At 70.7% G+C, this 57,671-nt stretch carries 37 protein-coding genes (1 of these 37 running past the window's edge); 11 read left to right on the plus strand and 26 right to left on the minus strand.

The features are described from left to right. Positions 1–567 (minus strand): UvrD-helicase domain-containing protein (locus Q0C41_RS05035; RefSeq protein WP_291981513.1); only part of this gene is annotated, 567 nt, incomplete at its 3' end. Next, positions 564–3,896: a PD-(D/E)XK nuclease family protein gene (locus Q0C41_RS05040; protein ID WP_291981515.1), complete on the minus strand. Its 3,333-nt coding sequence runs from the start codon at positions 3,894–3,896 to the stop codon at positions 564–566. The genes Q0C41_RS05040 and Q0C41_RS05035, both read right to left, overlap by 4 nt. Before the next feature lie 92 nt (positions 3,897–3,988). Between Q0C41_RS05040 and Q0C41_RS05045 the strand changes: the two genes are divergently transcribed. Next, entirely contained in the window at positions 3,989–4,726 is a 738-nt protein-coding gene (locus Q0C41_RS05045; protein WP_291981517.1) for a 4'-phosphopantetheinyl transferase superfamily protein, read from the plus strand. Then, positions 4,726–5,244: a DUF2721 domain-containing protein gene (locus Q0C41_RS05050; protein ID WP_291981519.1), complete on the plus strand. Its 519-nt coding sequence runs from the start codon at positions 4,726–4,728 to the stop codon at positions 5,242–5,244. The genes Q0C41_RS05045 and Q0C41_RS05050 overlap by 1 nt, the downstream gene beginning before the upstream one ends. A 9-nt stretch (positions 5,245–5,253) precedes the next feature. Here Q0C41_RS05050 and Q0C41_RS05055 read toward each other — a convergent pair whose 3' ends face one another. The 3 genes from Q0C41_RS05055 to Q0C41_RS05065 are packed head-to-tail and all read right to left on the minus strand — an operon-like array spanning position 5,254 to position 7,240. Next, positions 5,254–5,754, minus strand: a complete 501-nt coding sequence (locus tag Q0C41_RS05055; protein WP_291981521.1) for a hypothetical protein — start codon at positions 5,752–5,754, stop codon at positions 5,254–5,256. After that, complete coding sequence (locus Q0C41_RS05060) at positions 5,751–6,320, minus strand: sigma-70 family RNA polymerase sigma factor (protein WP_291981523.1); 570 nt, start codon at positions 6,318–6,320, stop codon at positions 5,751–5,753. Before Q0C41_RS05060 ends, Q0C41_RS05055 begins: the two co-directional genes overlap by 4 nt. A 2-nt stretch (positions 6,321–6,322) precedes the next feature. Then, positions 6,323–7,240: a hypothetical protein gene (locus Q0C41_RS05065; protein WP_291981524.1), complete on the minus strand. Its 918-nt coding sequence runs from the start codon at positions 7,238–7,240 to the stop codon at positions 6,323–6,325. Between the two features lie 95 nt (positions 7,241–7,335). On the opposite strand from Q0C41_RS05065, the gene Q0C41_RS05070 reads away from it, so the two are divergent. Both Q0C41_RS05070 and Q0C41_RS05075 read left to right on the plus strand, forming a co-directional pair. Continuing rightward, positions 7,336–8,544 carry an FAD-binding domain-containing protein gene (locus Q0C41_RS05070; protein ID WP_291981526.1) on the plus strand — a complete coding sequence of 403 codons (1,209 nt, stop codon included), beginning with the start codon at positions 7,336–7,338 and terminating at the stop codon, positions 8,542–8,544. Positions 8,545–8,653: 109 nt separating this feature from the next. Further along, positions 8,654–10,153, plus strand: coding sequence for an alginate export family protein (locus Q0C41_RS05075; protein ID WP_291981586.1), 1,500 nt, complete (start codon positions 8,654–8,656; stop codon positions 10,151–10,153). Positions 10,154–10,204: 51 nt separating this feature from the next. Here the strand turns inward: Q0C41_RS05075 and Q0C41_RS05080 are convergent, their stop codons facing one another. The 10 genes from Q0C41_RS05080 to Q0C41_RS05125 all read right to left on the minus strand — a co-directional run bounded on the left by Q0C41_RS05080 (position 10,205) and on the right by Q0C41_RS05125 (position 25,083). Next, positions 10,205–11,593: an ammonia-forming cytochrome c nitrite reductase subunit c552 gene (locus tag Q0C41_RS05080; RefSeq protein WP_367079136.1), complete on the minus strand. Its 1,389-nt coding sequence runs from the start codon at positions 11,591–11,593 to the stop codon at positions 10,205–10,207. A gap of 91 nt (positions 11,594–11,684) precedes the next feature. Then, complete coding sequence (nrfH, locus tag Q0C41_RS05085; protein ID WP_291981531.1) at positions 11,685–12,182, minus strand: cytochrome c nitrite reductase small subunit; 498 nt, start codon at positions 12,180–12,182, stop codon at positions 11,685–11,687. Between the two features lie 202 nt (positions 12,183–12,384). Next, positions 12,385–15,417, minus strand: a complete 3,033-nt coding sequence (locus Q0C41_RS05090; protein WP_291981532.1) for a CHASE domain-containing protein — start codon at positions 15,415–15,417, stop codon at positions 12,385–12,387. Positions 15,418–15,528: 111 nt separating this feature from the next. After that, positions 15,529–16,440 carry an aldo/keto reductase gene (locus Q0C41_RS05095; RefSeq protein WP_291981534.1) on the minus strand — a complete coding sequence of 304 codons (912 nt, stop codon included), beginning with the start codon at positions 16,438–16,440 and terminating at the stop codon, positions 15,529–15,531. Between the two features lie 2 nt (positions 16,441–16,442). Next, a complete protein-coding gene (locus Q0C41_RS05100) occupies positions 16,443–17,612 on the minus strand; it encodes an FAD-dependent oxidoreductase (protein ID WP_291981536.1) in 1,170 nt (389 codons plus the stop codon). 67 nt (positions 17,613–17,679) lie between these two features. After that, positions 17,680–19,074: an NAD(P)(+) transhydrogenase (Re/Si-specific) subunit beta gene (locus tag Q0C41_RS05105; RefSeq protein ID WP_291981538.1), complete on the minus strand. Its 1,395-nt coding sequence runs from the start codon at positions 19,072–19,074 to the stop codon at positions 17,680–17,682. After that, positions 19,071–19,358 carry an NAD(P) transhydrogenase subunit alpha gene (locus Q0C41_RS05110; RefSeq protein ID WP_291981540.1) on the minus strand — a complete coding sequence of 96 codons (288 nt, stop codon included), beginning with the start codon at positions 19,356–19,358 and terminating at the stop codon, positions 19,071–19,073. The genes Q0C41_RS05105 and Q0C41_RS05110 overlap by 4 nt, the downstream gene beginning before the upstream one ends. Before the next feature lie 3 nt (positions 19,359–19,361). Continuing rightward, on the minus strand, positions 19,362–20,264 hold the full coding sequence (locus Q0C41_RS05115) for a sugar phosphate isomerase/epimerase (RefSeq protein ID WP_291981542.1): 903 nt from the start codon (positions 20,262–20,264) through the stop codon (positions 19,362–19,364). A gap of 267 nt (positions 20,265–20,531) precedes the next feature. Next, the gene (locus Q0C41_RS05120; protein WP_291981544.1) at positions 20,532–23,201 is read right to left on the minus strand and encodes a DUF5916 domain-containing protein; all 2,670 of its coding nucleotides are present in this window, start codon (positions 23,199–23,201) and stop codon (positions 20,532–20,534) included. 25 nt (positions 23,202–23,226) lie between these two features. Continuing rightward, positions 23,227–25,083: an exo-alpha-sialidase gene (locus Q0C41_RS05125; protein ID WP_291981546.1), complete on the minus strand. Its 1,857-nt coding sequence runs from the start codon at positions 25,081–25,083 to the stop codon at positions 23,227–23,229. 161 nt (positions 25,084–25,244) lie between these two features. Between Q0C41_RS05125 and Q0C41_RS05130 the strand changes: the two genes are divergently transcribed. From Q0C41_RS05130 to Q0C41_RS05140, 3 genes are read left to right on the plus strand one after another with little or no spacing between them, the layout of a single operon-like run. After that, complete coding sequence (locus tag Q0C41_RS05130; protein ID WP_291981548.1) at positions 25,245–28,457, plus strand: DUF1553 domain-containing protein; 3,213 nt, start codon at positions 25,245–25,247, stop codon at positions 28,455–28,457. Continuing rightward, positions 28,454–29,932 (plus strand): DUF1501 domain-containing protein, encoded by a 1,479-nt coding sequence (locus tag Q0C41_RS05135; RefSeq protein ID WP_291981550.1) that lies wholly within the window; start codon positions 28,454–28,456, stop codon positions 29,930–29,932. Before Q0C41_RS05130 ends, Q0C41_RS05135 begins: the two co-directional genes overlap by 4 nt. Before the next feature lie 4 nt (positions 29,933–29,936). Beyond that, a complete protein-coding gene (locus Q0C41_RS05140) occupies positions 29,937–31,397 on the plus strand; it encodes a c-type cytochrome domain-containing protein (protein ID WP_291981552.1) in 1,461 nt (486 codons plus the stop codon). On the opposite strand, the gene Q0C41_RS05145 is transcribed toward Q0C41_RS05140, so the two are convergent. Next, entirely contained in the window at positions 31,394–39,907 is an 8,514-nt protein-coding gene (locus Q0C41_RS05145; protein ID WP_291981554.1) for a glucoamylase family protein, read from the minus strand. The genes Q0C41_RS05140 and Q0C41_RS05145 overlap by 4 nt on opposite strands. Positions 39,908–40,047: 140 nt before the next feature. After that, positions 40,048–44,286 carry an NAD-glutamate dehydrogenase domain-containing protein gene (locus Q0C41_RS05150; RefSeq protein WP_291981556.1) on the minus strand — a complete coding sequence of 1,413 codons (4,239 nt, stop codon included), beginning with the start codon at positions 44,284–44,286 and terminating at the stop codon, positions 40,048–40,050. A 125-nt stretch (positions 44,287–44,411) separates the two neighbouring features. Here Q0C41_RS05150 and Q0C41_RS05155 point away from each other — a divergent pair, with 125 nt between their 5' ends. Genes Q0C41_RS05155 through Q0C41_RS05170 form a run of 4 tightly spaced genes read left to right on the plus strand, consistent with a single transcriptional unit; the run spans position 44,412 to position 49,134 of the window. Then, positions 44,412–45,557 (plus strand): tetratricopeptide repeat protein, encoded by a 1,146-nt coding sequence (locus Q0C41_RS05155; RefSeq protein WP_291981558.1) that lies wholly within the window; start codon positions 44,412–44,414, stop codon positions 45,555–45,557. Then, entirely contained in the window at positions 45,554–46,513 is a 960-nt protein-coding gene (locus Q0C41_RS05160; RefSeq protein WP_291981561.1) for a VWA domain-containing protein, read from the plus strand. The genes Q0C41_RS05155 and Q0C41_RS05160 overlap by 4 nt, the downstream gene beginning before the upstream one ends. A 9-nt stretch (positions 46,514–46,522) precedes the next feature. Further along, positions 46,523–47,626 carry a TIM barrel protein gene (locus Q0C41_RS05165; RefSeq protein ID WP_291981563.1) on the plus strand — a complete coding sequence of 368 codons (1,104 nt, stop codon included), beginning with the start codon at positions 46,523–46,525 and terminating at the stop codon, positions 47,624–47,626. Continuing rightward, on the plus strand, positions 47,623–49,134 hold the full coding sequence (locus tag Q0C41_RS05170) for a sulfatase (RefSeq protein WP_291981565.1): 1,512 nt from the start codon (positions 47,623–47,625) through the stop codon (positions 49,132–49,134). The genes Q0C41_RS05165 and Q0C41_RS05170 overlap by 4 nt, the downstream gene beginning before the upstream one ends. A 10-nt stretch (positions 49,135–49,144) precedes the next feature. On the opposite strand, the gene Q0C41_RS05175 is transcribed toward Q0C41_RS05170, so the two are convergent. The 9 genes from Q0C41_RS05175 to Q0C41_RS05215 form a co-directional block, all read right to left on the minus strand. Further along, positions 49,145–49,453: a contact-dependent growth inhibition system immunity protein gene (locus Q0C41_RS05175; protein ID WP_291981566.1), complete on the minus strand. Its 309-nt coding sequence runs from the start codon at positions 49,451–49,453 to the stop codon at positions 49,145–49,147. Further along, positions 49,450–49,974: an RNase A-like domain-containing protein gene (locus Q0C41_RS05180; RefSeq protein WP_291981568.1), complete on the minus strand. Its 525-nt coding sequence runs from the start codon at positions 49,972–49,974 to the stop codon at positions 49,450–49,452. The genes Q0C41_RS05175 and Q0C41_RS05180 overlap by 4 nt, the downstream gene beginning before the upstream one ends. A 67-nt stretch (positions 49,975–50,041) precedes the next feature. Beyond that, the gene (locus Q0C41_RS05185) at positions 50,042–50,752 is read right to left on the minus strand and encodes an N-acetylmannosamine-6-phosphate 2-epimerase (protein ID WP_291981570.1); all 711 of its coding nucleotides are present in this window, start codon (positions 50,750–50,752) and stop codon (positions 50,042–50,044) included. Then, positions 50,749–51,765 (minus strand): N-acetylglucosamine kinase, encoded by a 1,017-nt coding sequence (locus Q0C41_RS05190; protein ID WP_291981572.1) that lies wholly within the window; start codon positions 51,763–51,765, stop codon positions 50,749–50,751. Before Q0C41_RS05190 ends, Q0C41_RS05185 begins: the two co-directional genes overlap by 4 nt. A 50-nt stretch (positions 51,766–51,815) precedes the next feature. Next, entirely contained in the window at positions 51,816–52,115 is a 300-nt protein-coding gene (locus Q0C41_RS05195) for a hypothetical protein (RefSeq protein ID WP_291981574.1), read from the minus strand. Then, positions 52,112–53,485, minus strand: a complete 1,374-nt coding sequence (locus Q0C41_RS05200; RefSeq protein WP_291981576.1) for an FAD-dependent oxidoreductase — start codon at positions 53,483–53,485, stop codon at positions 52,112–52,114. The genes Q0C41_RS05195 and Q0C41_RS05200 overlap by 4 nt, the downstream gene beginning before the upstream one ends. 49 nt (positions 53,486–53,534) lie before the next feature. Beyond that, positions 53,535–55,700, minus strand: coding sequence for a hydantoinase/oxoprolinase family protein (locus Q0C41_RS05205; protein ID WP_291981577.1), 2,166 nt, complete (start codon positions 55,698–55,700; stop codon positions 53,535–53,537). After that, a complete protein-coding gene (locus Q0C41_RS05210) occupies positions 55,697–56,962 on the minus strand; it encodes a hypothetical protein (protein ID WP_291981579.1) in 1,266 nt (421 codons plus the stop codon). Before Q0C41_RS05210 ends, Q0C41_RS05205 begins: the two co-directional genes overlap by 4 nt. Beyond that, positions 56,959–57,671, minus strand: partial view of a DUF4127 family protein gene (locus Q0C41_RS05215; RefSeq protein WP_291981581.1) — the 3' portion only. It continues 1,015 nt past the right edge of the window; 713 of the gene's 1,728 nt are visible here — the last part of the coding sequence; its start codon lies beyond the right edge, outside the window; its stop codon occupies positions 56,959–56,961. Before Q0C41_RS05215 ends, Q0C41_RS05210 begins: the two co-directional genes overlap by 4 nt.

Below are 57,671 nucleotides of genomic sequence, written 5' to 3' on the forward strand. Positions count from 1 at the left end.
CAGGGCGCGCACCGCTCGCCGCAGCGCGGCCCGCGGCCCCGCCTCGCCATCGTCGTCCCGGTAGGCGCGGCGCAGCACGCGCCGTACGCCCTCGGTCGGCGCTTCGAGCGTCTGCTGCAACCACTGATCGACCACACCGTCGAGCATGAGGTTGGCCACCGGCTCGAGCAGCACCTCGAAGCGGGGATCGACGTCGGCCTCGACCGGCCGCTCGCGCAGCAGGTCGGCACAGAAGCCGTGGATGGTGCTGACGTGGGCGTCCTCGAGGTGCGCCAGGGCATCCTCGAGGCGCTGCCGCGGCTCGCCGAGGCGCTGCTCCCGCGCGTGCTCGATCTCCTCGCGGAGGCGGAGCTTCAGTTCGCCGGCCGCCTTCTCGGTGAACGTCACGGCGACGATCTCGCCGATGCGGGCGCGTCCCTCGGCCAGCGTGTTGACCATGCGGGCGACGAGCTCGGTCGTCTTGCCGGTGCCGGCCGCCGCCTCGACGACCAGCGTGGTGTCGAGGTGCGTGCGGATGCGCGTGCGGTCCTCGTGGTCGACCAGCGGCGTGCGGCTCGATGCGCTCATTTCATCCTCCGCAGCAGGGTGAGCTCGGCCAGCGGCCGCGGGTCCTTCCGCCGGGGCACGAACTGCGCCGAGGGGCCGCACACGGGCCTGAAGTCGCACCACGTGCAGGCCTCGTCGGCCGGAGCCGCGGGCAGCCGCCCCTCCTCGATGGCATGGTCCACGATGGCCAGCACCTCGAGCGCCGCCTGCCGGGTCTGATCGCCGGTTGCGCCGGCAATCGCCCAGGGATGCACCTCGTAGCCGCCCTCGTCGGTGCAGTAGTAGAGACGCGAGGCGGTGACGCGCCCGGAGAACGCCGCCTCGACCGCCATGGCATACAGGATCGGCTGCAGTGTGCGTCCTCCGTTCACCACGACGTTGCTGGTCAGCCGGTACTTACCCGTCTTGTAGTCGGTGATGCGCCACTCGTCGCCCTCACCGCGCTCGAGCAGATCCACCACGCCATGCAGGCGCGTGCCCCCGGGCAGCACGACGTCCTCGGCCCGGCTCGCGGCATCACGCCCGAAACCGCCGGAGAAGCCGACGCCGATCTCCACCCGTGTCGGCGTCCAACGACCGCCCTCGTCGGGGAGTCGACGCACCCACTCGTGGATGTCGCGCCTGATGGCGGCGACGGCGTCCTGCCACACCCGCAGGATGGGCGGCCTGAACCGATCCTCGTACTCGCCGGCGATGCGCGTGACGATGCCGTCGGCCACCTCGTGGGCCTCGAGCAGGACGGGATCGGGCAGCGGCGCCCAGTCGTGCGCGATGAAGGCACGCATGATCTCGGCGAGCATCTCGTGCACCATCGACCCGCGCGTCAACGGATCGAGTGTGGTCAGCGGCACGGCCTCCTCACGCGGCTCGAGCCGGAGCACCGTGGACAGATAGAACTGATAGGGACACGTGGCGAAGCGCTGCAGCGCCGACGCCGAGTACGCGCGCGCCGCGAGCCGATGGGCCGCGAGCCCCGCCGGCGGGGCGACGAGACCATCCTGCGCCGTCCAGGCGCGGGTCAGTCGCTGATGCCGGGCGACGAGCGACCGTCGCAAGGCCGGATTGAGATCGAACAGGTAGCGGGCCCGGCCAGCGAGGTCTGTCTCCGGTCCACGCAGATAGCGCTGCAGCACACTGAGATCGTGCTCGGCGGCGTCGATCGCCGTGACCGGATCGCCGGGCGCCGGCCAGGCGAGGCGGGCGCCGCCGCGCTGCTGCGCCGATCGCATCAGCGCCTCGTAGCCCGGCACGCGTCCGGTGACGGCACGCTGCAGGTCGATGGCATAGAACGACGGCACACGTGGCCGGGCCTGCGCCGTCTCCATCGAGGCGTACGAGACGACGAGCGCCCGGGTCGCCGCGCCGGTCGCCAGCCGCAGTTGCAGACGCTCGGCCGCCACGCGGTCGTCGTCGGTGGCCAGGTCCGGCGACAACCGCGCCCGATCGTCGTCGAGCAGGAGGGGATCCTGGCGGCTCCGCTGCGGGAATACACGCTCGGAGAGCCCGAGCACGCACACCACGTCGAAGACACGGCCGCGCATCTGCTCGGGTGTGCCGACGAAGACGCAGCCGTACCGGTGCACCGGGGGCGGCACCGACAGGTGCGTCAGTCGATCGCGCAGGACGGCGAGCACCTCGACGAGCCCGACGTTGGCCACGCCGGCGAGGGGCTGCAGTTCGGCGAGTGTGGCCAGCACGCGGTCGGGCCGTGCCAGCACGCGCGGCGCGAGGCGCTGCAGCCGGGTGATCCAGCCGCCCCAGTCGTCGATGGCTGGCCACGAGGCCATCTCGTCGATGACCTCGCCGGCGAAGGCCAGCAACTCGTCGACCCAGACCACCTGTCGGCGCAGCACCTCGTGGCGCGGCGAGCTGGGGTCGTCCTTGTAGGCGGCGGTTGCGCGGACGTCGAGCTGCTCGCGATGGCCACGAAGCCGCCGCTCCCAGCGGTCGGCGCCATCGATGACCTGCGCATCGTTCAGGATGGCTTCCCATCGCCACGGCGATCGGCGGGCCGATGCCTCCTCGCGCTCGTCGTCAGGGCGTTGGTCGGCGGCGATCGTCGCGTCGCTCGTCGACCGCAGACCGAGGGCCTCTGCCTCGTCAGGCACCGCCACCGGAGCGGGCGTCTGCGCCGGATCGGCCGGGGGCGCGCCAACCGCGGGGACCTGCCCGAGCGAGAGGTACTCGGCGAACCGTCGCGCCGAGAAGTGCTCGACGGCACACGCGAGCAGCGCCAGCAGTGCGCGACCCGCGGGATCGGGCCGACGCGTGCCGCGGCCGAAGACGGCGGGCACCTCGGCGCGTCGGAGCGCGGTCTCGAGGTGGCTCGCGTAGAGCTCGGGCGCCCGCATGACGATCGCCATCCGATCGAACGGCGTCCCGCGCTCGGCGTGCGAGAGGACGACGCGGGCGATCTCCACGCACTCGCGCCCTTCCCCGGGTGCCGACAGACACTCGACCGACGCATCGCCGTCGCCGAGGGCCGCGGCGCCTGACGCCTCGAAGAGGCCCCGCTGCACGCGCGCCAGGGCCATGGGCGTGGACGTCTCGACGTCGACATCGAGCGGCTCGCGGCGCGATCCCAGGGACGCGATCAGGCGCCGCATCCACGGGTCGCCGTCGGGCGCCGTGACCAGCGCATCGCGACTGCGCGCCAGCAGCGCGAGCGCCAGGGCGACATCCCGGCGGCTGCCGAGCGGCGGGTCGACGAGCGCGAGCGGCAGGCCGAGCTCGGACGTGTCGCCCTCGACGACGGCCGCGGTGGCCAGCGTGAGGACCTCGGCACGATCGGCATGGCGGAGGTCGGCCATCGTCTGCTCGACGGCGCGCAGCAGCCAGGCGAGGTCGCGTCCCTTCGACGAGCCGTCATCGAGGGCCGCCGCAGGCAGCGCGGCCAGGCGGACGTCGGCGAGCGTGCGCGCGAGCGCGGTCACGAAACCCGGATGACGGGCGGCGTCGGCGAGGACGTCGAGCACACGTTCGTCTCGTGCCCGGGCCACCGCGCGGGCGACGATCGCCTCGAAGCCGAGGGCAGAGACAGGGGTGAGGCCGAGGGCGATGAGGGCCGGCGTCGCGAGACGGACACTGAAGCCCACCCAGCCGGCCCGTTCGACACCGAGCGACGCCGGCACGTCGGCCAGGGCCTGGCGGACGACGTCGTGCGCCTGATCGTGGGTGGGGGCGATGATGCGGACGCCGCTCGAGACGCAGGGCAGGACGTGGCGGCGCAGCGCGGAGAGCCGGACCTGGGCCGCGCCGTGCATCGCGGTGCGGATGCGGCTCGTGGCTGCCGCGGGTACCGCCCGTTCCTCCGGAACGTCATCGTCCCAGGGCAATCGTGGAGTGGACATCGCGCCTCGCATGCCCCGGGTCGCAATGCCAGGGCTCTCTCGGGTACGGCACGTGCAACGTGGCGACGGTCTGACAATAGTACCCTTTCGACGTGCGTGCGCTGCCACCTCTGATCGACGTCACGTTCCTCCCTGGCATCACCGGTGAGCCGGCCTGGGCGGTGGACGTGCTGGACCCGGAGGAGCTCTCGCGGTGGAGCAGCCTGCATGCGACGGGGCGACCGCTGTTCCTGGCGGCGCACGTGGGGGCGCGTCTGCTGGCGGCCAGACGTGCCTCCTGGGTGACCGACGAGTCGGGCGAGGCGCCCCCGATGACGGCCTTCGGCTGGCTGACGCTGCCGTCGGGAAAGCCGATGCTGACGTTTCGCGACGGGCGGCCGCAGCCGCTGCACGTCAGCGTGGCGCATGGCGGCGGGCTGGCGGCGGCCGCGGTGTGCGACCACGGCCCGATCGGCGTCGACGTGGAGCACGTCGACACGCGGCGCAACCTGCTGGCGATCGCCCGGCGCTTCTACGCCGAGGCCGAGCATGCCGAGCTCGAGCGCTGCGGGGTCGACGAGCGGACGGTGCGGTTCCACCAGTGGTGGACGCGCAAGGAGGCCGTCCTCAAGGCGACGGGCGTCGGGCTGCGCGGCGGCCTGACGGTGCGCGTCGATGCTCCGGCCGACCGTGACGGCTGGCGGCCGGTGGCACTGGACGGCCACGACGCGCCGCTGTTCGTGCGCGACCTGCGCACGCCGGATGCCGGCGTGTTCGGCGCGATCGCCATCGAAGGACAGCCCGGGGTGGTGCAGGTGGTGACCACGGCCGTTGACGAAAGGTGGGCCTGATGGATCCGACGGCAGCACTCCTCGGCGGCGCGAACCCGTTTGCGGCACTGACCTTCATCGCCGCACCCGCCCTGCTGACCAATGCCTCGAGCCTGCTGCTGCTCGGCACGACGAACCGTCTCGCACGGGCGGTGGACCGGGTGCGGGCCCTGGTGGCGCAACTGGAGCACCTGGCGAGTTCGGAGAAGACGCTCGCGCAGATCGAGCTCGACCTGATGGCCCTGGCCGAGCAGCGGGTGCGCATCATCGTGCGCGCCATGACGGCGTTCTATCTGGCCGTCGGCAGCTTCGCGTTCGGGACCATGCTGGCGCTGATCGGCGCGGCGCTGGTGTCGCCCTCCCACGACAGCACACGGGTGTGGGTGCTGCGGCTGACCATCGGCGCCTGCGTCATCGGCGTCGCCGCCATCATGTCGGGGTCGCTGGCGCTGGTGTTCGAGAGCCGCATCACGTTCCGCATCCTCACGGAAGAGGCCGGTCTCGCCCGTAAGCGCTTCCAGTCCGGCCCGATCGCCTGACCGCGGCCCTCAGTCGTCGCGAAGCGCGACGTACAGCATCAGCGGCGTGGCGACGAGCAGGACGCCGAGCGCCAGCCACAAGGCGAGGCCCACCCCGGTGGGCGCCACCACTGCCGTCGCAAGGCGACCCGCCATCACCTGCACCGTCGCCGGCATCGTCCAGGCGTCCTGGAGCCACCAGGCGAGCAGTCCCGTCAGCGAGGCGAGCAGCCCGATCAGGCAGGCGGCTGCCAGGCCGGTGACCACCGTGATGGGACGCGCGGCCATGGCCGCGGCGTCCTGCCGGGCGCGCAGTTCGGCTCGCCACCACGTCTGCCCGGCCGACGGCACGCGGGCCTCGACCAGCGCGGTCGCGTGATCGTCGTGCAGCACCGACGCGATGTCGTGCAGTTCGCGGCACGACCGGCAGGCGCCGAGGTGCGCGACGAGGGCATCGGCCAACGGGCGCCCTGACGCGTCGAGCGTCGCGGCCAGCACCGCCTCTTCGTGGTCGCAGGGACGAGTGGTCATCGGGCACCTCCACGCGATGCCTGGCGCGGCAGCAAGGCCGCCAGCCGCTGACGGGCGCGCAACAGCAGGGTCTTCACACTCCCGGCCCGGAGGCCGAGGGACGCCGCGATCTCCTCGTGCGACGAGCCCTCGGCGTACGCCAGCCAGAGCAGTTGCTGATCCCGATCACGCAGTTGCGCGAGGGCTCGCCGCACGTCGGTACGCTCACCGACCCCGTGGACCGCATCGGTGGCGCCGGTCAGCCTGGCGCCCGCGGGATCCTCCAGGGGCACGGTCACCGGTTGGAACCGTCGGCGGCGGTCGCGCACCAGGTTGGTGGCGATGCGGTACAGCGCATTGCGCTCGTGCGCCTCCCCCTCGTAGGTGCCGGGCGTCCGCAGGAAGCGGTAGTACGTCTCCTGCAGCAGGTCGTCCGAGGCGTGGGCATCCCGCGTCAGCTTGTACAGATAGACCCACAGCGACCGTGATGTCCGGTCGTACAACAGGCGGAACTCGTCTTCGCGCAGCACGAACGTGTCGTCGCTGGTGGCGGAGAGGGCGAGGAGGTCGACACGGGTTTCGGTCACGTTCACACCTGGGGGGCCGTGTCGATGGTCGCACGCCCCGCCGGTCCGATGAGGCCCAGGCGACGCGACAGCGCGTAGGACAGGCCGGACGAGATGATGAACCCGCCGCCGATGGCCGTGACCAGCACGCCGAGCACACGCAGCGGCTGCGCGGCATCGTCGATGACGCCTCGGCTGACGAACTGCAGCGCCAGGCCGAGGAAGAGCAGCACCACCCCGGCCTGCATGGACCACAGGATGCGGCTCACGGGCGCCGCCATGGGTGAGGTGCGACCGTCGAGGGCAATTGGCGCGGACTCGAGGAACTGGCGACCCGCCTTGGACTCCATGTAGCTGCGCAGGTCCTCGCTCGAGGTCATGCGATCGAGGAGCTTGCTGTGGGTCTCGACCTGGACCCGCGACACCCGCTGCCAGCGGCGATGGTCCAGCGCCGTCCTGACGAGCCAGCCGAAGCCGAGGCCGAGGCCGAGGAACATGGTGCCGATCGACAGCGAGCTCAGCAGGTCGCGCCACATCCAGCTGGACGGATCGTGCTGGGTCTGCTGCGCCTCACCGAGGAAGTAGGCAGGCGACCGCGACAGCTCGGGATGAGCCGCCACGAACGCCGCCAGGCGCGGATAGGGCGCCAGGTAGTCGGCGTTTGTCAGGAGCGCCGGTTCCCGCTGCAACACCTCGCGGACGGCCGGGGGATGGTCGCGCAGCAGGTCGTTGAGCTGGTTGCGCGTGTCATCGGCCGACTGCACCGAGCCCTGGGCCGGGGCGGCGGCGGGCGCCTGTCCGGGTGTCTCGACGATCGCAGCCGTCGCGCGCTGCGCGCACACCGGCGACGGCGCCGCGGACAGGCACAGCAGGCCGAACATGGCGCGGGCGAAGAACGGCTGGCGGGTCGGGGCGGGCAGCAGGCGGCGAAGCATCGTCATGCTCGTGTATTACGCGCGGCGAGACGAATGGTGGACACGTCACGTCGAAGAAGGCGACAGGTCGTCCGACGACGACTGGCCGCGACGGCCCCATGATGGACAGCTTCCCTCCCACGCTCGCCGACGCAGACGCCCGCATCGCCGCGGTGCACCCCGTCGCCTATGCCCGCACACGCAACGCGCTCGATGGCGCCGTCAGCGGGCTGTCGCCGTACATCACGCATGGCATGGTGACGCTCGCGCACGTCCTGTCCGGCGTGGCTGCGCAACACACGCTGGACGTGCAACACAAGTTCGTCAGCGAACTCGGCTGGCGCGAGTATTTCCGTCATGTCTGGCACCATCGCGGCGATGGCATCCTCCATTCGCTGCACGAGGGTCCGTTGCCAGACGCGGCGTACGCCCGCGAGCTTCCGGCCGACATCCGCCAGGCGTGCACCGGAGTGCCGGTGGTGGACGAAGCCGTGCGGGTGCTGAACGCCACGGGCATGCTGCACAACCACGCACGCCTGTGGCTCGCCAGCTATGTGGTGCACGTGCGGAAGGTGCAGTGGCGGGTCGGTGCCGACTGGCTGTACGGGCACCTGCTCGACGGCGACCTGGCCAGCAACCACCTGAGCTGGCAGTGGGTGGCCGGCACCGGCAGCCGCAAGCCGTATCTCTTCAACGCCGACAACGTCGCGCGCTACGCCCCACCGTCGTGGCACAGCCCAGGCACGGTGATCGACACGTCCTATGAAGCGCTCGACATCCTGGCGCGCCGGCCGGCGCCGTGCGAGCCAGCCAACGGACGCCCACATGTCGATGGCGTTGGGGTGATCGAACCGGCCCTCACCGGCGTGCCGCCGAGCACCTCTGGCGTGATGGCACCGAATGCGGCCGCGGTCGCCGGACGCGACGTCTGGCTGGTGCATCCCTGGAATCTGGGCCCACTGCCGACCACGCTGCCGGCCGACGCGCTGGTGATCGGTGTGTTCGTGGCCGACGTCCACCGTGCCTGGCCGTGGAGCGAGCGCCGCTGGCACTTCGTCGGCAGTCGCATGGCGGAACTCGCCACGGATCGGTGGTCTGGCGACGCCGCCGCCATCGGCGCGGCGCTGCAGGGCGCGCGCACGGTGCGCAGCATCGACGACCCGCATCTGACGCCGTGGCTGACACGATGGGCCGCCTGTGACGCGGCGCCCACGCTGTTCCCTCCTGTCGATCGGCGCTGCGACTCCTTCTCGCAGTGGTGGACCCGCGCCACGCGCGGCCTGACGTCGGTCGCGGACCTGAGGGCCGGCACGCGCGCGCCGGCGTCGTGAGCAGGCCAGCGCGACGCCACGCCTCTGGGCGGCTGGCGCGAATGTTGCGTCGGCAGTGCCACGACCGCTTGCGGGCACGACGTCCGGAGCAAGGCCAGGGCAGGTGTCCATGTTCACTTCGCGCAGGAGTCTCCTCGTCATCGCCTCGGTGATGGCCGTCGGCTGGATCGGGTCGGCCGACGACGCAGGTGCGCAGGCTCCCCCACCCGACGCGAAATCCTCCCCCGCCTCGGGTTTCACGCTGTCGGTTCGCGACTGGACCCGCGCCGAGCTGTGGCGCTACTTCGAGCCCAACCCCGGGGCCGGCGATCCGGAGTACGCCTTCGTGGCCAACCGACTGCAGCTCGAGCTGAAGCGGGCCTGGCGCAAGGTCGACCTGCAGGTGACGGCGCAGCATGTGGGGTTTGTCGGCCTGCCGAGCGACGCCACGGGGCCCGGCCCCCTGGGGATCGGATCGCTCTACTACGAGCAGGGCTTGCGCAGCACCCATCCGCAGCAGCTCTGGCTGCGCTACGCCAACATCCGGGTGAAGCAGGTCCTCCCCGGCCTCGACCTCCAGGTCGGACGCATGGGCTACACCTCGGGGGCAGAGGCCGCGAGCGGCGATGCGCGCATCGAGGCGATCAAGCGGCAGCGACTGGACGCCCGCATCCTCGGCGAGTTCGAGTGGTCGATCTGGCAACGCGGCTTCGACGGGGTGCGGGCGGACTGGACGCGCGGCCCCGTGAAGGTCACGGGCGTGGCCGTGCGACCGACGCAGGGCGGCTTCGCCCGCGTCGCCGGCCCGACCATCGACGACATCGACGTGCTGGGCGCCACCGTCAGCGTGCAGCCGACCCGCCGCCTGCGCCACACCCAGGTCCAGGGCTTCGTGCTGCGCTACGACGACACGCGTCGCGTCACGCAGCGCCCCGACAACACCGGCCTCCCCGCGGCACGCGCCGACGTCGGCATCACCAGCATCGGCGCCACGGTGATCGGCGCCTACCCGCTGGCGGGAGGCGCTGCCGACGTCCTCGCCTGGGGCGTGCTGCAGGACGGCGACTGGTACGGCCAGGCGCACCGCGCCAACTCGTTCGCGATCGAGGCCGGCTACCAGTGGACGACTGCGACCTGGGCGCCGTGGCTGCGCGCGGGCCTGCTGCACGCCAGCGGCGACGAGTCCCCGACCGACACGCGCCATGGCACCTACTTCGCCGTGCTCCCGACCGTCCGCCGCTTCTCCCAGACCACCGTGTTCTCGACGATGAACGTCGACGATGTCTTTGCGCAGGTGATGGCCCGCCCGTCGAAGCGCGTGGGTCTGCGCCTCGATGTGCATCGACTGCTCCTCGCCTCGGCGGCCGATCTCTGGTACATCGGGAGCGGCGCCACGCTGGAAGAGGGCACGGCCTTCGGGTACGCCGGACGGCGGTCGAATGGGTCGTCGGTGCTCGGCACCTCGGTCGAGGCGTCGGCCGACGTGACGGTGACGCCGTCGTGGTCGGTCAACGCCTTCGTCGGGCGGGTGGATGGCGGTCGTGTGGTGACCGGCACCTTCAACGGGGACCGGCTCTGGTTCCTGTACGTCGAGCAGGTCCTGCGCCTCGACACCCTGCTGCGGCGATAGGGCGCGTGCCGCGCACGCGTCCTCCCACAACCCCGACGGGCAGCGTCGGGCCTACTTGCTCGACGCCACGACGGCCGGCGGCATCTTCGAGACCGGCGGCGCCGGCGCACCGGCACGGAGCAGCGCGATCTGTCCCTGCCGCGCCAGGTCGATCGACACCGCCAGCAGACGCTCGGCCTCGGCCGGGGCGTGGAAGCCCACCGAGTTCTCGGCTTCGACGAAATCGAGCAGGAACTGCGCGGCGCGCTGCTGCCGGCGCGGCTCGTCGAGCTGTGCCTCCGAGGCCCCCTTCTCACGAGCAGCCTTGGTGTCGGCGATGAGGGCCATCAGCGCATCCATGGCCCGGTTGCGCAGGCCGAAGACCCGTTCCTGGATGATCTGGGCCCGCGCCGTGAGCTCGGCCTCGGACCACTTGTGGCACGTCTGGCAGGCGCGGTTGACGTTCAGCAGCGGGCTCCGGACGTGGTGGTCGGTGACCTTCAGCGCGCCCTCGCGCTGGTACGGCATGTGGCAGTCGGCGCACGCGACCCCGGAGCGCGCGTGGATGCCCTGGCTGTACATCTCGAACTCGGGATGCTGGGCCTTGAGCGTCTTCGCGCCGGTCTCGGCGTGGGTCCAGTCCGAGAAGCCCTCCTTGTCGTAGTAGGCCAGGATCTCGTCGCCCTTGATGCCATCGCGCCAGGGGTAGGTCAGGCGCTTCTCGGGTCCCTTGAAGTAGTACTCGACATGGCATTGCCCGCAGACGTAGGTACGCATCTCCTGACGCGTCGCCATCGTGTTGACGTCGTAGTTCTCGATACCGGCCTTGGCCTTGACGAGCTTGATCCCCTCGAGGAAGCCCGGTCGGGTCACGCGCAGTTGCATCGTCGAGGGGTCGTGGCAGTCGATACAGGCGACCGGGTGCTCGACGAGCTTGCGCGCCTCGCCGAACGGCATCTTGTTCATCGCCTCGAAGCCCTTGATCAGGTCGCCGCCGCCGAGCTTCTTGTACGGCACGTACACCGAGCCGTGGCAGTGGATGCAGGTGCCTGGCTGCTTCACGACCTGCTGGCGCTCCGTGTAGGTCTGGTCGTCGAGCATGTACGCGTGGCCGCGTTCCTCGCGGAAGTCGGTCGCGAACGCATAGCCGGCCCACATCGTCTTGAGGCGCGGATCCTCTTCGAGCCGCGACTGCGACACGACCGACCTGGGATCGGCGGCTGTCGGTGTCCGCGGCACCGCTTCACTGCCACCGAACCGGGTGCGCTGCTGATCGACGGTGCGTCGATAGCTGTCGTACTGCGACGGAAAGTTCTTGCCCCACACGGCCGGATCCACCGTCTCGTCGGTGAGCTCGACGACGCGGAAGAACGGATCGCGCGCTTCCTGCTGGCGCTGGAAGATGTTCACGAGCAGGGCCGTCACGCCCACCGCGAACAGCGCCGCGAGGGCTGCCGTGATGGCGAGGAGCTTCCAGGCGGGGCGACCGGAACCGGTGCCGTGCGATCCGTCACGAGTGGTCACGTGCACATCTCCTTGCGCGTCGAGGCCGTCACCTGAGGTGCCCCACCGAATCGTGGCAGCGCACGCACGACGTGGCCTCGGCTTTCGGGTGCTGCGGCTGGATGGCGGCCGTCATGTCCGCATGGCACTTCTGACATGACGCCTCGGTGATCGCCTTGTTGCGCGGCGTGGCCCGGATGTGTTCGGGATACCAGCCCGTGGTGAAGGCGAAGGAATGCCAGAAGCCGTTGTTGGCCTTGGTCACGTACTTGCCGATGACGCCCTTGGGCGTGTGGCAGTCGTTGCAGACGGCGACGGCGCGATGACTCCCGCGCGTCCAGCCGTCGTACTGCTCGTTCATCACGTGGCAGTTGGCACAGGCCGCCGGGTCGTTGGTCAGGTAGGAATACCCCTTCGCGTAGACGAAGGTGTAGCTGCCGACGCCCGCCAGCACCCCGATGAGCGCGGCGGGCACGAGGTACCAGCGCCACTCGAAGGCTCGGGTGCGCCGCCGTGCCGCGTCTGGGGTAGGCTGCCCGTCGACCACGATGGCGTCACCCTATCCACAGTCGACACGCCATGCAAGCGCATAGCACTCTTCGCCACAGAGCCAGAGACCACAGCAGAGTCGGAGGTCTGCCGACGCGATCGCGCGAGCGGCTCAGCGCCCTGAGGAGCGATCCGCCGGCGGCGGCGTGGACAGCTCCGGCGCGTCTGCCGCGGGGGCGTCGAAGGCCGTCTGCCGTTCCCTACTGCACGCCCGCGCCCGCTGCCCAGCGGTCGAGCATGGCCCGCAGCGTGTCCATCCGCACCGGCTTGCCGAGATAGTCGTCCATGCCGGCCGCCAGACACCGCTCGCGATCGCCCTCGTTGCCGGCCGCGGTCATCGCCACGATCGGCGGTCGACGGTTGGCGGGGAGCACACGCGCGATCCGGCGCGTCGCCTCGTAGCCGTCGACCTCCGGCATGTGGCAGTCCATCAGGATCACGGCGTACGGTGCGGCCTGCGCCATCTGCACGGCCTCCCGCCCGTCCACCGCCACATCGGCGGCGTAGCCCAGCTTCTCGAGCATCCGCACCGCCACGCGCTGATTGACCGGGTTGTCCTCGGCCACGAGCACGCGACGGCCCGGCCCCTGGACGGTCGGTGATGCCGCCGAGTCGAGGTCCTCGGTCATCATGCTCTGACTGTCGGGCACCGCCACCGCCGACACGTGGGCGGTGAACGTGAACCAGAACTCCGACCCGCGGCCGACCACGCTCGAGACGCCGATCACCCCGCCGAGGCTCTCCACCAGGCCCTTCGAGATCGCCAGGCCGAGTCCCGTGCCACCGAACCGGCGCGTCGTCGAGGCATCGGCCTGGGTGAACTTCTCGAAGAGCCACCGCTGCTTGTCCTCGGGGATGCCCATGCCCGAGTCGGCGACCGTGATGCGCAGCGTGGCCTGGCCGGCGTCCACCTGATCGCACCCCACCGTCACGTGGACCGCGCCGGCCTCGGTGAACTTGATGGCGTTGCCGACCAGATTGAACAGAATCTGGCGGATCCGGCCGGGATCGGTGATGACGGCGCACGGGGTGCCCGGCACCACATGGGCATCGAGCGCGAGCCCGCGCGTGTGCGCCTGCACGCCGAGCAACGTGACGACCTCGCCGGCGATGGCCCCGACATCACAGGGGATCTGTTCGAGCACGACGCGCCCGGCCTCGATCTTGGAGAAGTCGAGGATGTCGTCGATCAGGCGCAGCAAGGCGTTGCCCGACCGGCTGATCATCTCGAGGTACTCGCGCTGTTCATCGGTGAGCGCGGTGCTCGACAGCAGGTTGGCCATGCCCAGCACGCCATTCATCGGCGTACGCAGTTCGTGACTCATCATCGCGAGGAAGTCACTCTTGCTGCGCGCCGCCTGCTCGGCCTGCTCCCGGGCGAAGCGCAGGGTTTCCTCGGCATGGCGCCGCTCGGTGATGTCGGCACAGGTGCCGACCACCCGCGTCGCAGCGCCCTGTGCGTCGCGGGCGGTGATGCGGCCGCGCGCGAGCAGCCAGCGCCAGCCACCCTCCCGTGACCGGATGCGGTACTCGGACACGTAGCGGTCCCGCTCACCGGCCAGGTGCGCCTGCAGGTCGCGCAGCACGATGGCGAGGTCGTCCTCGTGCACGAGCGCGTTCCAGCCCTCGATGTCGATCGCTCCGGATGGCGACTCGTAGCCGACGAGCTCGAACAGGCGACGCGACCCATACAGCGTGCCGGCCTTCACGTCCCAGTCCCACACCCCGTCGTCGGTGCTCTCGAGGGCGACCTTCCAGCGCTCCTCCGCCTCGCGCGCCGCCGCCTCGGCCTGGAGCCGCTCGGTCAGATCGACGAGGACGCCGGTGATCCGGTGTCCCTCGGGTGTCTCGAACCACGAGAGGGAGATCTCGGCGTGGAACTCCTCGCCGGAATGTCGACGCCCGAGGAGCGGCGTGGGCGCGCCGGAAGCGATGCGGCCCGTGCCCGCGAGGAACTTGCCGAGGCCCTCGGCAAACCGGGCGCGGTCGGCATCGGCGACGTACTCGGTGGCGCTCACGCCGCGCAGCTGGTCGCGCGACGCGCCCAGCATCTGCTCGGCGGCGGCATTGGCGTAGATGAAGCGCCCCTGGTCATCGGCCGTCACGATCCCCACACGCGCCGACTCGGCCACCGCCATGAACGCGCCCTCGGACCGATGCAGGGCGATCGCCTGCTCGGCCGCCAGCGTTTCGACACGGCGGCCGGCGCGGCGCTGGGCGAAGAGGAGACTGGCCAGCACGCCGTTCATGCCGAGGATGCCCAGCACCGCGATGCCGGGCCACCACCGCTGTGCCGCCGACACGGCGGTCGGTCCAGACTCCAGCTGCAGCCGCCACTGTCGGCCCCCGGAGCGCACGTCGCGCGCCGTGCTGAACACGGCCGGCCCCTCGAATCCCCGATCCCGGTGCAGCTCGCGATCGCCGCCCGCGCGTTCGTGCAGCGCCAGGCCGAGAGTCAGGTCCTGGTGGCCGAGCGCAGCGTCGAGGAAATCGTTCAGGCGAAACGACGCGTGGACCACGCCCAGCATGGCTGCGCGCCGCTGCGCCGGCGACCCGAGGGGCCGATCGACGGCGTAGACGGGGAGCAGCAGTGCGAAGGCCGCGGCCGTGGGGTCACGCGGGTCGGGCCGCAGTTGCACGCGGTCCGACAGGACCGCCGTGCCGGTGTCCCGGGCGCGCTCGATGGCCTCGAGCCGCGCGGGATCGCTCGCGACATCGAAGCCCAGGGCCCGACGAGACCCGTCGGACTCCGGCTCGAGGTACGCCACCGGGTAGTGCTCCGCGCGCGTGCTCGCCGGCCAGACGTCATAGGCGGTGAAGCCTTCCCCCCGTAGCCTCGTCCGATGCGCGTCGATCGCGTCGTGCGGCACGCGGGGCATGAAGCCGATCCCGGCCAGGCCACGCATCGCCGGCGACGAGCCGAGGCCACTCACGTACTCGCGCCATCGGCGGCGATCGAGCTCGGGCACACTCCGGACGAAGGCCGCAGCCCCCTTCAGCGCCTCCTCGTAGGTGTCCAGCTGCCTCTGGAGCCGATCCGCGGCGGCGTCGGCCTGTTGCTGGAACCGCTGCTCGGCGTAGTGGTGGCTGACGCGACTCCCGTGGTACCACCCGGCCAGGCAGGTGACGACCGAGACACCGAGCGCCAGCCAGGGGATCGCGCGATGGCGGACCAGGCGATCCAGCAGCCCGGCGGGCGGCGCACCGGCGAGGGCTGGGGCAGGAGAGGGCATCGCGGGAGAATCGTGGGTCAACGCACCGAGCGGGGCAATCCTGTCATCGGCCCCGGTCAACCCGGCCATGAGTCTCACGCCTCAGGAGCGCCCTGTCCAGCACGGACCGGCTCACGGCAGCGCCGCGATCATGCGACGACGCAGGGCGGCGTCCGGCAGCACGCTCGTGCCGGCTTCGGCATTCTCCCGCATGTGGTCCGGCCGACTCGTGCCGGGAATCACGCACGTCACCGCGGGATGACTCACAACGTACTTGAGCAGGACCTGGGCCCACGTGCGGCACCCGATCTCGGACGCCCATGCGGGCAGGGGACTGCCCTCCAGGCGCCTGAGGAGGCCGCCGCCGCCAAACGGCAGGTTCACCAGCACGGCGACGCCGCGGTCGGCCGCCAGGGGCAACAGACGCGCTTCTGCCGCGCGGTTGTCCAGCGAGTAGTTGAACTGAACCGAATCGACGGCGTCTGCCCGCATCACGGCATCCAGCTGCTCGTGCGCATCGTCTCGGTAGTGGGTGATGCCGAGGTGCGCGATGCGCCCCTCCCGCTTCCACGCGCGCAGGGTGTCGAGGTGCGTGCGCCAGTCCACGAGGTTGTGGACCTGCATCAGGTCGATGCGCGCGTGCTGGAGCCTGCGCATGGAGGTCTCCATCTGCGCGATGCCGGCCTCGCGCCCTTCTGTCCAGACCTTGGTCGCCACGAACGCGCGATCGTGCGCCTGCAGCGCAGTCAGCAGCGCGCCCGCCACGTCCTCGGACGACCCGTACATCGGCGAGCTGTCGATCACGCGCCCGCCGGCGTCGAACAGGGCGCGCAGCACCTCGGTGAGTCTGGCCCGGGCGGCGGGGTCGGCTCCGACGTCGAAGCCGCGCCAGGTGCCGAGGCCGATGACCGGGAGTTCCTGCCCACTGGACGGCAGGCGGCGCGTGAGCATGGGAGAGGCTCGCTGTGCCGTGGCGACCGGCACGATGCCCGCGGCGCCGAGGGCCGCGGGGAGGAGACGAAGGAAGGCCGCGCGCGACAGCATGCCTAGCGCACGAGCCTGAAGACGGCGTCGACCGGTGCCTGCTCCAGGACCACGCGGGTGACGTACTCGCCAATCGCCGGCCCCATCTTGAAGCCGTGCCCCGAGCCGCCGCCGACGAGCCACGCATTGGCCGCGGCCGGATGCTGGTCGATGAGGAAGTGCGTGTCCGACGTCAGTTCGTACTGGCAGACCTCCGAGCCCAGCAGCGGCGCGTCGGCGATGGCGGGAAACCGCAGGCGCAGGAAGGCGCGCGCCTCGGCCAGCATCTCGGGCGTGTGCGCCCGGTCGCCGTGCGTCGGGTCGAACGTCGGGCCGTACGTGTCGTCGGCCACCTTGAAGCCGCGATGCGCGTTGCCGGGGATGCCGTAGTAGAGCTGTGCCGTGTCGTCTGCGTCCGCCTGACGGCCGCGGCGCGCCATGTCGAGCCAGACCGGCATGTGCGACGGCAGCCATCGCGCATCACCGGCGGGCGTCCCGAAGTAGAAGGACTCCTGCCGTGACGCCCGAATCCGTCGGCCGACGACGTCCGGGAACAGCGAGCCGAGCCACGGCCCGCACGCGAAGACGAAGTGATCGGCCTGCAGTGTCTCGCCGCGCTCGAGGGTGAGCGCGCGCAGCGACGCCCCTTCGACCGGGACGTGCGGGACGTGGCCGACGATGTAGCCGCCGCCCTCCGCGACGAAGGTCTCGACGACGTGCTCGCAGGCGCGACGCGCCAGCGCGTAGCCGGCCTCGGCCTCGAACAGCACCGCGGTCACGCCGTCGAACGAGATGTGCGGCCAGCGGGCTTTGGCCTCTGCGGGGTCGAGCCACTCGACCGGCAGACCGGCGGCCTGCATCGGCTCGAGCGACGCCCGCCCGAACGCATCGTCGCCGCTGAACATCCACAGAGCGCCGTTGCGATGGAAGAACGGCGTGTGGGGGGCACGGGCCCGGCCGGCCTGCGCGTCGTGCGCCTTCCACAACTGCATCGCCCGCGCCGCCATCGTGGTGTAGATGGCCCGGTCGCCGTAGGTGCCGCGGATCACGCGCGTCTCGCCACTCGAGGACGAGCGCGCGTGTCCAGGCCCCCAGGCGTCGACCAGCGTGACCTGCGCGCCGGCACGACGCAACATCAGCGCCGTCCAGCCGCCGAACGCACCGGCACCGACCACCACCACACGCCGTCTCAACGCCTTCGCCCTTCGTCCCTCATTCCTTCAGCATTCCACATTCGGCATTCGGCATTCGGCATTCCGGCTAGTGCCCGCCGCTCTCGCCACTGAGCGCCTTGGCCAGTTCGCCCATCACGACCTTCGAGTCGCCGAACATCATCAGCGTGTTGGGGGCGAAGTAGAGTTCGTTCTCGATGCCGGCAAAGCCCGGGTTCATCGAGCGCTTGTTCGCCAGGACGGTCCTGGCCTTGTCGGCGTCGATGATCGGCATGCCATAGATCGGGCTGCTCTTGTCGTGGCGGGCCGCCGGGTTCACGACGTCGTTGGCGCCGAGGATGATGCAGACGTCGATCTGGCTCATCTCGGGGTTGATGTCGTCCATCTCGACGAGCTTGTCGTAGGGAATCTCGGCCTCGGCCAGCAGCACGTTCATGTGGCCGGGCATGCGGCCGGCCACCGGGTGGACGGCGAACTGCACGTTGATGCCCTTCTTCGTCAGCTGCTCGAAGACGTCGCGGACGCGATGCTGCGCCTGGGCGACGGCCATGCCGTAGCCGGGCACGATGACGACGCGGTCGGCGGCTTCGAGGATCTGCGCGGCGTCCTCGATCGTCGCCGACTTGACCGATCGCTGCTCCACGGCGCCCTTGGCCGCCGTCACCTGACCGAAGGCCCCGAACAGGACGTTGGTGAACGACCGGTTCATGGCCCGGCACATGATGATCGACAGGATCAGGCCCGACGACCCGTCCAGCGCGCCGGCGACGATGAGCAGCTTGTTCTCGAGCACGAAGCCCATCGCGACGGCGGCCAGGCCGGCGTACGAGTTCAGCAGCGAGATCACGGTCGGCATGTCGGCGCCGCCGATCGGCATCACCAGCATCACGCCGAAGGCCAGCGCGAGCACGATCAGCACCGGGAACAGGAAGGTCAGCGTCGGGTTGACCACCAGCGCGATGCCGATGAGGACGCCGGCGCCGATCAGCGCGAAGTTGACGAAGTTCTGTCCCGGGTAGGTCACCGGGCGGGTCGGCAGCACTTCCTGCAGCTTGCCGGCGGCCACCAGGCTGCCGGTGCAGGTCATCAGGCCCAGCGCCACCTCGAAGACGATGGCTCCCGTGCGGAACGCCGTCAGATCGCCGTCGTGCAGGAACAGGTAGTACTTGCCGATGCCGACCAGGCCGGCGGCCAGGCCACCGAACGCGTGCGACAACGCGGTCCGCTGCGGGACGGCCGTCAGTGGCACCCACGACAGCGGCACGCCGACCATCGTGCCGAGGACGACGGCGACGAAGATCCACGTGTAGCCGCCGGCGGTGATGTCAGGCCGCAGCAGCGTGCCGGCCACGGCCAGCGCCATGGCGGCGACGCCGGCGAAGACGCCGTTGCGCGCCGTCTTCGGGTCGCTCATCCACTTGAGCGAGAAGATGAAGAGCGCCGCGGAGACGAGGTAGACGAGATCGATCGTCTGCGGGCTCATTGGCCGGGCTCCTTCTTCTTGAACATCTTCAGCATGCGGTCGGTGATGAGGAAGCCGCTGATGATGTTGGTGGTCGAGGCGAAGACCGCGATGGCGCCGAGGATCGTGCTCGTCTGGTCGTGTTGCGGACCGGCGAGGATGATCGCACCGACGATCGCGATGGCCGAGATCGCGTTGGTCAGCGACATCAGCGGGGTGTGCAGCAGGCGCGAGACGCGCCTGATGACGTCCATGCCGATGAACGTGGCCAGCATGAACACGAACAGCGCAGTGACGAAGTCCATGGATCAGGCCTTTCCGATGGCGTCGCGAAGGGCGGCAAGGTGCTTCGGGATGGCCTCGTACGGATCAGGGGCCGACTCGTACTCGAGGACGACGTAGCCGCGGTAGTTGGCGTCCTTGAGCATCTTGACGAAACGCGGCACGTCGGTCGGCACCTTGGCCTTGACCGGGCCGGTGTCGACCTTGAGCTGCACGTTGACGGCGTAGGGCACGATCTTCTGCAACTGCGTGTAGACGTCGGTGTCGTCGACGTTGCCCGAGTCCAGATTGACGCCGAACCAGGGCGAGTCGATCGCCTTGAGCGCCGGCAGCATGCGATCGATCTTCATCAGGTAGTCGTGATTCTCGAGCCCGAGGATCACGCCATGCTTCTCGGCGAAGACCAGCGCCTTCTTGAGGTTCTTGATGCCGTTGGCGATGCCCTGCTCCTCGGTCATCCCCTTGGGCGGCACGCCGCTGAACACCCGGACCACCGGCGCCCCGAGCACGGCGTAGTGGCCGAGCCACGTGTCGGTGTGCGTCAGCCACTTCTGCAGCTCGGGGTCCTCGTCCGGCAGCGTGAAGTTGTTCCGGATGGCGCCGCCGGAGATGTCGAGGCCGTTGATGTGGCAGCGGCGCTTGACCTCGTTCAGGTAAGCCCGATCGAACGTCTCCGGAAAGAAGTAGGACGTCAGCTCCACGGCATCGACGCCCAGCGTCGCCGACCAGTCGATGAACCCGAGCAGGTCCATCTTGCCCTTGGTGCCGGGCTTGGCCTGGAGGTACTGGCGCATCGAGTACGCCGCCAGCCCGATCCGCAGCTGGCTCTGACCAGCCCGACTGATCGGCGCCGCGGGAGCAGAGGCCGGAGACAGGGTCGTGACCACGGCCGCCGAGGCCGTTGCCGAAAGGAACGCGCGTCGATTCATGGGCATGGCGGTGTGCAGAGTGTATACGGGCTCGGGGCTCAGGACTCAAGGCAGGATCGGCGTCGGATTTCTCCTACAGCGAACAGGGCAAGGGACAAGGGACGAGTACGCAAGTCACACGGGAGACAAGGCACAGGGCCGGCTACGCCCAAGGCTCGCAGCTCCTCGCCACTGGTGAACGTCCGTCCCCGTCCCTTGCCGCCCTTGCGACTGCCGTCCCTGTCCCTTCTCCCTTGGCGCCCTTGTGACTTGCGTACGTGTCCCTTCTCACCTGCCCCCGAACCAGTACGACATCTTCACGAGCAGGACGTCGTCGGCCGGCGCGCCGAAGACGCGGCCGGCATCGGCGCCCAGGTCGAAGGTCCCCGTGGCGTCGAGGTCGCGGCGCTGCTGGGTCCAGACGAAGAACAGCGCGGAGCCCGGGCGGAACTCCCAGCGGAACACGGTGTTGGCGCGCAGCGATCGGACGTTGAAGTCCGGGCGCGCGAGGGCGAACGGCGTCGCGGCGCCGGCGCCGTCGGGATCGATGACCAGCCCCTGCCCACCGGGGCCGGCGGTGACCGTGCTGCCGGCGTCCTCGCCATACCGCACGAAGGCGAACGTGCGTGGCGCCGCCACTTCCTTGATGGCGCCGTAGTCGCCCGCCGAGACCAGCGGCTGCAGGAACGTCTGCAGCGACATCCGTGGCGACAGCACGACGCTGAGCCGCGCGATCATCGAGACCTCGGTCTGGTCGAGTTCGCCGAACACGTAACGGCGACCGAACGTCTGCGTGGCCAGCGGATCCTCCACCGTCGAGAGATACTGCGCCGCCACGATGTTGCGACGGATGGCCGGTCCGGCGCTGACCGTCACGGCCGGCACGGGGCGGAGCGTGAGACTGGTGCCGGCGGTGAAGGCCGACGCCCCGTACTGGCGCGCCGTGTACCCGATGTCGGTGCCGAGCACCGCCACGCGCCGGTTGTCGGTGACCACCGAGAGCTGGGCCCCGAGGTTGCCGGGCCGGATCATCGTCGGCCCGCCGCGCGTGAGCTTGTCGTCCCAGACTCGCCGGGCATGGGTCACCGTGAGCGTGGACCGCCAGAAGTTGCGGTACTGGATGCTGCTGGCCGCCTGCCAGCCATCACCCTGCAGTTCGGCGCCGTAGTTCCAGGTCCACCACTTCGAGATCCAGGCCGATCGCTCGCGCGTCCAGCCATCCGGAACGAGCTTGCGGAACAGGACCATCGCGTGGCCGCCAGCCCGATCGGTCTGCGTCGAGAAGCCGAGGTCGTTGACCTCGAGCCCGGGGCTCATGCCCCAGACGCCGAAGTTGGCCGTGACGTTGCCGCTCTGCTTGTTGAGATTGGCCTGCCCGGTCCAGCCCGCCAGGCTCGTGGCCGAGCGGTCCAGCGAGACGTGGGGTGCGTCCGGGCGCTGGTAGTAGCGCTGCTCGGCACGCTGCAGTCGCTCGATCGCCGCCTGACTGCCCTGCAGCCAGCTGCCGGCGATGCCGCCATGCAGCACCCAGCGGCGGGACGCGTCGAGGAACCAGTGGCCGTCCATCCCCAGCATGTGGGCGCGCGAGGCCAGCGAGGCCTCCAGCTGCGGATCGCGCTGCTCACGCACCACCGAGGTGCCGAGCACGCCAATCCCCGCCCGCGACCCCAGCTCGCGCTGCGCCCGGATCACCGCGTAGTTGGTCAGGGGCTCGACGTCCCGGCGGGTCGTCGCCGCGCCGTCGAACAGCCTGGCCTGCTCGCGGCCCGTCACGGCATTGAGGGCCCCGATCGTCCAGCCGTGACGCGTGCGGCCGACCAGCTTGCCGGCGCCGAGGATCGTCGTCGTCCCCGGGGCGTCCGCATACGGGCCCGTCGCCCGTCCCTGCGGCGCTCGACCGATGCGCCGGCTGTAGAACAGCGTCGGCTCGGGGCGGAAGAAGCCCCAGTACTCGCTGGCCCCGCTGCGGCCGAAGTTGCCGAACACCTTGGCGCCCTCCGTGAAGAACGGGCGCCGCTCCTCGAAGAACACCTCGAACTGTGTCAGGTTCACCACGGCGGGATCGACCTCGACCTGGCCGAAGTCCGGGTTGAAGCTGGCGTCGAGCGTGAGGCTGTTGGTGACGCCGTACTTGAGATCCATGCCCGCGGCCCCGAACGCGCGCGCGCCGTCGTTGAACGGGTTGCCGGCCAGCGGCGGCTCGATGAACTCGGCACGCGAGGTGACGTACGGCATCAGTTCGAGGGTGCCCGGCGGCGTGATGCCGACGATGTCCTCGAGGTGGGCCATGCGCGAGGCGAGCCCCGCCTCGTTCTTGCGCACCAGCTGCAGCCACGACGATTCGTTGCGGCGCTGGATCACGCGCTGGACGTTGATGCCCCACGTGTAGCGGTCCGCCGCCGGAAAGCGCAGCTGCGACAGCGGGATCCGCATCTCCACGACCCAGCCCTGGTCGTCCACCGACACCGCGGAGGACCACACGGCATCCCAGGTGACGTCGAGGAACTGGTCGTTGTAGATGAGGGCGTCTCGCTGCACGCCGGCCGCCGAGACGCCGAACTGCGCGCCCGTGAGGTGGTCGTGATGCGGGTCCAGGTAGACCACGAAGGCGTCGGCCTCGACGGCGACATCGCGCCGCGACAGCTGGCCGACGATGGCCGAGGGGTCGCGATCGTGCAGCCGCGCCGCGACGTAGAGCGCGCGCTCGTCGTACGCGATCCGGACGACGGTGTCCTCCGACGCCGGGTCACCCTCCACCGGGTCACGTTGATGAAACCCCGACATCGGCTCGGCGGTGCGCCAGACGACATCGTCGAGGCGCCCGTCGATGACGGGCGGCGAGACGGCGCGGGCGGCGTGGAGTTGGCGGGGGTCGGCGGTCTGGGCGACGACGCCGGACGTCAGGCTCGACATCGCCCCGACCAGCAGGAGGTTCAGGGTGACATCACGAGGTCCCACGCCGCGAATTGTAGCGTGTCCGCGCTCAGCGTGGCGTCGGCAGCGGCCCTGCGCGCACGTCGTCGACGTGGAACACCGCCAGCGGATCCGGGTCGTCGGGGTGGGGGAGGTCGGCCTGCACGGCGTAGCGATCGTCGTCGCGCGTGGGCTTCGTGCGGTGGCGGCCGGTGCGCAGCGAGAGGCGCTCCAGGATCGGGGCCTCGACCGCGAAGCGCACGTCGCGCGCGACGATGCGGTCGTCGACGAGCAGGTCGAAGCGAGAGGACGTCGTGGACGCGCGGATCGTGATCCGGTGCCAGCGACCAGCCGTATAGGCTCCCGCTGCCGTCCGGGTGTCGCCACTCGTCACCCCGATGGTGCCGTTCTCCTCGAAGGCCACCTGCACGGCCCGCTCCCCTGCCCGACCGAGCACCTCGATCTCGAGGCGACCGTGCCGCTCCTGCCCCGCCAGGACGGCGAGGCGGACCTCGGCCTCGCGCGCGGGCGGGAACAGCCGCACGGCGCTGGCGTGGTCGTAGGGATCGCGGTCCTCCAGGCGAAGGCTGTGGTTGCCTGAGGATGGCAGCGCCGCCACGCGCACGTCCGCCCAGCGCGGCCGGTACGTGGTCCAGTCGCGGAGGCGGCCGCCCGGAGGCACCTCGTCGAACGTGTCGGCGACCGGCGTGTCGACCGTGTCCCTCAGCGGCAGGGGCACGCGACTGACCCAGATGTCCTCCTTGTTGCTGCTGTAGGTCACCCAGAGATCGTTCCCGGGAGGACGACCGTTGCCTTCCGCGATGCCTCGCACGTACTGCAGGCCGAAGTCCTTCGCCCGGCCGACGAAGCGCCGCGGCGCGACTTCGCCGTTCAGGAGCCGCAGCGGGCCGAACGTGATGCCGTCCTCGCTCGACGCGACGGCCAGTGGCCAGCGACCGCGTTCCGCCGGGTTGTAGACCAGGGCGAAGCGGCCGTCGGCCGTGCGCTGCCCCCACGTCTTGGCCCCGCCCGTGACCATGCCGGGCACCCGGACCGGGGGGCTCCAGCTCCGGCCCTCGTCGGTCGACAACGCCGCCCAGGCGTGCTTGAACAGTGCGACCGCCGTCCCGTCCTGGCGATGGAACACCGACGGGGCTTCGAGCACGCGGCCCGGCACGGTGAAGAAGCCATCCTCGCTCCGGTCTTCCTCGCGCCACTGCATCGTCACCAGCCTGTCGGCCAGCAGCGCCGCGCACGCCTCGACGAACCCGGGGTCCGTGGCCCGCGTGTAGAAGGGAAACCGCGCAGTGTTCTCCTCCGTGCGCCCGGCCAGTGCGTTGTAGCGGACGAAGTGGATCGGCCCATAGGACCCGTCCGTGTACGCCTCGCGCACCACGCGCCCGATGCCCGTCGCGCCGGTGGGATTGGGGGCGTGGCCATAGTGACCGACGACGAGGAGCCGGCCGTTGGGCGCCACGTAGAAGCCCATGCGCTGGTGCATCATCGCCATCCCCGACTCGTAACCGGAGATCGGCCCTGGCCGCAGGTGATAGATCGGAAACACGGGCTCGGGCCGCTTCCACTGTCGGCCATCGACCGACGTGGTGATGAAGGTCTGCCCGGGCGCGAGGTGCTCGCCGAAGGGGTTGCTCAGGTACTGCAGGTGGAAGCGGCCGTTCCAGTAGGCGAGGAACGGCGCATGGCTGTACGTCCAGCCCCAGCCATCGGCCTCCTGCGGGCGGGTGCGATTGGCGCGCAGGACCTGGATGTGCTCGGCGCCGACCACGAGCGGGAGCCCCCCGTCGTGACGGTCGGGATCGAGGGCCGCGCCGACGACGCGCACCGGTTCGGTCGGGCTGCCAGGCTGGGTCGCGTCGAGGGTGACGAGCAGCGACAGCGACGCGATGAGGACGAGGGTGGTGCGCACGGCGCGCATTGTAGCCGCGGGGGCGCCCACCGTTCGTGCCGCCCGCATTGCGCCGGCCCCCGGCATGGCATAGGCTGGACCTGATCCTGGAGTGGGTGCCCCGAATGGCCATTGAGCCCTGTCCCGCGGTCGCGGGCCCGACGCGAGCCGCATGGTCCGTCGTGGCTGCTGCGACCCTTGCTGCCATCCTGATCGGCACGGTCGCGTGCCGCCCGTCCGCGCCCGTCGTCGCGGGTGTGCCCGCGCAGGTCGATTTCAATTTTCACGTCCGGCCGATCCTGTCGGACAAGTGTTTCGCGTGCCATGGGCCCGACGACCGGGCCCGCAAGGGCGGGCTGAGCCTGCACACGATGGAGGGCGCGTTCGCCACGCTCGCCACTGGCCGTCGGGCGGTGGTGCCGGGCAACGCCGGCAAGAGCGAGCTGGTGCGCCGCATCCTGAGCACCGATCCCGCGGTGATGATGCCGGTGCCCGATTCGCACCTGAGCCTGTCGGAGATCGAGAAGGGCACGCTCGTCCGCTGGATCGAGCAGGGCGCGACGTGGACGCCGCACTGGGCGTTCGTGGCGCCGAAGAAGGCCGCCCTGCCCACCGGCCCCGACATCGGGGCGGGCCGCCCGCCGATCGACGCGTTCGTCCGCGCTGGCCTGCGCGGCACCGGCCTGACGCCCTCACCGGAGGCGTCGCGCGAGACGCTGATCCGACGCGTCTCGATCGATCTCACGGGTCTGCCGCCGACGGTCGCCGAGGTCGATGCCTTCCTCGCCGACACCAGCGCGACGGCCTACGAGACGGTCGTCGACCGCCTGCTGGCCTCGCCGGCCTTCGGCGAGCGCATGGCCGCCGACTGGCTCGACGTCGCCCGCTACGCCGACTCGCACGGCTATCAGGACGATGGGATGCGGCAGATGTCGCCGTGGCGCGACTGGGTCATCGCGGCGTTCAACCGGAACATGCCGGTCGATCGGTTCATCACCTGGCAGCTCGCCGGCGACCTGCTGCCCAATCCGACACCCGAGCAACGGCTGGCGACGGCGTTCAACCGCCACCACATGCAGTCGCAGGAAGGTGGCATCGTCTCGGAGGAGTATCGGGTCGAGTACGTGGCCGACCGGGTCAGCACCTTCGGCGCGGCCTTCCTCGGCCTGACGCTGCAATGCGCGCGCTGCCACGACCACAAGTACGACCCGGTCCTGCAGCAGGACTACTTCAAGCTGTTCGCGTTCTTCAACAACGTCAACGAGACCGGGCAGATTCCGTACTCGGGCATGCCGAGCCCGACGGTGACGCTCTCGACCCCGGAGGCCGACGCGGCCCTGGCGACGCTGCGCGCGGCGATCGGTCCGCTCGAAACCGCCACCCGCGTCGATCGGCTCGCGACGGGCCCGGCCTTCGAGGCCTGGCTGGCCAGGGCCCAGGCGACGCCGTCGACCCTCAACGTGCCGGTCCCTCGCGCCATCGTCCACCTGCCGCTGGACGCGATGAAGAACTACACGTTCGCCAACCGTGCCACGCCGAGGCGGATGGGGACGGTCGGCAGCGAAGAGGAGCGCAAGAAGAAGACGGCACGCGCCCCCGAAGTGGTGCCTGGTCGGGTCGGCAATGCCGTGCGCCTCGTGGGCGACAGCCAGATCGACCTCGGCGGCCGTGACGAGAACTTCGGCTTCTTCGAGCGCAACGACCCCTTCTCGTTCGCGCTGTGGGTGCGCCGCGACAAGGACGGGATCGGTGGCCCCATCGTCACGCGGTCGGGCGCGGTGATGAACGGCTTGCGGGGCTACGAGCTGATCCTGCGGCCCGATGGCACGCTGACCACCGGGCTGCACCATGTGGCGCCCGACAATTCGCTCGAGATCGAGACGGTGACGCCGCTGCAGGTCGGCACCTGGGCGCACGTCGCGGTGACCTACGACGGATCGAGTCGGGCGTCCGGCCTGACGCTCTTCATCGATGGCGTGCCAGGCAAGACGCGCGTGGTGGTGGACCACCTCTCGCGCAGCATCATCAGCGAACCGAAGGGCGACTGGGGGGGCATCTCGGCCATCCGCCTCGGCCGGCGCGGCGACGAGAACCTCTCGGACGTCTCGGTGGACGAGTTCCAGGTCTTCCCCGATCAGTTGACCGCGCTCGAAGTGGCGGCCCTCGCGCACCCGCGGAGCAACGGGTCAGGGCTGCCGCGCGAGGCACTGGCCGATCACTGGGTGCGGCGGGTGGCGCGCCTCGGCGAGCGGGAGCGGACGCAGCTGCGCGCACTGCGCGGCAAGGAGAACACGATCATCACCAACCTGCCGCAGGCGATGGTGATGCGCGACCTGCCGCCCGAGCGGGCGCGGCCGACGTTCCTCCTGGCGCGCGGGTCCTACGACGCCCCGACCGACCGCGTCGAGGCCGACACGCCGGCGATGCTGCCCAAGTTCAGCGGCCCGAAGAACCGGCTCGGGCTGGCGCAGTGGCTGCTGGCGCCCGCCAACCCGCTGGCCGCGCGCGTGCTGGTGAACCGCTACTGGGCGCTGCTCTTCGGGGCCGGTCTGGTGGCCACGCCCGAGGACTTCGGCAACCAGGGCCGACTGCCGACCCATCCCGAGCTGCTGGATCACCTGGCGGTGACCTTCCGCGAGAGTGGCTGGAACCTCAAGGGCCTGCTGCGCGAGATCGTGCTGTCGCAGACGTATCGTCAGTCGTCGGCCGCGTCGCCGCGGGCGCTCGAGGTGGACCCGGCCAACGAACGGCTGGCGCGCGGACCGTCGTACCGACTCGCTGCCGAGCAGATCCGCGACACGGCGCTGGCCGCGAGCGGCCTGCTGGTCCGCACGATCGGGGGCCCGAGCGTCTATCCGTACCAGCCCCCGGGGCTGTGGGAGGAACTGGCCACGCGCAACGCGACCACCTACACGCAGGGCACGGGCGACGACCTCTACCGGCGCAGCCTGTACACGGTGTGGAAGCGGAGCACGCCGCCGCCGTCGGCCATCAGCTTCGACGCCTCCGAACGCCTGCTCTGCATCGTCAAGCGGCAGCGGACGAGTACGCCGCTGCAGGCGCTGGTCCTGCTCAACGACGTGCAGTACGTCGAAGCGGCGCGCGTGCTCGCCGAGCGGCTGCTGCGCGAGGGCGGTGCGACGACCGACGCGCGCATCACCGCGGCGTACCGCCTGCTCACGAGCCGGGCGCCCCGGCCGACGGAACTGGCGGTGGTCCGGTCGCTGTACGAGAAGGAGCGCGCGACGTTTGCCGGCGATGTCCGGGCGGCCCGCGCGCTGGCCGCGTCGGGCGAGCACCCGCCGGCGCGGACCCTGGATCCGGTGGACGTTGCCGCCTGGACCGTCGTCGCGAGTACGATCATGAACACGGACGAAGCGGTGAACAAACGATGAAGGCTCTCGAGGATCTCAAGTTCAACGCCACGCGGCGGCACTTCCTGTCGGCGGCCAGCCTGGGCATCGGCTCGGTGGCCCTCGGCGCCCTGCTGGATCCGTCGCGCCTCTTCGGCGGGCCGGCCCAGGCGCCTGCCGGTGCGGCGCCAGGGACGACGGCCGGCGGCCCGCTGACGGCCACCCATCTCGTGCCGCGGGCCAAGCGCGTCATCTACCTGTTCCAGAGTGGCGGGCCGTCTCAGCTCGATCTCTTCGACGACAAGCCCCTGCTGCGGACGATGAACGGACAGGACCTGCCCGACTCGATCCGCAAGGGCCAGCGCCTGACGGGCATGACGGCCCACCAGAAGCAGTTCCCGCTGGCGGGATCGCACTTCGACATGGCCCGCCACGGGCAGAGCGGCGCGATGGTCAGCGAACTGCTGCCGCACATCGCCTCGATCGCCGACAAGCTGTGCTTCGTCAAGTCGATGCACACCGAGGCCATCAACCACGACCCGGCGGTCACCTTCGTCCAGACCGGCTCGCAGCAGGCCGGGCGGCCCTCGATCGGATCGTGGCTGTCCTACGGGCTCGGCTCCGACAACGCCAACCTGCCGGCGTTCATCGTGCTGCTGTCGCGCGCCCGTGAGGGCGACCAGCCGCTGTACTCGCGCCTGTGGGGCAGCGGCTTCCTGCCGTCACAGCACCAGGGCGTGCAGTTCCGCCGCGGCAAGGACCCGGTGCTCTACCTCGGCGATCCGGACGGCCTGAGCGCCGACACGCGTCGCCACATGCTGGACACCTTCCGCGCGCTCGAGGAGGAACAGCACGCGCGGGTGCTCGACCCGGAGATCAATGCCCGCATCGCCCAGTACGAGATGGCGTACCGGATGCAGACGTCGGTGCCGGACGTGATGGATCTGGCCAGCGAGCCACAGAGCGTCATCGACATGTACGGACCCGAGGTGAAGACGCCCGGCACCTTCGCGGCCAACTGTCTGCTGGCGCGGCGGCTGGCCGAGCGCGACGTGCGGTTCATCCAGCTCTATCACCAGGGCTGGGACCAGCACGGCAACCTGCCCAAGGACATCCGGATCATGACCCGGTCGGTCGACCAGCCGTCGGCGGCGCTGGTCAAGGACCTCGAACAGCGCGGACTGCTCGAGGACACGCTGGTGATCTGGGGCGGCGAGTTCGGCCGTACCAACTACTCGCAGGGAAAACTGACCAAGGACAACTACGGACGCGACCATCATCCGCGCGCCTTCACGCTGTGGATGGCCGGCGGCGGCGTCAAGGCCGGGCTGACCTACGGCGAGACCGACGAGTTCGGCTACAACGTGGTGCGCGACCCGGTCCACGTGCACGACTTCCAGGCAACGCTGATGCACCTGCTCGGCGTCGAGCACGAGCAGCTCACGTTCAAGCACCAGGGGCGGCGCTACCGGTTGACCGACGTCCACGGCCACGTCGTCAAGGCCCTGTTGGCGTAAGCGCGTGCTGACCGAACTCCAGCCGTTCATCGGCCGCTTCCATCCGCTGCTCGTCCACCTGCCGATCGGCTTCCTGCTCCTCGCGGGGGCGCTGGAACTGCTGGCGCGGGTGCCGCGCTTCGAGGGCGTCGGGTTGCAACGGCTGATGCCGACCGTGCTCGGCCTCACCGCCCTCACGACACTCGGCGCCATCGTCACCGGCAACCTGCTGTCGTGGAGCGGCGAGTACGACGCGGCCCTCGTCGGGCGGCACCAGCAGTGGGGCCTGATGCTCGGCGTGGCCGTGACGCTGGCGTGTGTGGCGGCCTGGTGGCGCACGCGCGCCGAGGGTGCGGCCCCCGATCGCCTCTATGCCGGGGCCTTCGTGGTGGCGCTGGTGCTGGTGGCCGGCACCGGTCACTACGGCGGATCGCTGACGCACGGCGAGACCTACCTCACCGAGCACATGCCGGCGCCGTTCTCGGGCCGAGCCAGCGCCAGCACGACGCGCGGGCCGGTCGACCCGAGCGCCACGCTGGTCTTCAAGACCCTGGTCGCTCCCACCCTGGACGCCCGCTGCGTGACCTGCCACGGGCCGGCGCGGCAGGCCGGCAAGCTGCGGCTCGATTCCCCGGAGGCCATCCGCACGGGCGGCGAGTCCGGCGCGGTGATCGTGCCCGGGAGCGCCTCGGCGAGCCTGCTGGTGCGGCGCATCTTCCTGCCCACGTCCGACAAGAAAGCCATGCCGCCCAGGGGGCATCCGGCGCCGTCGCACGCCGAGGTCTCGCTGCTGCGGTGGTGGATCGATCAGGGCGCGTCGTTCGACCTGGTGCTGGCCGACGCCCAGGTCACACCGGACCTCGAGCCGGCGATGGCCGATCGGCTCGGCCCGGTCGATCTCGGCGCACCGTCCATTCTCTCGGTACGCGTCCAACCGGGCGACCCCGCCGCCATCGAGGCCGTCAAGGCCCTGAAGCTCCGCGTCGAGCCGCTGCAGGCCGGGTCGTCACTGCTGATGGTGCAGGCCCCGCCTGCTGCCCGCGCCTTCGACGATACGGCGCTGAAGGCCCTCGAACCGCTGAGCGCCCAGATCGCCTGGCTCGACCTCGGTGGCACGCAGGTCACCGACGCCGGCCTGTCGCTGCTGCTGCCCAGGCTCGTGAACCTGTGGAAGGTGTCGCTGGATCGCACGGCCATCACCGACCGCACCCTGCTGCCGCTCGGCAAGCTCCAGCGCCTCGAGTCGGTCAACCTCTACGCGACCTCGGTCACCGATGCCGGCCTGAAGGCGCTCGACGGTCTGCCCAGGCTCCGCTCGGTCTTCGCGTGGCAGACGCAGGTCACGCCCGCAGGTGCCGACGCGCTGCAGGCGGCCGCGAAGAAGGCCCGCGTCAACCTCGGGGCCCCACCGGCGCCCATCACCGGCATGACCACCGGCGACGATCAGGCGAGCACGGACGCGACCACGAAGAAGAAGGCCGACTAGGGCTCGCCCATCGTCACCACGACCTCGTGCACCGCGCCGTCGTCGACGATCGGGACGGCACCGCCGGGCACGTGCACGCCGTCGAGCGTCACCGACGCCACGCCGGAGGTACGGTGGCCGGGGTTCTCGACCGTGATGCGGTAGCGACAGGAGCCGACGCGCCAGTCGATGGTGTAGCCGGGCCAGGCCGACGGGATGCACGGGGCCACCGTGAACGTCGCGCCGCGACGGTGCAGACCGAGAATGCTCTCGAGACCAGTGCGATACATCCAGCCCGCCGAGCCCGTGTACCAGGACCATCCGCCCCGGCCGGTGTGCTCCGGATGGGCATACACGTCACCGTCGATCACGTAGGGCTCGGTGACGTAGCGCTCGACGCCCGCTGCGTCGCGGGTGTGGTTCACGGGGTTGACCATGTGGAACAACTCGACGACCTCGTCGCCATAGCCCATGCGCGCCAGCGCCATGATGGTCCAGAGCGCGGCATGCGTGTACTGGCCGCCGTTCTCGCGGATGCCGGGGATGTAGCCCTTGATGTACCCGGGATCCTTGGCCCCGCGATCGAAGGCCGGTGTGAGCAGCAGGAGCAGCCCGGCGTCACGACGCACCAGGTGCGTCCGCACGGCATCCATGGCGCGCCGGGCGCGCTGCGGTGGCGCCGCACCCGACAGCACGGCCCACGACTGACTGATCGAATCGATGCGGCACTCTTCGCTGCCCGCCGACCCGAGCGGCGTGCCGTCGTCGTAGTAGCCGCGGCGATACCAGTGGCCATCCCAGGAGAGCTCCAGGGCCCCGGCAAGTCGGCGCGCCTCCGCGAGGTATCGCGCGGCCGTGTCGGCCTCGCCGCGCGCGGCGGCCAGCGGCGCGAACTCGGTCAACACGCTGTAGAGGAACCAGCCGAGCCACACGCTCTCGCCGCGCCCCTCGTGGCCGACGCGGTTCATGCCGTCGTTCCAGTCGCCAATCCCCATCAACGGCAGGCCATGGGCGCCGGACGTCAGGCCGCGGTCGATCGCCCGTCGGCAGTGCTCGTAGACGGTGCCCGTGTCCGCCGAAACCTGCGGCAGGTCGTACACCTCGTGCTGTTCGGGCGTCAGCGGTGGCGCTTCGAGGAACGACACGTGTTCGTCGAGCAGCGAGGTATCGCCCGTGACCGTCAGGTACTCCGCCACGACGTACGGGAGCCACAGCAGGTCGTCGGAGCAGCGCGTCCGGGTGCCCCGCCCCGTCGGTGGGTGCCACCAGTGCTGCACGTCGCCTTCGACGAACTGGCGGCTCGCGGCCAGCAGGATCTGTTGGCGGTACAGGTCGGTACGGCTGAAGCCGAGCGCCATGGCATCCTGCAGCTGATCGCGGAAGCCGAACGCCCCGCCCGGCTGGTAGAACCCCGTCCGCGCCCAGAGCCGCGACGTCACCGTCTGGTAGAGGAGCCAGCGGTTGATCATCAGGTCGAACGAATCGTCCGGCGTCTGGACCTGGACAGCGCCGAGGATCTCTTCCCACAACGCGTCCACGCGCGCCAATCCCGCATCGACCCGCTCGGCGTCGCCGCAGCGTGCGACCAGCGCATGCACGTCGTCGATCGACGTGCCCTCACCGAGCAGGAACACCACGCGGCGCGACTCGCCGGGCTCGAGCCGCAGGCTCACGTGCAGCGCGGCGCACGGATCGAGTCCGGCGCCGAGTCGGTTCGAGAGCGCATCGGACAGCATGGCGGCCGGCGCGGCCAGCGTGCCATTGCGTCCGATGAACTCGGTGCGGTCCCCCGTCATCGATCGCACGGGCTCGCTGCACCACGCAAAGGCCACGCGTCCGGCGTACTCGCTCACGTAGGGATTGGAGGCGACCAGCGCCCCCGTGGTGGTGTCGCGCCCCGTCACCACCGACCGCTGCAGGCCGGGGCGCGGCGGGCCGAGCACCCAGCCGTTGTACCCGAACAGACTGAGACGACGCGGCCGCCCCGACGTGTTCGTGAGGGTGAGCACCGACGCCTTCACCGGCGCGTCGGTGAAGACGAACACCTCGAGCGACTGCCGCAGGCGCTGGGTGACGCGGTCGAACGTCGACACGCCGGCCCGATGCCGGACCTGCCAGGCGTCGCCAGCGCGGCGGGGCATCGGGGCCGGCGTCGCGCCCCAGGTCTCGCCACTGTCATCGTCCCTGACGAAGATCGCCTCCGACGTGCCTTCCGAGACCGCGTCGTTGTCGAAGGGCGTCAGACGGTGCTCGCGGCTGTTGATCGACCAGGTGAACGACGCGCCCGTCGACGTGATGAGCGTGCCGAAGTCGGGGTTGGCGAGGATGTTCGACCAGGGCCCCGGTGTGTCGCCGTCGTGACGCAGCGACACGACATACTCGCGACCGTCGGGGCTGAAGCCGCCGATGCCGTTGGCCATCAGGAGCGGACCGGGCTCGATCGCCCTCGGCCCGTCGTCGGCAAGCGGGAAGGCGCGCTGCGCGAACAGCGTCCGCGGCAGGGTGGGGTTGGGCGACGGACGATCGAGCTGTTCGGACAACTCGCCGCGACTGCCCGACAGCACGGCACGCGCGACCGACGTGAGGAGGCCACGGTCGGCCGCCGCCAGTCCGTCGGTGCGGAGCAGGAACACGCCGCCGGGCTTGTCACGCCACGCCCCCCACGACCCGCCGGCGATCAGGCTCGACAGGCCTTCGTGCACCTGATCGAGATAGTCGGCCGGATGCTCGTTGAGGATCACCACGTCGGCACGCAGCCCCTTGAGGCGCCAGTACTCCTGCGCCTGCAGCACATGGCGCACGAGTCGCAGGTCGTCCACCTGCTGCACCTCGACCAGCAGGATCGGCACGTCGCCCGAGATGCCATGGGCCCACAACGCCGACTGCCCGAGGGTGTTGCGCCCGAGCACGGCGGGCGCGGCGCGCAGCGACTCGTCGAGGTACAGCACGCGTGAGGCCAGGCGATCGTACTGGCGCGCGAGCTCGCTCGAGATCGCCAGGTGGCGCAGCAGCATCTGGCTGTGCGTGAACGCCATGGCCCCGGCCCGCGTCGCGGCACCACGGTCGTGGTAGCGCTGGGCCAGGGTGACGGCCAGTTCACGCGTGTCGGCGGCACCGGTCGAGAAGGCGAGGCGCGCGAAGCCGCCCGGTTCGAGCCGTACGCGCTGCCGCAGGCTGACCACCGGGTCGAGGACGGATCCGGTCGTGCCGGTCAGGGCGCGCCCATCGAGGGCGATCGGCGTGGCCATCGTCCGGCCCCGTCCGAGGAACCGCACGCGGCTGGTCTCCCACTCCGTCTTGGAGCTGGTGTCGCCGTCGAGGCTGAGCGCATGGAAGACCCAGGCGCGCGGTTCGTTGGCGGCACGGGGCCGACGACCGCAGATGAGGGCCGCGCTGTCGGGCAGGTACTCGGTCTGCACGAACAGCTTGCCGAAGGCGGGGTGCGCGAAGTCGTCCTCGGCCCGGCCGAGGACGACCTCGGCATAGCTCGTGACGTCGATTTCGCGGACGCGGTCGCTGCGATTGGTCAGCGACAGCCGACGCACTTCGACGTCGTCGGCCGCCGCCACCACCACTTCGAGCATCGACTCGATGCCGTCGTCGGTGCGGCGATAGACCACCTTGTCCGACGCAAAGGTGACGAAGCACTCCTCGGGCTCCCGCATGGTGGGGAACCAGGTCGGCGACCACACCAGCCCGGATCGGACATCACGCAGGTAGACGCACTGGCTGCCGACGTCGAGGGTCACGTCCTCGCGGGCCCGGGTGATCGAGAGATCGCGCCAGCGACTCGATCCGCCGCCGGCGTTGGTCAGCACGGCGACGTACGAGCCGTTCGAGAGGAACTGGGCGTGCGGATAGAACGTGTGGGCCGTCCTGAAGCGACGCAGCGGGATGCTCGGCGGCGTCCACGGCGTGCGCGTCAGCTCGACCGGTCGCGGCGGTGCGGCCGCGGCCTGTCGCGGAATGCGTTCCTGCAACAGCAGTTCGGTGGCCCGCACGTGCGAGTCGGCGTGGAACCGGTCGACCATGACGTTGTCGAGCAGCACGTTGGTGGCCGCCAGCAGCGACATGCCCTGGTGGTGCGCCATGAACGTGCGGACGACGACGCCCTCGGGTCTGGTGGCCGGGTGGGCGGCGTCATCGGCCTCCGGACCGCGACGCGGGGTGTAGTCGATGGCCTCGTAGTAGCCGAACCGTCCCTCGGCACCCGCCGCGGTCAGTCGCGAGAGATTCTTCAGGGCCGCCTGCGGCGCGATCGCCAGGGCCAGCGCCGTCGCGTAGGGCGCCACCACGAGATCGTCGGCCAGCCCGCGCTTGAAGCCGAGGCCAGGGACGCCGAAGGCCTTGTACTGGTAGGTGTCGTGCCGGTCGCGCACGTTGTAGGCCGACTCCGAGATGCCCCAGGGCACGCCCCGCTGCTTGCCGTACTGCATCTGGCGCACGATGGCGCCCTCGTTGCTGGTGTCGAGCAGCGTCCCGGGGAACGACCGCATCAGCAGCGACGGCATCAGGTACTCGAACATCGTCGCGCTCCACGACAGGAGCGTCGGCTCGCCGTCCACGCTCACGGCGCGGCGGCCCAGGTGGAACCAGTGACGTTGCGGGACGTCGCCCCGCGCGATGGCGAAGAAGCTCGCCAGCCGCGACTCCGACGCCAGCAGGTCGTAGAAGGACGCGTCGAGCACGCCCGGGCCGTCGGCGTCGGCAAGTCGGTAGCCGATGGAGAAGAGATGCCGGGTGCGGTCGTAGAGGAAACCGAAGCGCATCTGCTCGGCGAACGACCGGCAGCGCCCGGCCAGCGCGAGCAACTGGTCGCGCTCGGTGCCATCTGCGCCACCGGACACTTCCGCCGCCGGCGGCACACTGACGCGCAGCAGGGCCGCACGCAGCGCATAGGCCCACGACAGCACGGCCGACTCGTCGGCCTCGCCGCTCGGCTGCGCATCGGGCATCGCGAGCACGGCGTCGACGGCGACGACCGCCGCCGAGGTGCTGGTCGCCAGCGCTGACGGGGCGTCGTCGGCCGTGCGCAGGTCGGCGAGTACCCTGGAGGCGATGGCCTCGAGCCTGGCGTGGATGGCGACGTGCTCCGGGGCGGCGGCGCTGTCCGACGTCATGCCGCGGACGATGGTCGCGGTGTCGACGAGGCCCTCGCGCAGGTGCGGATCGCCATCGGGGCTGGCGGCCAGCGCGTCGAGCCCGCTGGCCAGCGTGACGAGGGACGTCGCGAGGTTGCCGCTGTCCACGGTGGAGACGTAGCGCGGCGCCAGTGGCGCCAGTGTCGCCGTGTCGTACCAGTTGAGCAGATGACCCTCGTGGCGCTCCAGCCCCTCGCAGGTGTCCAGGGTGTGTCCGACGCGGGCGATCAACTCACGCGTGGTGAGGAAGCCCAGATCGCGCGCCGCGAGCGTCGACAGCAGCCCCATGCCGATGTTGGTCGGGGACGTGCGGCGAGCGAGGCTGCGGCCCGGCGCCTCCTGGAAATTGTCGGGCGGCAGCCAGTGATCGTGGGGGCCGAGGAACACCTCGAAGAAGTGCCAGGTCTTGCGCGCGAGTCGCCGCACCTGCGCGCGCTCGTGCAGCGAGAGCGTCCGCTGTCGTGGCGTCCGCGGCTGGCTCAGCGCCCACGCGATCAGGGGCGCGGCACACCACCCGAGCAGGAAGGGCAGGGCCGGCAGCCAGCCACGACGCGGTGAGGCACTGACCGCTACGGCCGCCAGGACAGCGACGATCGGGCTCGACGCCATCTGGACCACGAACATGCGCAGCACCGCGCGTCCGCGCAGCCCCGCCGTCGCCGCCGCCACGGCCGAGGCCGTCTCCCACTCGAGCAGTCGCCGATGCGTGATGGCCAGGCGTGCCAGCGTCAGGATGATGGCGCGCACCATCTCCCATGCGTGGAACGGCAGCAGCATCAGCGCCAGCAGCGCCTGGGCCGCCGCGGTCTGCACGTCGTCGGAGATGGTCCGCAGGAAGACGCCGACCGACAGCCCGTGCAGCGGCGCCACGAGAAACCTGGCCAGCGCCAGCAGCGTGGCGGCGCCCGTGACGCCCAGGGCCATCGAGGTCCACACCGCCGGCCGCCCCGGCAGGATCGTCCAGCCGGCGACCAGCAGCGCGAGCAGCGCCGGCGGCACGAGACTGCGCCGGAGGTTGTCGAGAATCTTCCAGCGGCTGATGAACGGCAGCTGGTTGCGCGCCATGCCCTGCGCCGTCGGCACGTACGGGAACAGCCACAGCAGGATCTGCCAGTCGCCCCGCACCCAGCGCCGCTGTCGTCGCACATGGGCCAGCACGGTCGACGGATAGTCGTCGACCAGCTCGATGTCGGTGACCAGGGCGGCCCGTGCATGCAGGCCCTCGAACAGATCGTGCGAGAGCAGCGCGTTCTCGGGCACACGCCCCTCGAGCGTCGCCATGAAGGCGTCGACGTGATAGAGGCCCTTGCCGGCGAAGATGCCCTCGCCGAACAGGTCCTGGTACACGTCCGACACGGCCGTGGTGTACGGATCGACGCCCGTGTGGCCGGCATAGACGCGGGCAAACAGCGACCCGGCCGCGCTCGACATCGTCACGCTGACGCGGGGCTGGAGGATGCCGTACCCCTGCGTCACCCGACGCACCGCCGGATCGACCTCCGGCTGGTTGAGCGGGTGCAGCATGATGCCGAGCAGTTCACGCGCCGCGTCGCGCGGCAGGCGCGTATCGCTGTCGAGCGTCAGGCAGTACCGCACGTCCGGGAGCACCGAGCGGTCGCCGACGACGTGGTGAAAGCTGGTGTCCGTGGCGCCGCGCAGCAGGCGGTTGAACTCCTCGATCTTGCCGCGCTTGCGCTCCCAGCCCATCCAGCGCGATTCCTTGTCGTTCCAGAGGCGATCGCGGTGGAAGAGGTAGAAGCGGTCCTGCCGGTCGCGGCCGTGCCGCGCGTTGAGCTCGGCGATACCGGCACGCGCGGCGGCGAGAATGGCCTCGTCGCCCGGCAGATGCTCCGCGTCGGCGTCGGTGAAGTCGCTGAGGACGGCGAAGTGCAGCCGCGGATCGGCGTTGCCGAGTGCCTGTACCTCGAGGTGCGCGAGCAGGTCGCCCACCGCATCGACGTTGCCGAACAGGGTCGGCACGATGACCATCGTCCGGCCCTCTTCGGGGATACCGTGCTCGAGGTCGAGGCGCGGCAGCCGTCGGGGACGACTGAGACGGGCCGACATCCGCTGCACGAAGGCGGTGGCGAGGTCGCTGGCGGGAATCACGGCCAGCAGCGCCGCGAGCAGGATCAGTCCGTCGGATCCGCCGGCGGCCCGCGCGTAACCGGACGCTATCGCCACGAGCAGCAGCGTGACGAGGGCGACGGGCACGAGATAGAGCGGCGTGGGGTGCCGATAGAGCAGGCGCCGCAGCCGGCCGCGCACGCCGACGGCAGAGGAGAGCTGGCCTTCCAGGTACGAACGGCCCGGACCGATCAGGTAGTAGCCGACGTGGGCATCGCGCCCGTTGCGCAGGCGCGCACCCGACCGGCGGGCGGCTTCGACACTCTGCCTCGCCACGCGGAGCTGCCCTTCCCCGGTGCCGTCGGCCAGCGACTCGAGCGATTGCCGATAGCGATCCCGGCTGGCGAAATCCATCCGGCCATAGACGCCGACCGGATCGTGGTGCAGCACGGCCTCGACGAGGCTGACCGACTCGACGAAGCGGCTCCAGTCGTGACTGGCGCAGAAGCGGAGGCTCGTGATGGCATTGGCCATCGACACCTGGTCGGCGGCCTCGCGATGCCCCTCGACGCGGATGGCCTCCTCCGGCGTCATCCCGCGCCGCGCCAGCCAGTCGTCCAGATCGCTGCGCACCGAGGCAGCATGCGGGCCGTACTCGCGAATGCGCTGCAGCAGGCGCACGACGAACGGGAAGGTGCGCTGGTCATCGAGCGGTGGCGGCAGTGAGTGCGGATCGCGGGCATCGATCGCGACCAGGTAGGCGTCCGCCCTGGCGACCTCGTCTCGCGCGACGCGAATGCCCTCGGACAGCTCCGAGACGTAGGCGATCAGGCCAGCCTTGAGCAGGCTCGGCCAGGCCCACAGCTCGCCGATGGTCAGCGGCGAGACGGACTGATACGACGCCACGAAGCCGCGCAGGCGCTCGGCCTCGATGCGGCCATCGCTGTTGCGGATGACGTCCACCGCCATGGCCTCGACGCGGGCGATGACGGGCCCACCGGCCGGGCGCACCTTCGGCAACCGCCGGTAGTAGCCCGGCGGCAGGTCATGGTGGATGCTGCGGACTTCGTTGGCGATGAGGTGGAAGTTGTCGAGCAGCCACTCGGCGGCGGGCGAGACCGCTTCGGCCCGTCGCACGTCGTCGGCCACGGCGCGGTAAGCCTGGCCGAGCACGCGGGCATCACGGTCGAGCTGCCGCAGATGGGTGGGGCGATACCACCAGGGACTGCCCGCGGTGACGGGACGCAGATCCGCCGCGAGCTGCCGGGCGGAGGCCTGCAACCCACCAAGGTCGAGCGAATCGCCTCGAGAAGGAGGAGCCAAGAGAGCCATTGTCCCACGCGCGCTGCAGGCGACTTGCGCAACTCATCATTGACGCATCACGCGAGGACGAGCAAGACGCGCGCCCGCGAGGCGCGAGCTGAGCCGTGCCTCGCGCGCGCACGACCAGCCCCCCGGTCGGGCTAGCGCGCCGCAGCCGCGAGCGTGCCCGTGATCGCCTGTTCGAGCTCGTGCTCGATGGCGAGCCACTGGCGTCGCTCGGCCTCGGCGTCTCCCCCCGCAGCCGTCACCGCCTGCCGACGGCTCGTCGCATCGAGCGCCGCGTCCGCCTCGATGTACGCCTGGACGATGGCGCCATAGTCCGCGCCCGTCTCGGCCGCCAGCCGTGGCAGCAGCCCGATGCCGGCGTTGTTGATCACGTGGTTGATGCCGACCGTCGCGATGATCTCGCGCTTGAGCGGATGCTTGGTGAAGAGCGCCGCGTACTGCTCCTGCATCAGATCGGGGAAGTACCGGGTCAGCAGCGGCAGCCCGGACGGGCTGTCCGGGAACGACGAGGCCAGCGTGAGGTCGTAGGCGTGCATCTTGGCCTGGCCGAGCAGCACCGCGAGGAGCGGTCGGGGCAGGCCACGCCGGCGGTGCGGACTGGACAGCAGCGCGTCGCGCGACGGCACGGCCTGGTCCTGCCGGTTGAAGACGCGGTCGGTGATCATCTGATCGATGAGCTCGACGAAGGCGTCGTAGTCGACCACGCTGCGCACGCTGTCGAGGGTGATGGCCCGCGCCTGGAAACGGTTGTCGTCGAGCACCAGTTCCGACACGTTGTCGGTCATCTGCTCGAGGACGACGTTGCGGGCCTCCTTGCTGGCAATCACCTTCTCCCGCACGAGGATGTCGAGCAGGATCTTGATGTTGACCTCGTGGTCCGACATGTCGACGCCACCCGAGTTGTCGATCGCGTCGGTGTTGCACAGGCCGCCGCGCTCCCAGTACTCGAGCCGCGCCTTCTGCGTCATGCCGAGGTTGCCGCCCTCGCCGATGACCCGCGCCTGGACGTCGCACGCGTCGACGCGCACGCGGTCGTTGGCGCGGTCGCCCACCTCCGAGTCGTCCTCGCTGCTGGCCTTGACGTAGGTGCCGATGCCGCCGTTGTAGAGCAGGTCGACCTTCGCCGTCAGCAGGCGCCGGATCATCTCCTCGCCCGTCACCTCGTCGGCCTCGATGCCGATCAGCGCCCGGACCTGCGGTGACACCGGAATGGCCTTGGCGGACCGATCGAAGATACCGCCACCCTCGCTGATGAGCGAGGTGTCGTAGTCGCGCCACGTCGATCGCGGCAGGGCGAACAGCCGCTCGCGCTCGGCGAACGACTTCTCGAGGTCCGGCGTCGGGTCGATGAAGATGTGCTGGTGGTTGAAGGCCGCGACCAGCGTCGTCACGCGGCTGCGCAGGGCGCCGTTGCCGAACACGTCGCCCGACATGTCGCCGATGCCGATCATCGTGAACGGCTCGACCTGGATGTCCTGCCCCATGTTGCGGAAGTGGTGCAGGACGCATTCCCACGCGCCGCGCGCCGTGATGCCCTCGACCTTGTGGTCGTAGCCGTTGCTGCCGCCGGAGGCAAAAGCATCACCGAGCCAGAACCCGTACTGGGCCGACACCGAATTGGCCGTGTCCGACAGGTGCGCCGTGCCCTTGTCGGCCGCCACCACCAGGTAGGGATCCGGCTGGTCGTAGCGCACGACGTCGGGCGGGTGGACCACGGCGCCACCGATGATGTTGTCGGTGATGTCGAGCAGGCCCGAGATGAACTGGCGGTAGCGATCGATCAGGTACTGGTCGAGCGCCGGCCGCGTCGGCAACTGCCCCTTCAGGACGAAACCGCCCTTGGACCCGACCGGGACGATGATCGAGTTCTTGACCATCTGCGTCTTCATCAGACCGAGGACTTCGGTGCGGAAGTCGTCGTGGCGATCACTCCAGCGCAACCCGCCGCGCGCCACCTTGCCGCCGCGCAGGTGGATGCCCTCCAGATGGGGAGAGTGGACGTAGATCTCGAACAGCGGCCGCGGCGAGACCATCCCCGCCACCTTCGCGCACTCCACCTTCATCGAGACCACCGGGCGCTCGGGCTTCTGGTACGCATTGGTGCGCACCACCGCCAGCAGCAGGTTCTCCACCCCACGCAGGATCTCGTCGTCGAGCAGGCTGCCGACCTGCTGCAGGGCGATCCGCAGGGCCCGGTCGGCCTGATCCACGGCGTGGTCGCGATCGCCGTCGACGGCCGGGTTGAAGCGGGCGTCGAACAGGCGCAGCAGCGCCGCGGCAGCCGCGCTGTTGCGCAGCATGACGCCCGTGATCGTGTCGGCGTTGTAGTTGGGACGGACCTGGACGAGATGGTTGCGCAGGGTGCGCAGCACCTCGACCTGTCGCCACGTGAGCCCCTCGCTCGTGATCAGGCCATTGAGCGCGTCGTCGGTGGCACGTTGCTCGTGCAGCGCCCGCAGGGCGTCCAGCAGGCGCTCGGGCGCGGCGACGACGGCGGCGATGACACGGGGCGCGGCCTGGATGCGGAGTCGTTCGAGGAAGCCGGTGCGGTTGTCGGGCAGGATCAGCGGTAGCGCCAGTTCCTCGACGACCGGCAACCCGAGGTGCTGCAGAGTACGCAGGGTGCCGGTCAACCCGAGCGGCTTGGGCGCGAACAGCTTGATCGTGACCTGCTCGGCAGATTCCGGCAGCACGTTCATCTCGAGACGGCCCTCGAGCGCCTCGAGACGGCCGAGGTCCGCCGGCACTTCCTGCGGCGTCGTCGACTCGCGGTACAGGCCGCTGCGACTCTCCGACCGCACGTACTTGTTGAAGAGACGACGGCCTTCGATGGTCCCGTAGACCTTCTCCAGCTCCAGCGCCGCCTGATCCTCCCACGTCGTCACGCCCTGCCGGGTCAGCGCGCGCACCTTCTCGACGTCGATCGGGCTCTCGAGTGCCGCCGCGTCGAAATAGAAGACGATGACCGCCTTGTTGCCGAGATCGGCCCATTCGCTGAAGAGGATCGGCCCGAAGGCCTGCTGCAGCGACCCGCGCAGGGCGGCCTCGGCCGAGGGCGAGTACCGCACGTCGGAGAAGCCCACCGTGACCGCCGCGTAGCCGGTCCCCTGCCGCACCGCCACCGCGATCTCGTCGTCGCCGACCAGCGTGACCATCTGCTCGACGATCGTGCGCAGGTCCTCGCGCTTCGCGTACAGCAGCTCGCGCTTCGGAAAGTGGTTGAAGACGGCCCGGGCCTCGCGCCACGCGTGCGAGTTCTGCGACACGTCGAGGCCGTCGAGGATGTAGGTCAGCTTGTCATCGAGGACGGGGATGTCGGCCGACTTGGCGGCGAAGGCACTCTTGGCGAAGCGCCCGATGGCCAGGGTCATGCCCGAGAGGGCGCCGTCGGCCGTCCACTCGCGGATGAAGACGTCTTCGAGCGGGCCGAGGTGATGGATGGCGCGGCCGTTGACGCAGTAGTCGATGTCGATGATGCGGTCGTCGTCGGCCGGCGGCGCGAGATTGCGCGTGATGTCGGCGGGCAGGCCGGGGAACACGGTCTCGAGCAACGACGGGTCGCGGAACGCCCCGAGCGCGCTGTCGTCCTGTGGCTGCATCGCGCCATCGGCCCCGGGCGCGTACCGCATCACGCCGAGCAGCACGAAGTTGTCGTCGCACAGCCAGTGCAGCAGGCGACGTGAGCCGTCGGCCGCGCGCGGATCGCCGTCCCGCCCACGCACACGCCCTGCCGTCGCCGTCACGGCGACCTTCATCGCGCCGAAGTCACTGACGGCCAGGAACACGCTCTTGAGCAGACTGAAGATCTGGTGTTCGAGGCGACGCAGCCGGTCGGTGCGGTCGATCCGCTCGATGCGGAACTGGCAGAAGAGTTCCTGCGAGCCCTCCTCGCCATGCGGGCCGACGTGCACCACCCGCTCCCACTGCCGGCGCACCGTCAGGCGCGGGTGGATCGCGGAGAAGACCCGCAGGCCCTCGTTCTTGAAGAAATTGGTGAGGCTCTCGAAGATGAACGGCGCGTCGGGCGTGTGCGTCTCGACGATGGTCACTTCGTGCGGACCGCCGTCATGCCCCGCCATGGCGTGGTCTTCCGCGTCGTCGGCATTGCGCACGTCGACGTGGAGACCCGGCAACCCCCGATACAGCTGGACTTCCGGCGGCATCGTCTGCGCCACGAACCTGAAGTACTCTCCGAGGCGCGCCACGAGGGCCGGTGTGGGGAGGCGGAACACCACGCTGTCGGGCATCTCGGCCAGGACCACGCCGGCGAAGGCGCGGAACAGGTCACGATCGCCCTCCGGCGCCGTGTCGGTCGCGAGGCGTTGCACCTCTTCGAGAATCTGGGCTCGCTTGGTCGGGTCAGCTGTGATCATGACGTTTGCTAATGGCCTCTATAACAATCGCTCATGCTATCGCGCTACCTGAGGGGAGACAAGACGGGCTGACATGCGCGCATGGTCGAGCCTGTATCCATGCGACGCGCGCGACAGCCCGGTGGTTGGCTCCCTCGCGAATCGCCGCCTTTCTGGTGCTGTGGCTCATCGCCAGCCCCGCGGTCGGGTTCGGTCAGACAGCCGCTCCCGACGTGTGGCCCACGGCCGTCGATCGGTACCTGTCCGGTGGCCGGGACCAGGCGGCCAGCCTGCTGCTCGCCAGTCCCGCCAGCGAACTGGTGGCGTCCTCGCGCAGGGCCTTCGCCGCCTGGACGCCGGCGCCTGCGGGTGACGCCGACGCGCGCCGGCAACTGCTCCGCCGCCTGCAGGCATCCGCACTGCTGCCGCTCGAGGTCCTGGTGGCCGTCACCGGCCGGACCCTGAACCCGGCGTACGAGGCCGCGCTCGAGGATGCCGGGCGCGAGGCCTGGCGCCGGCTCGACGCCTTCGACGACGAGGACGACGGGGTGGCGGCGGCGCAGGTGCGCCGCTTCCGCACGTGGTGGCGACTCGGCCACGTGCAGCACCTGATCGCGTCCGGGCGCTTCCGCGACGTGCCTCGTGAGGCCATGGCCGTGCATCCGCCCGCCGACGATCCCGAAGCGGTCGCCACCCTCGCGCTGTTGCGGGGGCTGGCCCTCGAGACCCGGGCCCGGCTGGCCGACGAGGCACCAGGGGCGAATGTCGCCGTGTCCATGCGGCGACTCTCCACACCATCGCGCCTCGGGCCGATGCTGCTCGCCATGGACGATGCCGGCAAGCAGTACCGACGCGCGCTGGAGGTGTCGCCGGATGACCGGGAGGCGACGCTGCGCCTTGGTCGGGTGGCCCTCGAGCGCGACCGCCTCGACGAGGCGGAGCGCGTGCTGACGCCGCTGCTGCCGGGCGCGTGTCGCGACGCCATCTGTGGTCTCGCGCACCTGTTCATGGGCGAGGTCCACGAAGCACGATCACAGCCCGATCGGGCAGCATCCGCCTACGCGAGGGCCTCCGCCGTGCCGGCACTGCGGCACACCGCGCTCGTCGCGATGATGCAGGCGTCGCTGCGGCGGGGCAACGCCGGCGGCGCCTTCGATCTCACGCGCCAGTTCGGCACGCCTGCCGCCCTCGCCGCGCGACAGCCCGCGGACGCCTGGACGATCTATGCCGGGGGGCAACTCGTCGAACGCACCCGGATTCTGGCCACACTCGGCGAGACGGTGGTCCCATGACGAGGCGCCTGGTGTTCCGCATGCGGTACGGGATCTTCTTGGCCACGGCAGGCGCGCTGTGTCACCTGACGGCCACGCCGCGGGCGCAGGACCAGGTGCCGCTGTTCCGCACCTCCGTGGACGTGGTCACGGTGGACGCGTTCGCGCACAAGGATCGCAAGCCGCTCGGCGGCTTGACGGCGCACGACTTCCTCGTCCGCGACAACGGCGTGGAGCAGGTGGTGGACTCACTCGGCACGACCGACAGTGCCCACGTCATCATCGGTCTCGACCTCAGTGGCAGCGTGGATGGCCGCACGCTCGGGCAGCTGCGAGTGGCGGTCCGGGCCCTGGTCGCCGAGCTGACGCCCGATGACCGGCTGTCGCTGTTCACGTTCTCCGATCGCCTGCGCCTGCTGCGGCGCGCGGCGCCGCCCGATGGCAACCTGGACGCGACGCTGGCGACGCTCGAGGCCGCCGGGGCCACCCCGCTGCACGACGCCATCGTCTTCGGCAGCGCGCTGTCGCATGCCGACCAGCGACCGTCGGTGTTCCTGCTCTTCACCGATGGGCAGGACACGACGAGCTGGACGTCGGCGACTCGGGCGCTCGACACGTTGCGCCGCACCAACGTGGTGGTCTTCCCGGTGGGAGCCGGGTTGCCTGCCGCGGTGACATCGTCGCCGTTTGCCGACCCCTTCACGCGCCAGACGTGGATCGCACCAACGCCGGGCGACAGCCTGCGCCTGTTGCAGGCCGCCGCGGACCTGTCGGGGGGCGACTTCCTGCGGGTGGACAAGGGCGCCCACCTGTCGGAGACGTTCCGCGGCATCCTGTCGCAGTACCGGCAACGCTATCTGCTCACGTATACCCCGTCCGGTCCGGCGGCGCCGGGCTGGCACCGCCTGGACGTGCGGCTCCGTGCACGAGCCGGGACGGTGGTGGCCCGCGAAGGGTACGTGGCGCGGTCGCAGTAGACTTGGGGCGTGTCCCCATCTTCCAGTCGTCGGGCCTTCCTGTCCTCGTCCGCCGCGGTGCTCGCCGCGACCACGCTGCGCGGTCAGGGCGGCGCCAGCAAGGCGCCGTCCGTGGTGCTGCCGCGCCCCGTGGCGCTCGGCTACGACAACTTCTCGGTGAGAGCCAGCAACTGGAAGGCTCCCCGGTTGCTGGAGTACGCCACCACCCTCGGCGCAGACTCGCTGTTCATCAGTGACCTCGAGGCCTTCGAGTCGCTCGAAGAGGCGTCCCTGCGCAAGCTGCGCGAGGATGCCGACGCGCGCAACGTCACCATCCACGTCGGCACCTGGAGCGTGTGCCCGACGAGCAAGGCGTTCCGGCCGGCCAATGGCTCGGCCCAGGAGCAGCTGTCGAAGGCGATTCGCACCGCGCGCATCGTCGGCTCACCGGTCATCCGGGTGGTGCTCGGCACGTGGGAGGACCGGCTGACGCCTGGCGGCATCGGGCGCCACATGGACAGCCTGGTGTCGGTGCTCAAGGGTGGACGCTCCGAGGCCCTCGACGCCAACGTCAAGATCGCGGTCGAGAATCACGCCGGCGACATGCGTGCCGACGAACTCGCCGCGCTGGTCGAGATGTCTGGACGCGACTTCGTCGGCGTCAACTACGACTCCGGCAACTCGCTCTGGACCCTCGAGAACCCGGTGGACGCCCTCGAGATCCTGGCGCCCTACATCGTCACCACCAGCCTGCGTGATGGCGTGGTGACCGAGATCCCCACCGGATGCCGCGTGAAGTGGACGGCCATGGGCGACGGCCAGGTCGACTTCGTGCGCTTCATGCCGCGATTCGCCGAGCTGTGCCCGGGCGTGCCGATCCACATCGAGACGATCTCGGGAGTCGGGCGCGACCTGCCCTTCCTCGAAGACGCCTTCTGGAACGCGTGGCCCCGCCTCGAAGGCCAGAGCCTCGCGCGCTTCATCCGGGTGATGCGTCGAAAGGCGCCGATGGCGCCGACCACGACCAAGCCCAACGACCCGGCCGAACAGCGCCGCGAGATCGAACGCAGCCTGGCGTACTGCAAGCAGACGCTGGGTCTCGGCCTGCGCACCACCAAAGTGGGGCCGGCATGAGGCGCACGCTGGCGCTGTGCCTCCTGCTGCTCCTGGCCGCGGGGGTCCCGGCCGCGACGGCCCAGGCGCCACGGCCACGCAACATCGTCTTCATCCTGACCGACGACCATCGCCACGATGCCCTCGGCGTGATGGGCCACCCCCTCGCCCGAACGCCCAACATGGACGCGCTCGCCCGGGGCGGCGCCCACATGCGCAACGCGTTCGTGACCACGGCCCTGTGCTCGCCGTCGCGCGCGTCGATCCTCACGGGCACCTACGCGCACACCCACGGCGTCGTCGACAACTTCACGCCGATCCCGCCGGGGCTGCCCAACGTCGGCCAACTGCTGCAGACCGCCGGTTACCAGACCGCCCTCATCGGCAAGTGGCACATCGGTGACGCCAACGACGCGCCGCAGCCCGGCTTCGATCACTGGGTCAGCTTCCGCGGCCAGGGCGAGTACGTGCCGCGCGCCGGCGCGACGATGCTCAACGTCGATGGCCAGCGCGTGCCGCAGAAGGGCTACATCACCGACGAGCTCACCGACTACGCCATCACCTGGCTGGGCAAGGCGTCGCGCGACAAGCCGTTCTTCCTCTATCTGTCGCACAAGGGCGTCCACGCGAACTTCTCGCCCGCCGACCGACACAAGGGGTCGCTCGCCGGCGTTGCGGTGCCATCGCCGGTGACGATGCCGATCGCTGCGGCGGACGCCGGACGCTTCCCCACCTGGGTGCGCAACCAGCGCAACAGCTGGCACGGCGTCGAGTATCCCTACCACTCGACCCTCGACGTCGCGGAGTACTACCGGCAATACATGGAGACGCTGCGCGCCGTCGACGACAGCGTCGGCCGCGTCGTCGACTGGCTCCGTCAGGCCGGGCAGCTCGACAACACCCTGATCATCTACATGGGCGACAACGGCTTCGCCTTCGGCGAGCACGGCCTGATCGACAAGCGCACGGCCTTCGACTGGTCGATGCGGGTGCCGATGCTCGTGTACGCACCGGGACTGGTGACGCCGGGGCAGCAGATCGACCGCGTGGTCGCCAACATCGACATCGCGCCGACCCTGCTGGACCTCGCCGGGGCGAGGCCGCCGGCGCACATGCAGGGCATGAGCATGCTGCCGGTGCTGCGCGATGCGACCGCCCCGTGGCGCGACACGCTGCTCTACGAGTACTACTGGGAGTGGAGCTTCCCGCAGACGCCGACGCAGTTCGCCCTGCGCGGCGAGCAGTACAAGTACGTGTTCACGCACGGGGTGTGGGACGTCGACATGTTCTTCGACCTGAAGGCCGATCCCCACGAGGCGCGCAACCTCATCGACGACCCGGCACACGCGGCGACGATCGCGACGATGCGGGCGGCGCTGTTCGACACCCTCGACAAGACCGGCGGCCTCAAGATTCCGCTCTACCCGCTTCGCGGTGGCCAGATGCGCCTGCGCAACCCGGCAGGGTCGGGCGCGGCGTCATTCCCGCCTGCCCTGACGGCGCCGCCGAAGCGACCCCAGACTCCGTAGCGGCCGGATGTCAGGTGTGCCCGGCGTCGATGAGCAACGCCGAGACCGCCTCGAACTCGGCCTCGCTGGTCGGCGCCCAGGCCCCACCGGCCACCTCGCGCAGGGCCAGCGCCCGCGCGTCAGCACCCATGCCGTGCGTGACGTTGAGGAACGTCCGCCACTCCGAGGAGAGCTCCCGCGCGTCGACGGCGCTTCCGTCGGCCAGCCAGGCCCGCGCGGCCTGCACCGCCGATCCGTGCTCGGCCGTGAAGTCCTGATGCAGGTAGCCGCCACACAGCGATTCGAGGTGTGGCCAGTCCAACGGCCCCTTGAGATTCATCGCACGTTCTCCGGATACGACGTCAGCACGTACCACGCCTCATCTCGCCAGCGGAGGACGACGACCGCGCCGAAGACCTCGTCGGACGCATCATCGCCACGACGCAGCAACCGCCCCGTCGGCAGGTCGTCGCGCGCGCGGTGACGCACGGCGAGGTTGGGCTTGGGAGCGGATCGTTTCACCCACGTCTGTACACGCTGACGATTGGCGGTCAGGGTCGCTGCGACGACCCGTTCGGCCGTCTCGAGATCGGGATAGGTGGACGCCGCCGAGATGGACTCGCGGCGCAACCGCGCCTGGAGCTGCGCCTCGGTGCGTCCGACATGCCTGGCGATCGTGTGACCGCCCCGGCGTTCGTCGCGTTCGAGATCGACGTCCCACTCGTCGATCGCCGCTGCCGGTGGCGCCGCGCGCGGGACGGCCGCCTCCGGGGCCGGCGCACTGACGATCGGCGGCGTGGCCTGTGACGGCGGAGGGGCCGAGGGCGACGCGCATCCAGCCAGCGCCCACAGCGCCAGCACCACACCTCGAGCGACTGTGTTTCTCAGCCAGCGCCGTCCGGCACTCGGCCTTGGGCCTTCGGCATGCTCACGCATCGGTCGTCTCCGCCAGGCCCGCCGGCGTCGCCTCGACGAAGTGACGCACGAGCGCGTCGATGCCGGTGATGGCACCGCCGACGACGACGGCATAGGCGCCGGCCCGGAAGGCGGCTCTGACGTCGCTCGCCGATCGGATGCGGCCCTCCGCCACCACCGGCAGGCGAGTGGCCGTGGCGAGCCGCTCGACCAGCACGAGGTCCGGTCCGGGGTGCCGCAGGCTGTCCTCGGTGTAGCCCGACAGCGTCGTCGCGATCAGGTCGACGCCGAGATCGGCGGCGGCGAGGCCCTGCGTCTCGGTGGCGACATCGGCCATGACCAGCCGCCCGTGCGCCTTGATGACGCCGATGATGTCGACCAGTCGCTCTCCGTGCGGGCGGTGCCGCGCGGTGGCGTCGACCGCGACGATGTCGGCGCCCGCCTCGACGACCCCGGCCGCAGCGCCGCACGTCGGCGTGATGTACACCGCCGAACCGTCGTGCGTCTGCTTGTGGAGGCCGATGATGGGCACCCCCACGAGCGCACGCGTCGCGGCGACGTGGGCAGGCGAGTCGATGCGCACGCCGCCGGCGCCCTGCAACTCGGCGGCGCGCGCCAGCCGCGCGATGACATAGGGATCGTGCAGGGGCGACTCGGCCGGCGCCTGACACGACACGATCAGACGGTTGCGGAGGTGGGCCAGCAGTTGCTGCGAGTGGATCACGGACGCTCCTCGAGCGCGGACGCGCGCAATGTCTCGCGCACGGTGTCGGTCACCGGAATGCCGCCCGCACGCAGCGCCAGCAAGACCGCGCCGGCGGCCGGACTGAGACGGGCAGGCTCGACGTGCGCGGCAGGCACGCGGCGTTGCACCGCGGCCGCGAACGCGGCGGCGTACGGCGCCGAGCGAAACACCCCGCCGGAGAGGCAGACGAGCGGTGCGTCGAGACAGACGCGAGCGGCCACCGACTGCACGCGGCTGGCCAGCGCGTCGAGTCCCTCCATCACCACGCGCGTGGCCACGGCGTCACCGGCCTGCCACGTGTCGAGCACCTGACGGGCCGCGGCGGCCACGCCATCGCGGCTGATGTGGCCGTTGTACATCACCATCGGCAGCAGGCGCAGGTCGGTCACGCCGAAGGTCCCGGTCAGCACCGGCACGAGCCTGGTGTCGGGACCGACGCCATCGAGGGCATCCAGGGCGGCGCGGACGGCGTCACGCGCCAGGCCGAAGCCGCTGCCTTCGTCGCCGAAGACATAGCCCCACCCACCCGTCCGTGCCGTCTGACCGGACGCGTTCTCGCCGAACACGACCGACCCGGTACCAGCGACGACGATGATCCCGGGGGCGCCGAGCGTCGCGCCCGCGAGGGCGGCCGGTGCATCGTGCTCGACCTGCACGACCCCTGCCGTGAACATCGGCGTGATGATCTCGGTCTTGAAGTCGGCTTCGCCGGTCATCGCGCAGTAAACCGCGTCGAAGCTGACGCGCTCGAGACCGCCGAGACCGGCCTCGACCAGCGCGGCGCCCGCGCTGTCGAGGATCGCCTGACGCAGGCGCTCGCGACCGCCCGGCATCTCCACGTGGTTGGAGGGGCCGCCGGCGCCGCGCCCGAGCACGCGTCCGGTGGCATCGGCCAGCACCGCTTGCGTCCCGGTCTGCCCGCCGTCGATACCCAGGAACAGCCTCGGGAACCGGGAACCGGGAACCGGGAATCGGGAGTCGGGAACCGGCAACCGGGCGGGGTCCTCTCGAAGGCCGACGGCCGAAGGCCCATGGCCGCCGCTCACGTCCAGGCTCCCGCGAGGACCTCGTCGATGTGGGCGACGACGTCCGCGCTGGAGGCCGCGGTCGCCGCGGCCCGGGCTCGCAGTTCCTCGTCGTGCGGCAGGGCCTCGGGGGTCGAGAGCACGTGCACCCGCTCGTGCGCGACGATGGCGGCGATCACGACCGCCGCGTGGTGACCGAACCGGGCGGCCACCTCCTCGACCACGGTCAGATTCACCGAGACCGTGCGCGTGCGGCGGTCGTACTCTCCGGCAGAGACGGGCGCCCAGCGCCCTTCCTGGATGGCGATGTCGTTCACGAAGGCATGGACTCCGCGCGACGCAGGTCCACGCCCTGCGCCACGAGCGACGCGCGCAGCGCATCGGTGTCGATCACGCGCGGCGCGACGCCGGCGTGCAGGCTCTGCACGGCCGCCGTCGCGGCGGCCTGCCCGAGCGTCATGATGGTCGGCGTGAGACGCGTGGAGGCCAGCGCCTCGTGCGTCACGGAGATGCACCGCCCGGCCACGAGCAGGTCGTCGACCTGCAGCGGCACGAGGCAGCGGTAGGGAATCTCGTAGGTGCGGCCCGCAGGCAGTCGCACGGTCGTGGTGCCGGCGCCCTTCGGATTGTGGATGTCGATCGGATAGGCACTCCTCGCGACCCCATCCGGGAAGGTCCGCGCGTGCAGCAGGTCGTCGCCCGTCAACTGGTACTCGCCGACGATGCGACGGCTCTCGCGGACGCCGACCTGCGCCGGCGTGGCCGCCAGTCGACATCGCCCGAAACCCGGCACGCGCGTCCTGAAGAACCGCAGCAGCGCCATCGTCTGGCGCCGGGTCTCGACCTCGGCGCGCGTGAGATCGTCGGCGTCCAGCGGATTGAGGCCGGTCACACGCGTCATGTTCACCGTGACCTCGTCGAGGTGCGCACCACGGAACAGGCTGACCACTTCGCGCGGGATGTCGACCTCCCCGGCGTCGCGTGCCGCCTGCCACAGGTCCCAGAGACCGGCAATCGCGGTGAGCGTGTCGGCCGAGAACTGCTCGGGCCGCAGGCTGGTCCGCACCTGATCCGGATGGTCGCGCAACCACGCGGCCGTCGCTGCCAGATCGACGTGGCTCAGCCTGAACATCATCGTCATCGGCTGCACCAGTCCGTCGGCGCTCCCCTGCTCGCAGGGGACACCCGCGGCATGGGACACGAGTGCGTCGGCGGTGCAGTCGATGGTGCGGCGTGCCCGCAGGTCGCGCGGCCCCGACACCGTCTGCACCCGCACACCGGCGATGCGGGCGCCATCGAGGATCGCGTCGAGGAAGGTGGCATGCAGCAGCAACTGCACGCCAGCCTCCTCGCACATCGCCATCAGCAGCCACTTGTGGATCTCGGGATCGAACGGCGTGATGGTCGGCACGTAGTCGGAGGCGTCGGGCAGGTGTCCCGGCGAGCCGTCCATCCCGATCAGGCGCTCGACGTATTCCTGGGCGATGGCTCCCGTGACGCGTCCGGCCTCGTCGGCGGTCCCGGCGTGATAGGTCATCCACGGACCGACCATCGCCGCGGTCGCGGTGCCGCCGAGGAAGCCGTAGCGTTCGACCAGGCAGACACGCGCACCGAGCCGCGCCGCCGCGATCGCCGCGGTACAGCCGGCATTGCCTCCACCCACGACCAGGACGTCGAACTCGGTCACATCAGTACTCTGCAACGAAACGCGCGGCGCGATGATGAAAATGTCGACGTCAGGTCTGCCGCGCCGTGGCGACGATCACCACCGGCTGGTCCGGCGCCTGCGCCCGCACCTCGACGCCGGCGAGCCCGAGCATCTGGCCCTCGTCGGCGAGCCCCGACAGGTTGACGAGGCGTGCCCCAACGAGCACGTACACGTCTGGGATGCTCCGGCCCGCGTCCCCGAAGTCGGCCAGACGCGTCACCAGCGCGCGGAGCTCGGCGTCCAGCGCCGCGACGGTCGTCGTCGACACGACGGCGCCCTGCCGTTGCAGGCGCACGACGCCGCCGCGGTCGAGCACCCTGAGCTGGGAGGCCTCCCGTCGCCAGGGCTGCCACCAGACGCCGGGCCTGGCGTCACTCGTGAAGATGTCGAGGCCCGTGGTGCGCGCCACGCACGTGACGTCCTCCGGCGACCGCTGCATCGATCGCGCCGCAGCGATGCGGCGCGCCTCGTCGTCCACCGCGCGTTCCGCAGCCGCCCCCCGACGCAGTTCCGCCGACCCCACGGCGACGGCGCGTACCAGGTTGCGCCGGGCATCCACCTCGACCTGCACCTCGACCGTCTCGGCCAGGGCGCCATTGCGGACGGCCGCCTCCAGCGCCTCCTGACGCACGCGCAACACGTCGGCGGGTGTGGGATCGACGATGTTGCGTTCGATGGTGTCGCGCACCATGGCGAGGGCCACACCGACCGGCGAGATCACCTCGGCCTGCCGCGCCAGTCGCCACGGCACGCCCATCAGGGCGCCGCTCCGCGGCACGAGCGCCGCCGCGCCGCCACCGCCGCCAATCAGGTCCACGCTGGCCGGTGGCAATCGATACTCCTCGACGAGGGCACGCACCTGCGTGACCACCTTCGCGCACGCGGCATCGAGCACCGCCTGCGCGAGCGCGTCGCCGTCCTGGCCAATCGCACGCCCGAGCACCGCGAAGCCCGCGCGCGCCGTCTCGCGATCCGCCCTGGCGAACGCGGTCTCCGGCACGAGACCGACGGCATTGGCGGCACAGGTCGGCGTCAGCGCGAAGCGACCCGCCTCGCTCTCGAGCACGACGTAGTCGGCCGGGTCGCCGGACATCGGCTGCACGGACACGACCTGCACCGGGCCGGCAAACGCCCCAGGCGGCGCGAAGCAGGCGTAGCCGACGCCGGCGATGTGGGCCGATCGCGGGCCGACGTCCACCAGGCGGCTGCCCTGCACACGCACCATGCTGCCGCCGGCGATGGCGAGCGTGCGGACGTCGAGGGTATTGAGGAACGTCCGATGGCCACCGACGCGTGCCGGGCGCATCTGGGGGTGACCGTCGCGGATCACCGAGATGTCCGCGCTCGTGCCGCCGACCTCGATGAAGATGCCATCGGAGACCTGCTCGTGCATCAGCGCGCCGGCGATGCCCGCCGCCGGGCCCGAGAGCATCGTCTGGATCGGACGCCGCGCGACCTCCTCGACGGTCATCACGCCCCCGTCCGATCGCATGATCATCAGCGGCACCCGAATCCCCGCCTGCGCCACCGCCTGCGCCGTCATCGTCGCCGTGCCGACCATCTTCGGCAGAATCGCGCCGTTGAGGACGGCCGTGCGGGTGCGGGTACGCAAGCCGTACAGCGCACTCACCTCGTGCCCGCTCGTCGCCCACAGGCCGGCGGCTCTGGCGGCCTCGACGATGGCCTCTTCGACGGAGGGGTCATCGACGGCGAAGGCCTCGCTGACGACGATCACCTCGGTGCCGGCGGTCCGCAACGTCTCGATGGCACGCGCCGCGGCCGCAGCCGCGCCGACCGGGTCGTCGATCGCGACGAAGACGTGCAGTGGCTGCAGCGCCTTGCCCGGCGCGAGCGGCACTGGCGGCACGCGGGTGTCGATCCGGGCCTTCCAGCGTTCGCCGCGCCGGCCGGCACCGATCACGCCGACCCGCGACACATCACCCTCGAGCAGCGCATTGGTGGCCTGCGTGGTGGAGTGGGCGATGAACACGACATCGTCTGGCGCCGCGTCGAGCTGCCCGAGCAGTTGGCGCAGGCCGTCGATGATGCCGCGGGCCACCCCCTCGGCGGCGTGGTGGGTGGTCGGCACCTTGAGCTGGGCGACGATGGCGAACGAGTCGGCGTCGACGGCCACCACGTCGGTGAACGTGCCGCCGACGTCGACACCGATGCGGAGGCGGGTGGCGGCGCTCACAGGAACAGCCAGGCTCCGACCAGCAGTCCGCCGAGGCACACGACCATCATGGCGGGCAGCGTCGCGATGGTGATGTCCTCGACCCGCACGCCGGTGTACGTCGCCACCCAGACGTTGTGCGTGTTGGTCGGATCGCACACGTTCTGGACCTGCACGATCGACATGATCGCGGCCAGCAGCGCCAGCGCCGGCAACACACCCGTGGCCAGCATGAGGCTGTAGACGCCGACGCCGACGCCATATGGGTTCAACGGACCGCGATACAGGGCGAGGGGCGACAGCACCGTGAAGAACACCACGTAGCTGATCGGCGACTGCACCGGGAGTTGCGCCACCAGCGGTGCGAGGGCGACACGGACCTCCGGCAGCATCAGCGCGTTGAGCAGCATGCCGATGCCGACCAGCAGGATGGCGGCCGGTGCGGCGTCCTCGACGCCGCGAATCATCGACGACAGCAGCGTCTGGACGATCGCGCGGGGACGCGTCAGGAGGATGCCGTAGAGCGCGCCGGCGAGGAACGCGGGCACCTCGCGCCATCCGAAGCCGACGTAGAGCACGAGCGGCACGAAGGGCGTCAGCCACGCGGGCCATGGCACCCCCGGCTTGCGCGAGGGTCGCGCCGGCGCGGACCACAGGCGCAGTTCCGGGGCACGCCGGGCCGCCCATGTCGCATAGCCGGCGACCACCGTGGTCATGATCACCGCCAGTCCGACCGCGAACGTCACGATCTCGCGCGGCAACGGGGCGCCAGGCGACAGCTGGAGCAGCTCCCGGTAGAGCCGCCAGAGCGCGATGTTGAAGATGAAGCCGGTGGCGAACGCCAGCAGGAAGAGGATGGCGGTGAGGCGACGCGGCACGCCGAGACTCATCATGATCGGCAGCACCAGCGAGCCGACCATGATGATGGCGCCAAGGCCCGTCAGCGACGTGAACAGCACGGCCGTGACCGCCATCAGGGCGCCCGCCACGACCATCGGCCGGTCGCCGCCGAACTCGGCGGCGCGACGGATCACGTCCTCCGCGATGCCGGTGGACATCATCACGCGCCCGAGCATCGCGCCCGCGGCCACGGCGACGTACGCCGGCGCCAGGCGCACCGCGCCGTCGGCCATCACCACCGTCAGCCAGTGCGCCAGCGGATCGCCGACGACGATGGCGATGGCGGCGGCCATGGCCGGCAACGCGAGCAGGGCCGGCAGTCGACGCAGGAACATCAGCGTCGCGAACAGCGCGAACACGCCAAGCAGCAGTACAGCGGTCACGGCGGTGTCGGGGCGCAGGCAGGTACCGGGGCGGGTGGGTAGGGCCGGCTCTCCGAGCCGGCCGTCACCGGAAGATGCACCGGGACGTCGAACGTGATGGCCGCCTCGAACGTGCGCGCCCAGGGGAGCGTCACGCGCAGGTCGCGCGGCGCGCCGAGCTGCACGGAGACCGCCGGCGCGCGAGACGCGCGCAGGACGTACGGTCCGGCGGTGAAGGGCGCGGCGTATCCCGCGAGCGTCGGCGCCAGCGCCTGCTGGATGCGCGAGGCCACCTCGGAGGCGTTGTCCGCCAGCCACAGCGGGGTACGGTTCGCCTGCCGGAGTTCGGCATTCACCTGCGGCCGCAGCACGCCCTGATAGGCATAGTCGTTCAGCACTCGGTGCAGCATGAAGGTCGCCTGGGCGTTGGCGATCGATGCCCAGGCCGGGCTGGCACAGCGCGCCGCGAGCCAGGTCCCCGCCGCCGCGAGCAGGCCCTGGGGAATCGCCGTTCCGAGCGTATTGCCTGCCGTATTCCAGGAGGCATACCCATACAGTCGCGGAAACACCTGCGCAGCCAGCAGGGCGTCGGTGAACGTCGTCGATCCGCCCTGCACATCACCTTTCGGATCGACGTCGGCCACGATCACGCGATGGCCCGCGTCCACAGCCTTCACGACGTCCGCGGCGAACGGCGCTGGTCGTCCGGGGTCGTGACGCGATGCAAACA

Origin of the sequence: Luteitalea sp. (assembly GCF_022842525.1) — a bacterium.
In the GTDB taxonomy this organism is placed as follows: Bacteria; Acidobacteriota; Vicinamibacteria; order Vicinamibacterales; family Vicinamibacteraceae; genus Luteitalea.

Excerpts from the sequence above, each read along its gene's own strand:
- Q0C41_RS05040 (WP_291981515.1), bottom strand. The coding sequence starts at position 3,896 with ATGTCCACTCCACGATTGCCCTGGGACGATGACGTTCCGGAGGAACGG.
- Q0C41_RS05050 (WP_291981519.1), top strand. The coding sequence starts at position 4,726 with ATGGATCCGACGGCAGCACTCCTCGGCGGCGCGAACCCGTTTGCGGCA.
- Q0C41_RS05055 (WP_291981521.1), bottom strand. The coding sequence starts at position 5,754 with ATGACCACTCGTCCCTGCGACCACGAAGAGGCGGTGCTGGCCGCGACG.
- Q0C41_RS05065 (WP_291981524.1), bottom strand. The coding sequence starts at position 7,240 with ATGACGATGCTTCGCCGCCTGCTGCCCGCCCCGACCCGCCAGCCGTTC.
- Q0C41_RS05070 (WP_291981526.1), top strand. The coding sequence starts at position 7,336 with ATGGACAGCTTCCCTCCCACGCTCGCCGACGCAGACGCCCGCATCGCC.
- Q0C41_RS05075 (WP_291981586.1), top strand. The coding sequence starts at position 8,654 with ATGTTCACTTCGCGCAGGAGTCTCCTCGTCATCGCCTCGGTGATGGCC.
- Q0C41_RS05090 (WP_291981532.1), bottom strand. The coding sequence starts at position 15,417 with ATGCCCTCTCCTGCCCCAGCCCTCGCCGGTGCGCCGCCCGCCGGGCTG.
- Q0C41_RS05095 (WP_291981534.1), bottom strand. The coding sequence starts at position 16,440 with ATGCTGTCGCGCGCGGCCTTCCTTCGTCTCCTCCCCGCGGCCCTCGGC.
- Q0C41_RS05105 (WP_291981538.1), bottom strand. The coding sequence starts at position 19,074 with ATGAGCCCGCAGACGATCGATCTCGTCTACCTCGTCTCCGCGGCGCTC.
- Q0C41_RS05110 (WP_291981540.1), bottom strand. The coding sequence starts at position 19,358 with ATGGACTTCGTCACTGCGCTGTTCGTGTTCATGCTGGCCACGTTCATC.
- Q0C41_RS05115 (WP_291981542.1), bottom strand. The coding sequence starts at position 20,264 with ATGAATCGACGCGCGTTCCTTTCGGCAACGGCCTCGGCGGCCGTGGTC.
- Q0C41_RS05135 (WP_291981550.1), top strand. The coding sequence starts at position 28,454 with ATGAAGGCTCTCGAGGATCTCAAGTTCAACGCCACGCGGCGGCACTTC.
- Q0C41_RS05150 (WP_291981556.1), bottom strand. The coding sequence starts at position 44,286 with ATGATCACAGCTGACCCGACCAAGCGAGCCCAGATTCTCGAAGAGGTG.
- Q0C41_RS05160 (WP_291981561.1), top strand. The coding sequence starts at position 45,554 with ATGACGAGGCGCCTGGTGTTCCGCATGCGGTACGGGATCTTCTTGGCC.
- Q0C41_RS05170 (WP_291981565.1), top strand. The coding sequence starts at position 47,623 with ATGAGGCGCACGCTGGCGCTGTGCCTCCTGCTGCTCCTGGCCGCGGGG.
- Q0C41_RS05175 (WP_291981566.1), bottom strand. The coding sequence starts at position 49,453 with ATGAATCTCAAGGGGCCGTTGGACTGGCCACACCTCGAATCGCTGTGT.